The following is a 57,671-nucleotide window of genomic DNA, read 5'->3' as shown; positions in this document are numbered from 1 at the left end:
CATCACCGCCGAGGCCGGCTGCTCGATCGGGACCTTCTACACCTACTTCACCGGGAAGGACGAGATCTTCGCCGCCGTACTCGAGGCCGCACAGGACGACATGCTGCACCCCGGCATGCCGCACGTCGCGGACGACGACGATCCGGCGGCCGTGATCGAGGCGAGCAACCGGGCCTATCTCGTCGCCTTCCGGCGGAACGCGAAGCTGATGGCGCTGATGCATCAGGTGGCCGCGGTCGATCCGGCGTTCCGGGAGCTGCGCCGCCGCCGCGGGCGCGCGTTCGCCGAGCGCAACGCGCGGCGGATCGCGGAGCTGCAGCAGCGCGGGCAGGCCGATCCGGGCATCGATCCGCTGCAGGCGTCCTACGCGCTCTCCGGGATGGTCAGCCGGATGGCGATGGACCAGCTGGTGGGGGAGGGCGCCGACCTGGAGGAGCTGGTCACCGTGCTGACCCGGCTGTGGATCAACGGCCTGCGGCTCACCGACCGCTCCGGGGAGCCCGCGCGCTGAGCGGCTCAGGACCCGGCCGGATCCGGGTCCGGGCTGAAGATGTCCTCGATGGCCCGGCCGAACACCGCCGCCAGCCGGAACGCGAGCGGCAGCGACGGGTCGAAGCGCCCCTTCTCGATCGAGATGATCGTCTGCCTGGTGACGCCGAGCTCGTCGGCCAGCCGTTGCTGGGACCAGCCGTGCTCGCGGCGCAACTCGGGAAGGGTGTTCCGCACCGTCATCCCCGCCGGCGGGCGACGAGGTAGCGCACCGACACCGATGTCAGCGCGACCACCACGGTGCCGGTCAGCGCGGCGATCGCCGGGATGTCGGCACCGGTGACCGCGAGGAGCGCCAGGGCGATGCCGGTGACGATCAGGGTGTCGGTGAAGGCGCCGCGGGCCGCGGCATCGAACCACACGGTCTCCACCGACTCCTCGGGACGATCGGTCGCGCCGCGCAGCGTCCGCCGGTCCACCAGCATCGCCCAGACGAGACCGGTGAGCCCGGCGAACGAGACCAGCGCGACGACGGTGCCGCCCACCAGGGGGCGGGGGCCCGCCGCGTCCGACAGCACCGCGACGACGCCGAACCCGGCGGCGAGGAGCGCTCCGATCGGAGCCGCCAGCCGCATCGCGGGCACCGTCCCCCGGCCGAAGCGGACACGGCCCCAGCGGGTGGGTGCGTCGTCGATCATGGCCGTCTCCCATGTGTACAGCTCGTTGTACATGTCCAGTGAGTTTTACATGTACAGCGAGCTTGACACAAGTTCGGCTCCGGCGCCGCGGGATGCCGGGGAGAGGCCGCCGGTCGTGTCCTGGATCGAGCACGTTCGTACCGGCGGTCACGCGACGACCGCCCGCGTCCGCGCGGGCGATGGTCGTCATGGTGGAGCGGGGCCCGCGGGTGACGGCCGGCCGCACCGGACGGTGCCCGGGGCGGCCGGTCGCGGTTCAGCTCCCGCCCTGGACCTTCGTCGCCAGCAGCTCCCAGCTGCGCCACCAGCTCTCCCGGCGCGGCGCCGGAACGGTGACGACGAGTTCGTCGGCGTCGGCCCGGGCGCGGAACTCGCCGAGCTCGCGGACGACGGTGTCGGGTGTGCCGACCGCGCTGCAGCGGGTCATCGTGCGGACCTGGTCCCCGGCGGGGCCGTCGAGCACCGCGTCGACCTCGGCGTCGGTGAGCGAACGCCCGCGACGGCCGGTGAGCAGCCGCACCCGGTCGCGCTGGGTCTCCTGCAACACGACCTGCGCCTCCTCCGCGGTGTCGGCCGCGATCACGTTCACCCCGGCCAGCACGTGCGGCTGCGCGAGCTGGGCGGACGGCCGGAACTCCCGGCGGTAGAGCGCGACGGCCTGCTCGAGGGCGTCCGGGGCGAAGTGTGAGGCGAACGCGTAGGGCAGGCCGAGGGCAGCGGCGACCTGGGCGCCGTAGAGCGAGGAACCGAGGATGGTCAGCGGGACACCGGTTCCGCGGCCCGGATAGGCGTTGACGTTCGGCACCAGGGTCTCGCTGCCGAGGAAGGCCTGCAGCTCCTGGACGTCCTGCGGGAAGCTCTCGGACGCCCGCGGGTCGCGGCGCAGCGCGCGGACGGTCTCCTGGTCGGTGCCCGGAGCGCGGCCCAGTCCCAGCTCGATCCGTCCGGGATGCAGCTCGGCGAGGGTGCCGAACTGCTCGGCGACCTGCAGCGGCGAGTGGTTGGGGAGCATCACCCCACCGGAACCGAGGGTGATCCGCTCGGTGCGCGCGGCGACGTGCGCGATCAGCACGCTGGTCGCCGCGGACGCGATCGATCCCATGTTGTGGTGCTCGGCGTACCAGATGCGCCGGAACCCCCACTGCTCAGCGCGCTGCGCGAGCGTGGTGCTGGCCTCCAGACCTTGGGCCACGGTCTCACCCCTGGCGACGGTGGCCAGATCGAGTATCGACAGTGGCAACGGCAGGGGCAGGGACACGGGTACACCTCTCGTCGCGACGGCCGGACCCTCTGCACAACAACGGGGGACGCCGCCGCCTTCCGCGCAGCTCGACGACCGGGCTGTGCTGCACGCGACACCGGATCGGCCGAGTCGTCGGTCCGGGGCCTCAGCCAGGGCCCGGCGCGCTCCCGCGGGACCCGGTCAACCGCCATCCGACGGCCTGCTGCCGGGTCCGCCAGTACCGGGCGTAGGGCCCACCCCGCCCGACGAGCTCGTCGTGGGTGCCCTGCTCGGCGACGCCGCCGCGGCCGTCGAGCATCACGATCCGGTCCGCGGTGCGGATGGTCTGCAGGCGGTGGGCGACCACGACGACGGTGCGGTCGCGACGCAACTCGTCGAGCGAGCGGCCGACGGCCTCGTCGTTCTCGGCGTCGAGGGCCGACGTCGCCTCGTCGAGCACGACGACCGGGGCGTCCTTCAGCAGCGCCCGGGCGATCGCCACCCGCTGCCGTTCGCCGCCGGAGAGCAGCACCCCGCCCTCGCCGACCGGGGTGTCCCAGCCCTCGGGCAGCCGGGCGACGATCTCGTCGACCCGGGCCCGCCGGGCCACCGCGAGAACCGCGTCGTCGTCGGCGTCCGGGCGGCCGAGCCGGATGTTCTCGCGGACGGTGCCGTCGAACAGGTAGACATCCTGGAACACCGGTGCGACCAGCTCGGTGACCCGGGCGCTGCCGAGCTCCGGCAGCGTGACGCCGCCGATCGACACCGACCCGGCTTCCGGGTCGTAGAACCGGGCGAGCAGCCGGACGATCGTCGACTTGCCCGATCCGGACGGTCCGACGACCGCGGTCAGCGCCGCCTGCGGCGCGGTGAAGGACAGGTCGTCGAGCACGGCCGGGCCGTCGTAGGAGAAACGGACCCGGCCGAACCGGACCTCGTGGCCCTGCGGGCGCGGCGGGTCGCCGTCCGGTTCCGGCAGCGACGGCTCGTCGACCAGCTCGTCGAGGTGGTCGAGGGTGTTCCGGGCGGCGGCGACACCGGCGCCCAGCACACCGGAGTTCACGATCGGCTCGGTGAAGCGCACGGTCAGCACCAGCAGCCCGACCAGCGCGGGGACTGCGAGCGAACCGCCCAGCGTCAGCCACACCCCGGTCACCAGGACCGCGACCACCGACAGATGGACGACCACGGCGAACAGCGCAGCCGCGCCGCCGGTGCTCAGGTGCGTCCGCCGGGCGGACGCGTGCCTGCGGCCGATCGCCTCGTCGAGCAGCCCACGGGCGATCCGGTTGTCCGCCGCGGTGCGCAGCGCGGGCTGGTGGCGGGTGTACTCCACGATCCGGCTGGACGCGTCGGCGACCGCGGCCGTGTGCTCCTGCTCGGCTCGCGCGGAGCTCGCCGCGATCACCCGGTAGGTCAGCCACACGACCGGCGCCGCGACGAGCAGGACGAGCGCGATGCGCGGTTCGACGAACGCGGTGCCGATCAGCACGGTCGCCGGAGTGACCAGGGCGTTGACCAGCGGTTGCACGATGACGTAGGTGGTCGCGGCGATGAAGACCAGCCCCCGGGTGGCGACGTCGGCGGCCCGTCCGGTCCGGTCCGCGGCGACGAACCACCCGATCGGCAACTCGGCCAGCCGGTCGCCGAAGCGCTCCAGCAGCGCCGCCAGCACCTCCGCCGCGGCGGACCTGGCCCGGCTCCCGGCGACCGCACCGAGCACCGCGTACCCGGCCCCGACGGCGACCAGCCAGCCGGTCCAGTGGAGGGTGCCCGGCCGGTCGCCCTCGAACAGGGCGGTGAGGAAGGGGACCAGCAGCACGAAGGCGAGCCCCTGCAGCACCGCACAGGCCACGAACAGCACCAGCAGGCGCCGCAGCCGCCCGGCGACCGCGGGGGGCACCAGCGCGGCCAGCCTGCCGACCAGCGAACGCGGGCGGCGTGCCACGGCGGTCACCGGTTCACCCCGGCGGCGCCGGGCTCGCCGGAGACCACCGGCTCCGGTGAGCGCTCGCGGACGCGTTCCTGGCGTACCCACAGGTCCCGGTAGGTCCCGCAGGCGGAGAGCAGCTCGTCGTGGGTGCCGCGTTCGGTGATCCGGCCGCCGTCGAGGACGAGGATGGTGTCCGCCCCGGTGACCGTGTGCAGCCGGTGCGCGATGACCAGCAGGCTCCGCTCCACCGCCAGCGCGGAGACGGCGTCCTGGACGGCAGCCTCGGAGTCCGGGTCCAGCGCGGCGGTCGCCTCGTCCAGCACCAGGATCGGCGCGTCGGTGACCAGGGCACGGGCGATGGTCAGGCGTTGCTGCTCGCCACCGGAGAGGTGCGCGTCCGCGCCGATCACCGAGTCGTAGCCGCGGGGCAGCCGCAGGATCCGGTCGTGGATCCGGGCGGCCACGGCGGCCTGCTCGACCTGCTCGTCGTCGGCGTCGGGCCGGGTGAGCCGAATGTTGTCCCGGACGGTGGTCCGCAGCACGTGCGCGTCCTGCAGGACGAAACCGATCTCGGCGTACAGCGCGGCGGTCGCGACGTCGCGGACATCGGCACCGCCGACGCTGATCCGGCCGTCGTCGACATCGTGGAATCGGGGGAGGAGCCGGGCGAGGGTGGACTTACCGGAACCGGACGGCCCGACCAGCGCGGTGACGGTGCCGGGGCGACAGGTCAGCGAGATGTCGTGCAGTACCCGGCGGGTGTCGTCGTAGCCGAAGGAGACGCCGGCGTACTCGACGACCGACCCGACCGGCTGGACCGGGCGATCGGGTTGCGGCTGGACCGGCTGCTGCAGGAACCGGACGACCGAGTCGCGGGCCTGCAGCGCGCCGCGCATCGACTGGCCGGTGTAGCCGAGCTGGAGCAGCGGTGCTGTCAACCCGAGCCCGAGCACGAGCGCCGGCAGCACGTCGACCGGCGCGACGGTGCCGGTGCCGACCAGCCAGGCGCCGCTGCCGGCGAGCCAGGCGAGCACGACCGCCGGAGCGGTGACCACCTCGACCAGCGTCTGCATCGTCGCGGTCTCGCCCATCCAACCGCGGTAGAAGCGCAGGAACCGGTCGGTCTCCGTGGCGTAGCCGGCGTGCCTGCGTCGCCCCTGCCCGAAGCTCTTGACCACCGCGATGCCGTGCACGAACTCGACGGTGGCCGAGTTGAGCCGCTCGACCGACTCGTCGTAGCGCACCAGCTGGTCCCGGCTGCCCGCCATCATCGCGGCGTACAGCACGATGGTCAGCACCAGCGGGACCAGGCAGGCCAGCGCCATCCGCCATTCGGTGGCGAACAGGTAGACCAGCGACAGCACCGGTACGACGACGGCGACCACCAGGTCGTGCACGGCGTGCCCGGTGATGTGGTGCAGCGCGGACACGTCGTTCTCGACGGTCTTCTTCACCGAGCCCGACGAGCGCCTGCCGAACCAGCCCAGCGGGAGCCTGCCGAGCAGGTCGAGCAGGCGGGTGCGCACGTCGCGCTGCAGCCGGGCGTCGGCCAGGTGGCCGACCATGATCGAACCCCAGGTCGCGGCGAACGAGGCGGGCAACGCGACGGCGGCGACGGCGACGATCGCCCAGACCCGGCCGGTGTCGACGGGCAGGCCCTCGACGGCGGGCCACAGCGTGCGGGCCAGCTCGACGACGGCGACCAGCGGCACGACCGTGCCCGCCGCGCCGACGGCGGCCAGCCCGACGATCGCGCCGATCCGGGACCGCACCGGCGCGAAGAGATCGACCGCCGGGGCCGGGGACGTGACGGTGCCGGACACGGCCACCCACCTTCGTATTCGTACGCTGTTCTAATCGAACCTTAGTGTGCCCTCACCTCGCCGGGCAAGCGCCGGTGGTACGGCAGACTGGGGCGGCCGGACCACCGCGGAAGGAAGTGCACCTGATGGCCCGACGTGCGGCCGGTACGCCGTACCACCTGGGGCTGACGCCCGACCGGATCGTCGCCGAGGCGCTCGACCTCACCGGGCGCGGCCACCTGCTCGGCTGGTCGCTGCGCGAGCTCGCCGATCGGCTCGGCGTCACCGTCTCGGTGATCACCCATCACGTCGGGAGCAAGGACCGTCTGCTCCGCCGGGTGGTGGAGGAGGCACTGGCCGGGCTCCGCCCGCCGCCCGGCGACCTGCCGTGGGACGCCTGGTTCCGGGAGATGCTGCTGGCGATCCGTGAGCCGCTGCGCCGCTACCCCGGCACGGCCAAGTGGGTGCTGCTGCACGGCCCGACCTTCCCGGCGATCATGCCGATGATCGACACCGGGATCGCGGCGCTGCAGCGTGCCGGGTTCGGCGACGCGGTGGGTCTGGCGTTCGCCACCCTGTTCAACAACGCGGTGATGACGCTGGCGGTGGCCGACGAACGGCTCGCCGAAGAAGGCGACGGCCCGCGGGACCACGGGACGGCGCTGCGCGAGCTGCGCGCCGCGGGGGCCGGGAACTCCGGGATCGCGGTGCTCGACTCGACGCTGCTGCGCATGTTCGCGTCCGGCTCGGGCGAGGCGCACGAGACCTACTACCGGTTCGTGGTCGACACCACGATCGCCGGGCTCACCGTGCTCCGGGACGACCCGGCTCAGGTCAGGAACACCAGCGGCGCGACCAGTCCCTGACGATCCAGCACGACGACCGTCGCCACCGAGAACGCCCAGCAGGCGAGCACGAACACCGCGTCGGACGGGCGGAACCGCACGATCCGCCGCTCGGTGCGGGTCGGGTGGGCGCCGAACGCGCGCGCGTCCATCGCGACGGCGACCCGCTCGGCGTGCCGGATCCCGCCGGCGAGCAGCGGGACCGCCATCCGGCCCGCCCGGCGCACCGGATTGCGGTCGGCGACCCCGCGGGCCCGGTGCGCCGCTCGGATGACGTGCAGCTCCTGGGAGAAGCGGCCGACGAACCGGTACGACGCGATGGCCCCGTACCCGTACCGGTAGGGCACCCGAAGCGTGCGGATGAGCGCGCGCACCAGGTCGGTGGCATCGGTCGTGAGGCCGCCGACGAGGGTGAGCCCCATCAGCGCCGTCATCCGCAGTGCGGTGGACAGCCCGGCGTAGAGCGCGGACGCGCGCACCTCGAGCGGCCCGATCGCGACCGTCGACGGATCCGCGTCGACCGTGGCACCGCCGGCGAGCAGGGTGAAGCTCACGGTCAGCGTGCCCACGAGCAGCAGCCCGACCAGCAGCCCCGTGCCCAGCCTGCGCGGCCCGAGTCCGGATCCCGCGACGACGAGCAGCGCCGCCGCGACCAGCAGGACACCCGGCACCCACGGGTCCCGGGTGACGCTCAGGTAGGCCATCGCCGGCAGCGGTCCGGCGATCTTGGCGAGCGGGTTGACCCGGCGCAGGAAGCCGGGCCGCGGCGCCGACCCGATCCCGGTCACCGGCCGGGGCCCGTTCCGGGCTCTCCCGCGGGCCCTGCCGCGGGCCCGGTTCTCGGCCCGGTCGGTCCTGATGCGGGCCCCGTTCCGGGCTCTCGCGGGGGCCCTGCCGAGGCATCCGTCCGGAGCACCGGCCCGTTTCCGGCGGGGTCCCGTCCCGGTCCCGGAAGGTCTGCGGTCCGGTACACCCGCGCCCACGCCGGATTCCGCCCGGCCAGTGCGCCGGCGAGCCTGCGCAACGGCGGTGGCCGCAGTCCCGCGGCCGCCAGCAACCGGTCGTCGGTGAGCAGCTCGCCGGTCGGGCCGTGCGCGAGCAGGCGGCCATCGGCCAGCACCGCGAGCTGCCCGGCGTGCTCGGCGACCAGCTGCAGGTCGTGGCTCACCATCACCACCGTGGTGCCATCGGCGTTGAGCTCGGAGAGCAGCGCCATCAGCTCGGTGGCGCGTGCCCGGTCCTGGCCGAAGGTCGGCTCGTCGAGCACCAGCACCCGGGGCCCGGTGATCAGCGCGCTCGCCACCGACAACCGTCGCTTCTCGCCGTGCGAGAGCAGCCAGGGGCTGTGGCCGCGGTAGCGGCCCAGGCCGAACCGGTCGAGCGCGGCGGCGACCCGCTGATCCACCTCGTCCGGCTCGGTGTGCCGGACGCGCAATCCGTGGGCCAGCTCGTCGGCGACGGTCGGGGCGAGGAACTGGTGCTCCGGGTTCTGGAAGACGAACGCCACCACCGCGGCGACGGCGCGGGGACCGGCCCGGCCGACGTCGAGCCCTGCCACGTCGACGGTTCCCGGCGGTGGCGGCCGCACCCCGGCGAGCGCCTGCGCGAGGGTGGTCTTCCCGGCCCCGTTCACCCCGGCGACGGCGAGGATCTCACCGGCCGCGACGGTCAGCGACACGTCGCGCAGGACCGGTTCGCGGCCCCGGCCGGGAACGACCGTCAGATCCCGGGCCCGCACGATCGGAGATGCCGGATCCTCTCCGTCGATCTTCCCGGTGGCGGGTGTGCCGATCTTCCCGGTGGCGGGTGTGGTCGTCGCGGCGACCCGGCCGGGGGACGCCGCGACGGGCCGGACGTCCGGCCGGCCGGCGAGCCCGTCGGCGAGCTCGCCGAGGGTGACCGGCGGCGGGTCGAACCGGACGCCCGCGGCGGACAGCCGGCGGGCGAGCTGCACCGCGGTCGGCAGCCAGACCCCGAGCCCGGCGAGCAGCTCGTGTTCCTCGCGGAACACCCGGGTGGTCCCGCCGTCGGTGACCGGCCTGCCGGCGCCGTCGAGCACGACGACCCGGTCGGCGATCTCCACGACGTCGTCGAGCTCGTGCTCGACGACGAGCACCCCCAGCTCACCCGACGGATCCCGGCGGAGCCGGTCGACCAGCCGGTACAGCTCGACCGAGGCATGCGGGTCCAGGTTCGCGGTCGGCTCGTCGAGCACCAGCAGCCGCGGACGCAGTGCCAGCGCGCAAGCCAGGGCGAGGCGCTGGCGCCCGCCACCGGACAGCACCCCGGGATCGTCGCGTTCCCGGCCGGTCAGCCCGACCGCGGCGAGCGCCGCGTGCGCGGTCCGCTCGATCTCGTCGACCGGCAGGCACAGGTTCTCCGGACCGAAACAGACCTCGTCGAACACGGTGCCGGTGACCACCTGGGCGTCCGGGTCCTGGAACACCATGCCGACCCGCAGCGGGCCGCCGTCCGGGGCGGGCCCGAGCACCACGGTGCCCTCGAGATCGGCCGGGACGCTGCGCGGCACCAGATCCCCGAGCGCGAGCGAGAGGGTCGACTTGCCACATCCGGAGGGGCCGAGCAGCAGGACGACCTCCCCGGGCCGGACGTCGAGATCGACCCCGTCCGGCCGCCAGCTCTCGGCCGTCTCGTGCCGGACCCGCACCCCGCGGGCGCGCACCAGCACGTCGTCGGAACCGGGCCCGGCGGCCGGCCGCGGGCGGTGTCCCGGCCGCGTGGTCAAGCGGGAGCGTCGGTGGCGCGGACCCGCGGAGCGGGAGCGATACCGGTGCGCCCGAGCGCCCGGGCCAGAAGCACCGACAGGTACCCGGCGAGGACGCAGCTCGCGATGGTCAGAACCACCGCGAGCAGCATGACGGGGACGGCCATCTGGTCGAGCCCGTAGGTCGTGTAGGTCGGGATCAGGCCGATCACCGCGACCACCAGGCCGGTGCCCGTGAACAGCCATGCCGACCACCGGCGGTAGCGGGTGAGGGCGAACGGGATCTCGCACAGCACACCCCACAGCAGGCCCTGGAACAGGCCCATCCAGCCGAACGGCGTGAGCGGCACCGTGACCAGGCCGGCGATCACGCTGGTGAGCAGGCCGACACCGGGACGGCGGAGCAGGGCGAGTGCCGCCAGTGGCGGAAGCAGCCAGACGCCCATCAGCGACAGCACCAGCAACGGGGCCGTCGCCATGAAGGCGATCGTGACCAGGTTGGCCGGCACCAGGACGATTCCGAGGGCAACCCCGAGCGCACCACAGGTGAGAATTACGCGCGTACTCGACGAATTGCGGGACACGGGGCACTCCACTGTGAATGGTTGTGGTCGGCGACGTTCGGAATGCTGTCCACGACCGCCGGGTAAGTCAAGGCTGACTTCAGTAATCGTAGTTGGAGTTCACCCGTACAGCCTATTGTTGCGGCATGAATCTCACTATTTGGTCATGGTTCACTCGTCAACTAAACGCAGGGTAGTCAGATCTAGGACGGCGAGTTAAGATTGGTTAGGTTTGCCTAACTTCATGCGATGGGGGTTTCATGTCGACAGAAATCGTCGGCAGCGACAGTTCTGTGCCGGTCGGGGGAGCCGGATCCGGCAGTTCCGGAGATGTGTCCGGACTGCATTTCCTGTGCGCTGAGATCGCCGCTTCGGTAGGGGCGGAGGAAGGGTCGGTCGGGCCCGACGACGATCTTTTCGCGGTCGGCATGGACTCGTTGCGACTGATGACGCTGCGCAGCGCGTGGCGGCGTCGGGGGATCACCGTCGACCTGGTCGCGCTCGTCGAGACCCCGACCCCGCGCGCCTGGTGGCGGTTGATGCGTGACGTGGCTCCCGCACCCGCCCCCGCACGGCAGCCGCCGGCCGACCCCGCCGCGCCGTTCCCGCTGACCTCGGTCCAGCAGGCGTACTGGGTGGGGCGTGGTGACGGGCAGCCGCTGGGTGGCGTCGGCTGCCATGCCTACCTGGAGTTCGACGGCGCCGGTGTCGACCCCGACCGGCTGGCACGTGCCGTGCGAGAGGTCGTTGACCGGCACGGGATGCTCCGGGCCCGGTTCCCCGGCGACGGGACCCAGATCATCACCCCGCCCGGTGGGGAGCCGCCGGTGCGGGTCGTCGACCTGTCCGGTATGGACTCCGGCAAGGCCCGGGCCGAGCGGGAGCGACTGCGCGGCGAGCTGTCGCACCGCAGGCTGGATGCCGGGGCGGGCGAGGTCCTCGCCGTCACGCTCTGCCTGCTCCCGGGTGGGTGCACCCGGTTGATGGTCGAGGTCGACTTCCTGGTCGCCGACGTCCTCGGCCTGCGGATCCTGCTCGCCGACCTGGCTACCGCGTACCGGAGTGACGATCCCGTGGCGTTGCCCTCGCTCGGGATCGACTTCCCGACCTGCCTGGCGCATCGGGCGCAGGCTGACGGGCATCGCGCGGACGCGCGGGCGTACTGGGCGGCCCGGGTTCCCGAGCTGCCGTCCGGGCCTCGGCTGCCGCTCGCGGTGGATCCGGCCACGGTGCTGGAGCCGCGGTTCGTGCGCCGCAGCACCCGGTTGTCCGCGCTGAGCTGGACGGCGTTGCAGGACCGGTGCCGGTCCGCGGGGATCACTCCGGCGGTCGCGCTGGCCGCCGCGTACGCGGAGGTGCTGGCCGGGTGGAGCGAGGAACCCCGCTTCGTCCTGAACCTGCCGGTGTTCGACCGGGACGAGTTCCACCCCGATGTCATGTCGGTGGTCGCCGACTTCACCGGGCTGGTGCTGCTGGAGGTCGACTGCGGTCGCCCGCTGAGCTTCCTCGACCGTGCGCGGGAGATCCAGGACCGGTTGCGCCGCGACCTCGCGCACGCCTCGTACTCGGGGGTGGAGGTGCTGCGCGATCTCACCAGGGCCGGCGACGGCCGGCCGGCGAGCGCACCGGTGGTGTTCGCCAGCGCACTCGGCGGGGACCTGGTCGGCGACGACTTCCGGGAGACGTTCGGCGAGCTCGACTGGATGGTGTCGCAGACACCGCAGGTGTGGCTGGACAACCAGGTCGTCGAGCTCGGCGGCGGCCTGTACGTGTCCTGGGACGCGGTGCAGGAGCTGTTCGACGAGGGTGTGCTGGACGCGATGTTCGCCGCCTACTCGGAGATCCTGCACGGACTGGCGGACGGCGACTGGGACCGTCGCCTCGTCGCCGGGGCACCACCGGCGCAGCGCCGGGTGCGGGCGGCGATCAACGCGACCGCGCCGGTACCCGGACCGGTCGACCCGGCCGGCCTGCTGCACACCGGGATGTTCGACCGGGCGGCCCGCGAACCGGAGCGGGTGGCCGTGCCCGGTGTGGCGACCTACGGGGAGCTGGCCGAGCGGGCGCTTCGGGTGGCCGGGTACCTGGCGGGCGAGGGTGTCGTGCCCGGTGATGCGGTGGCGGTGTCGCTGCCGCGGGGTGTCGATCAGGTGGTCGCGGTGTTCGGGGTGCTGGCCGCGGGTGCGGCGTACGTGCCGGTGTCGCCGGAGCTGCCACCGGCCCGTCGGGACAGGATGCGGGAGCTGGCCGGGGTGGTGTGCACTCTCGATGCCGATACCCGTATGGATGCCGAGCCGTTGCCGGGGCCGGTCCCGGTCGATCCGGCCCGGAGTGCCTATGTGATCTTCACGTCGGGGACGACGGGTGATCCCAAGGGGGTCGAGGTCACCCATGCCGCGGTGATGAACACGGTCGCCGACGTGTGTGCCCGGTTCGGTATCGGCCCGGATGATCGGGTGCTGACGGTGTCGGCGCTGGACTTCGACCTGTCGGTGTTCGATCTGTTCGGGCTGCTGTCGGCCGGCGGGCAGGTGGTCACGGTCGCGCCGGAGTCGTGGCGGGATGCCGCGGCGTGGGCGGGTCTGGTGGCCGGGCACCGGGTGACGGTGTGGAACACGGTGCCGGCGTTGCTGGACATGCTGCTCACCGCGGCCCCGCCGGACTCCCTGGAGTCCTTGCGGACGGTGCTGGTGTCGGGCGACTGGGTGGGTCTCGATCTCGCCCCGCGATTGGCGATTGCGGCGCCTCGGGCCCGGCTCGTCGCGTTGGGTGGGGCGACCGAGGCAGCGGTCTGGTCGAACTTCCAGCCGGTCCCGGTTCCGGTTCCGGAGCGGTGGACGTCGGTGCCCTACGGGCGTCCGCTTGCGGGACAGCGCTTCCGAGTCGTCGACGACACCGGCCGGGACCGTCCGGACCAGGTTCCGGGGGAGCTGTGGATCGGCGGTGCCGGCGTCGCCGTCGGGTACCGGGGTGATCCGGAGCTGACCGCGGCCAAGTTCGTGACGGACGACGGTCAGCGCTGGTACCGGACGGGCGACCTCGGCCGGTACTGGCCGGACGGCACGCTGGAGTTCCTGGGCCGCGCGGACACGCAGGTGAAGGTGCGTGGGCACCGGATCGAGCTCGGCGAGATCGACACCGCGCTGCAGGCCGATCCCGAGGTCGCTGCAGGCGTCACCGTCGTCGTCGGTGAGCGGACCCGGCGACGGCTCGTCGCTTACGTCACCCCCGCCTGCGTCACCCCCGCCGACGGCTCCGCCCCCGATCCCACCGGGCTCGCCGACCGGCTCCGCCGGGTGCTGCCCGACCACGCCGTCCCCGGCCGGATCGTCGTCGTCGACGCCCTGCCGCTCACCGGCAACGGCAAGATCGACCGCGCCGCGCTGGAGACCCTCGCCGAACACCAGGGCCCCGGCACCTCCGCCGCTCCGCTCGGGGAGCTGGAGAAGCAGGTCGCCGCGGTGTGGGAAGAGCTGCTCGGGATCGCCTCCGTCGCACGTGACGACAGCTTCTTCGCGCTCGGCGGTGACTCCGTCGTCGCCACCCGGATGGTCGCCCGGCTCACCGCCGACGGCGTCACCGGCGCCGGCCTCGGCGCGCTGTTCGCGTCGCCGACCCTCGCCGGGTACTGCGCCGGGCTCACCGCCGGTGACGCCCGCACGGACACCGGTGTCGTCGCCGACCCGGCGTCGCGGTACGAACCGTTCCCGACGACCGACGTGCAACGTGCCTACCTGGTCGGCCGGCGCGAGGATCTCGTCCTCGGCGGGATCGGCACCCACTACTACGGCGAACTGGACCTGCCCGAGGTCGACGTCGCGGCCTGGGAACGGGCCTGGAACATCGTGATCGCCCGGCACGACATGTTGCGTGCGGTCGTCGACGACGACGGCACCCAGCGGGTGCTGCCCGAGGTCGGTCGTTTCACCGTCCCCGTGGAGCACGGGATCGCCGCACTCGACCCGATGCGTGAGCAGATGTCCCGGCGCGTCTTCGACCCGGCTCGCTGGCCGTTGATGGAGGCCCGCGCCGTGCACTACCTCCGCGACGGTGAGCCGCGGACCCGGCTCGGCATCGGCCTGGACAACATCGTGCTCGACGCCGCGAGCGTCATGCAGCTGTTCACCGAGCTGGATGCGCTCGTCGCCGACCCCGCCGCCACGCTGCCCGAACCGGCCGTGACCTTCCGCGACTACCTGGTCCAGGGGGCACCGGACCCGGCCCGGGTCGCGGCCGCCGAGACCTACTGGAGGTCCCGGCTCGACGACCTCCCGCCCGCCCCGCCGCTGCCGCTCGCAGCCGATCCGGCAGGGATCGCCCGGCCGCGGTTCACCCGCCGGGCCGACACCCTGTCCCCCGGCGAGTGGTCCGCGATCCGTGAGCAGGCGGTCCGAGCGGGCGTCACCCCGTCCGCTGTGCTGCTGGCCTGCTACGCGGAGGTGCTGTCGCGCTGGTCGGGGGCGGCCGGACTGACCGTGAACCTGACGTTGTTCGACCGGCGTCCGGTGCACGCGGACATCGACCGGGTGCTGGGTGACTTCACGTCGTTGCTGCTGGTGGGTTGTCGGGCGGTGCCGGGGGAGTGCTGGCTGGATCGGGTCCGTCGGTTGCAGGAGCAGCTGTGGCGCGATCTGGATCATCGGGAGACGTCGGCGGTGTGGGTGATGCGTGAGCTGGCCCGCGCCACCGGCAGGCCGGAGACGACGATGCCGGTGGTGTTCACCAGCGCGCTCGGCCTGGACGCGGACACCTTGCGCGGTGCCCCGTCGCTGGAGTTCGGAATCACCCACACCCCGCAGGTGTGGCTGGACAACCAGGTGGTCGAGCTGTCCGGCGGGCTGCACGTGTCCTGGGACGCGGTGCAGGATCTGTTCGACGACGGTGTGCTGGACACGATGTTCACCGCCTACACCGGGCTCCTCCGGTCGCTGGCGGATGCGAGCTGGTCACAGCCGCTCGGACCGACCCTGCCCGAGCGGCAGGAGCAGGTCCGTGCCGCGGCGAACTCCACCGGGCAGGCCCACGACCCCGCGCTGTTGCATGCCGGGATGTTCGAGTGGGCGGCCCGCGAACCGGAGCGGGTCGCGGTGCCCGGTGCGCTGACCTACGGGGAGCTGGCCGACCGGGCGTTGCGGGTGGCCGGGTATCTGGTCGGCGAGGGCGTCAGGCCTGGTGATGCGGTGGCGGTGTCGTTGCCGCGGGGTGTCGATCAGGTGGTCGCGGTGTTCGGGGTGCTGGCCGCGGGTGGGGTGTATGTGCCGGTGTCGCCGGAGCTGCCGCAGGCCCGCGGGGACCGGATGCGGGAGCGGGCGGGGGTGGTGTGCACCCTCGACGCCGGCAGCCGCATGCAGGACACCGCGGCACTTCCCGGGCCGGTCGCGGTCGACCCCGACCGGCCGGCGTATGTGATCTTCACGTCGGGGACGACGGGTGACCCGAAGGGCGTGGAAGTCACCCACGCCGCCGCGATGAACACCGTCGCCGACGTGAGTGCCCGGTTCGGTGTGGGCGTCGAGGATCGGGTGCTGGCGGTGTCGGCGCTGGACTTCGACCTGTCGGTGTTCGATCTGTTCGGATTGTTGTCAGCCGGTGGGCAGGTCGTCACCGTCGCTCCCGAGCTGTGGCGCGACGCCGCCGCCTGGGCGGACTTGGTGGCCGAGCACCGGGTCACCGTGTGGAACACCGTGCCCGCATTGCTGGACATGCTGCTCACCGCGGCCCCGCCGGACTCCCTGGAGTCGCTGCGGACCGTGCTGGTGTCCGGCGACTGGGTCGGGCTCGACCTCGCGCCGCGGCTGGTGGCTGCGGCACCGCAAGCGCGGCTCGTGGCACTGGGTGGGGCGACGGAGGCTGCGGTCTGGTCGAACTTCCAGCCGGTTCCGGTTCCGGTTCCCGAGCGGTGGACGTCGGTGCCCTACGGGCGTCCGCTTGCGGGGCAGTGTTTCCGGGTGGTGGACCCGTTGGGCCGGGACTGTCCTGATCATGTGACGGGGGAGTTGTGGATCGGTGGTGCCGGGGTCGCCGTCGGGTACCGCGGTGATCCGGAGCTGACCGCGGCCAAGTTCGTGCCGCACGACGGTCAGCGCTGGTACCGCACAGGCGATCTGGGCCGGTACTGGCCGGACGGGACGCTGGAGTTCCTGGGCCGGGCGGACACGCAGGTCAAGGTGCGTGGGCATCGGATCGAGCTCGGTGAGATCGACACCGCGTTGCTCACCCACCACAGCGTCGACGCTGCAGTCGCCGTCGCGACCGGGGACCGCGGGCGGCGCAGGATCACCGCCTTCGTCACCCCCACGACCGCGCAGCTCGACGTACTCCCCGCCCACCTCACGGCACTGCTGCCCGAGCACATGGTCCCGGCCCGGATCGTCGCCGTCGACGCCCTGCCGCTGACCGGAAACGGCAAGATCGACCGCGCCGCCCTGGACACCCTCGCCGAACACCACGGACTCCCCACCAGGGACGCCGCACCGGCGGGCGAGATCGAACAGCGCGTCGCGGCACTGTGGGCCGAGCTGCTCGGCGTCGCCGCCGTCGGCCGCGGCGACGACTTCTTCGCGCTCGGCGGCGACTCGATCGTCGCCACCCGCATGGTCGCCCGGCTCGCCGCCGGCGGCATCGCCGGGGCCGAGCTCGGACGCCTGTTCACCGCACCCGTCCTCGCCGACTACTGCACGGCCCTGCACACCGGCATCCGCGAGCCGGTCGCCGGCGTCGTCGCCGATCCTGAACACCGGCACACCCCGTTCGCGCTCACCGACGTCCAGCGCGCCTACTGGATCGGCCGGCAGACCGGCCCCGCCCTCGGCGGGATCGGCACCCACTACTACGGCGAACTGGACCTGCCCGAGGTCGACGTCGCGGCCTGGGAACGGGCCTGGAACATCGTGATCGCCCGGCACGACATGTTGCGTGCGGTCGTCGACGACGACGGCACCCAGCGGGTGCTGCCCGAGGTCGGTCGTTTCACGGTCCCCGTCGACCATGGTCCCGACGGCATCGACCGCATGCGGGCCGAGCTCGCGCACCGCGTTCCCGATCCGGCACGATGGCCGCTGATCGCGGCCCGCGCCGTGCACCACGAACGCGACGGCGAACGCCGCACCCGGCTCGGCATCGGCCTGGACAATCTGGTCCTCGACGCCGCGAGCATCATGCTGCTGCTCGCCGAGCTCGACGCGCTCACCACCGATCCCGCAGCGCTGCCCCCGGCACCGGAGATCACCTTCCGCGACTACCTCACCCAGGTCGCCGCCGCTCCGGACGGACAGGAGAAGGCCCGCGACCACTGGCGGGCCCGCATCGCCGAGGACACGCTGCCCCCCGCTCCCAACCTGCCACTCGCCGTCGACCCGGCGACCGTGCAACGACCCGAGTTCACCCGCCGCTCGTTCGCCCTCGACACGCAGGCATGGTCGGCGCTGCGGGACCGATGTCGCGCCGCCGGCGTCACACCGGCCGCCGCGCTCCTCGGCTGCTACGCCGAGGTCCTCGGCCGCTGGTCCGGCAGCGCCGCGCTGTCGATCATGCTGACCCTGTTCGAACGGCGCCCCGTCCATCCTGACATCGACCGGGTGCTCGGCGACTTCACCACCTTGTTACCGGTTGCGTGGCGCGCCGATCCCGCCGACACCGGAACCGACCGGATCCGCCGCCTGCAGGAACAGATGTGGCGCGATCTCGACCACCGCGACGCCTCCGCGGTGTGGGTACTGCGGGAGCTCGCCCGTTCCCGCGGCGACGCCGACGCGGCCATCCCGGTCGTGTTCACCAGCGCCCTCGGCCTCGGCGACAGCGCTCCGACGATGCCCGCCCTGGAGTACGGCGTGTCACAGACGCCGCAGGTGTGGCTGGACAACCAGGTCGTGGAGTCCGCGGGCGGGCTGTACCTCTCCTGGGACGCGGTCGAGGCACTCTTCGACGACGGCGTGCTCGACGCCATGTTCGACGACTACACCGGCCTCGTCACATCACTCACCACGTCCGGCGACGACTGGCCCCGGCTCGACACCCTCCCCGCCGGCACCCGCGCGGTGCGGGCCGCGGTGAACTCCACCGGTCCGGCCTTCGAGCCCGTGCTGTTGCACGCCGGGATGTTCGACCGGGCGGCCCGCGAACCGGAGCGGGTGGCGGTGCCGGGTGTGCTGACCTACGGGGAGCTGGCCGGGCGGGCGTTGTGCGTCGCCGGGTATCTGGCCGGCGAGGGTGTGGTGCCTGGTGATGCGGTGGCGGTGTCGTTGCCGCGGGGTGTTGATCAGGTTGTTGCGGTGTTCGGGGTGCTGGCGGCGGGTGCGGTGTATGTGCCGGTGTCGCCGGAGCTGCCGTCGGCCCGGCGGGACAGGATGCGGGAGCTGGCCGGGGTGGTGTGCTCGCTGGATCCGGCCGCGCTCGACGCGGCGCTGCGGGTGGACCCGCTGCCCGAACCCGTCGCGGTCGATCCGTCCCGGACCGCCTATGTGATCTTCACATCCGGCACGACCGGTGACCCGAAGGGGGTCGAGGTCACCCACGCCGCGGCGATGAACACCGTCGCCGACGTGTGCGACCGGTTCGGTGTCGGCGGCGACGACCGGGTGCTGACGGTGTCGGCGTTGGACTTCGACCTGTCGGTGTTCGACCTGTTCGGACTCTTGTCGGTGGGTGGCCAGGTGGTGCCGGTCGCGCCGGAGTCGTGGCGTGATGCCGCCGCCTGGGCGGGCTTGGTGGCCGAGCATCGGATCACGGTGTGGAACACGGTGCCGGCGTTGCTGGACATGCTGCTCACCGCGGCCCCGGCGGGCTCGCTGGAGTCGCTACGGACCGTGCTGGTGTCCGGGGACTGGGTGGGCCTCGACCTCGCCCCACGGCTGGCCGTCGCGGCGCCACACGCTCGGCTCGTGGCACTGGGTGGGGCGACGGAGGCTGCGGTCTGGTCGAACTTCCAGTTGGTCCCGGTTCCGGTTCCCGAGCGGTGGACGTCGGTGCCCTACGGGCGTCCGCTTGCGGGGCAGCGTTTCCGGGTGGTGGACCCGTTGGGCCGGGACTGCCCGGATCACGTGCCGGGGGAGTTGTGGATCGGTGGTGCCGGTGTCGCCGTCGGCTATCGGGGTGATCCGGAGCTGACCGCGGCCAAGTTCGTGACGGACCGCGGACAGCGCTGGTACCGGACGGGCGATCTGGGCCGGTACTGGCCGGACGGCACGCTGGAGTTCCTGGGCCGCGCGGACACGCAGGTGAAGGTGCGTGGGCACCGGATCGAGCTCGGTGAGATCGAGACCGCGCTGCTCGCCCACCACAGCGTCGACGCTGCAGTCGCCGTCGCGACCGGGGACCGCGGACGGCGCAGGATCACCGCCTTCGTCACCCCCACGTCGGCCGACCCCGCCCCGCTGCGCGACCACCTGGCCGCGGCGCTGCCCGAGCACATGGTCCCGGCCCGGATCGTCGCCGTCGACGCCCTGCCGCTCACCGGCAACGGCAAGATCGACCGCCCCGCGCTGGAGACCCTCGCCGAGCACGACACCACCACGCCCACCGGACCACCACCGGAGGGCGACACCGAGATCAGGCTCGCCGCCCTCTGGTCCGAGCTGCTCGGCACCGGCCCGGTCGCCCGCGACGACCGCTTCTTCGCGCTCGGCGGCGACTCGCTCACCGCCACCCGGCTCGTCGAGCTCGTCAGCACCACGTTCGGCACCCGAATCACCATGCGCGACTTCGTGACCGACCCGACCATCCGCGGAACCGCCGCACTCCTGACCGCCGACCTCGACGGCGGCCGGGACGACTACGAGGAGGGCGAGCTGTGACCGCCGCACCCGACACCATCGACCCCGCCCGGCTCCTCATCGACCTCGAGAACCTGGGCGTCCGGCTCTGGGCCGACTCCGGGAAGCTCCGCTTCCGGGCACCCAGCGGGGTACTCACCGAGGAGCACCGGGCCGCACTGCGCGCCCACCGCGACACCGTCCTCACCCTGCTGCAGCACGACGACACCGCCGACGCCCTGACGGCCGACCCCGCCGCCGCCCACGAGCCCTTCCCGCTCACCGACGTCCAGGCGTCCTACCTGCTCGGCCGCAGCGACGCCTTCGACTACGGCGGCGTCGCCTGCCACGGCTACGTCGAGGTCGACTTCGACGAGCTCGACCCGGAGCGCCTCGAACGGGCATGGGCCACCGTCGTCGCCCGGCACGACATGCTCCGCGCCGTCGTCGAGCTCGACGGCAGCCAGCACGTCCTGCCCGATCCCGGCCCCGTCCGCGTACCGGTAGACGACCTGCGCGGCCACGACCCCGCCGCCGCTGCCACCGCACTCGCCGGCACCCGCGACGAGCTCGGCACTCAGGTGCACACCCCGGACCACTGGCCCCTGTTCGACCTGCGGATCACCCGGCTCGACGACCACGACGTGCTGCACCTGTCGATCGACCTGCTCGTCTGCGACTACACCAGCCTGCAGCTGCTGCTCGCCGAGCTCGACCGGGCCTACACCGACCCGGCGAGCCTCCCGCCACCACCCGCCGTGTCGTTCCGCGACTACGTCGTCGCCCAGCGACGCCTCAGCGGTGGCCGCCGGTACGCGCGCGACCGCGCATACTGGCTGGACCGCATCGACGACCTGCCGCCCGCCCCCGAGCTGCCCCTCGACCCGGCCCGGCCCGACGGCCCGCCACGCTTCTCCCGGCACACCACGACCCTCGACACCGAGCACTGGGCCCGGCTGCGCACCGCGGCCGCCGCCCGCGGCGTCACCCCGTCCGGGGCGCTGCTCACCGCCTACGCCGCCGTCCTCGCCCGCTGGAGCGAACGACCCGACCTCACCCTCAGCCTCACCCTGCTCAGCAGGCTCCCCGTGCACCCCGACATCGACCGGGTGATCGGCGACTTCACCTCCGTCACCCTGCTCGCCGTCCGCGCCGACGACGGAACCGGCCTGGCCGAACGGGCCCGCAGCCTCACCACCCGGCTGTTCGACGACATCGACCACCGCCTGTTCAGCGGCGTCGAGGTCGTCCGCGAGCTGCGCCGCCGGCGCGGCCCCGGCGGTGGCCTGCTCCCGGTCGTCTTCACCAGCTCGGTCGGGCTCGGCGACACCGACGCCCACGCCGGCGCCTTCACCGGCACCGGCCGGGTCGGCTTCGGCATCAGCCAGACACCGCAGGTGTGGCTCGACTGCCAGGTCTCCGACACCGACGGCACGCTGCGCATCGACTGGGACAGCCGAGACGGGGTCCTCGCGCCCGGCGTCGTCCCCGCCCTGTTCGACGCCTACACCCGGCTGCTGCACCAGCTCGCCATCGATCCGGCCGCCTGGGACGCCGCCGACCCGGTGACCCTGCCCGCCGACCAGCTCGACCGGCGCCGCCGGGTCAACGACACCACTCGTGCCCTGCCGACCGGGCTGCTGCACCAGCCGGTGCTCGACCGGGCCGCGGCCACCCCGGACGCGCTCGCCGTCGTCGCGGCCGACGGCGAGTTGCGCTACGGCGAGCTCCTCGACCGGGCACACGCCGTCGCCACCGAGCTGCGACGCCGCGACCTGCAGCCCGGCACACCGGTCGCGATCGCCGCCGACAAGGGCGTCCACCAGCCCGTAGCGGTACTCGGCACGCTGCTCGCCGGCGGCGCGTACCTGCCCGTCGACCCCCGCCAGCCGGCTCCCCGGATCGCCAGGATCCTCCGCGACTCCGGCGCACCGCTGGTCCTCACCGCCACCGGCGACCCCGGCTGGGACGTCCCCGCCGTCGCCGTGGCCGACCTCCCGGCCGCTGCCGAACCGGTTCCCGCCGCCGGAACCGCTCCCGGCGACCTCGCCTACGTCATCTACACCTCCGGATCCACCGGCGCCCCGAAGGGCGTGATGACCGCGCACCGGGCCGCCCGCAACACCGTCGAGGACATCACCGAACGCTTCCGGGTCGGTACCGGTGACCGGGTGCTCGGCGTGGCGGCGCTCGGCTTCGACCTGTCGGTCTACGACCTGTTCGGGGTGCTCGGGGCGGGCGGGACGCTCGTCCTGCCCGACCCGGACCGCCGCGGCGACCCCGAGCACTGGGCCGAGCTCGTCGCACGGCACCGGATCACGCTGTGGAACTCGGTGCCCGCCCAGCTGCAGATGCTCGGCCACGTCCTCGCCGGCGATCCGGCACCCGACGCGACCTCGCTGCGGCTCGCGCTGCTCTCCGGCGACTGGATCCCGGTCGGGCTGCCCGACGAGATCCGCGACCGGATCCCCGGCCTGGAGGTGATCAGCCTCGGCGGGGCCACCGAAGCCGCGATCTGGTCGATCGTGCACCCCGTCGGCCGGGTCGACCCGGCCGCCCGCAGCATCCCCTACGGTGTCCCGCTCGCCAACCAGACCTTCCACGTGCTCGACGCCACCGGCGCCGACCGGCCCGACTGGACCCCCGGCGAGCTCTACATCGGCGGGACCGGAACCGCCATCGGCTACCTCGGCGACCCCGACCTCACCGCGATCCGGTTCCCGAGCCACCCACGCACCGGGGAACGCCTGTACCGCACCGGCGACATCGGCCGCCACCTGCCCGACGGCACCATCGAACTGCTCGGCCGCGCCGACGACCAGATCAAGATCCGGGGACACCGGATCGAGCCCGGCGAGATCGAGGCCGCCCTGCTCACCCACCCCGCGGTGCGGGCCGCTGCCGTCGTCGCGGTCGGTGACCGGCCGCTGGAACGCCGTCTCGCCGGTTTCGTCGAGCTCGACGGCGACCGCGGCGCCGGCCTACCCGCCGAGTTCGACGACGGGCTGCGGGAACGGGCCTCGGCCGCCGCCCGCGCGGTCGTCGGCGACCTCGACCCGCGGGCCATGGTCGAGTTCTCGGTCCGCGTCGACCGGGTCGCGCTGCTCGTCATGGCGCACACGCTGCGCCGGCAGGGCCTGTTCGGCCCGGGGGAGCGGCACACACTCGCCGAGGTGCTGCAGCACTGCCGGGTCGCGGCCCGGCACGGCCGGGTCATCCGCCGCTGGCTGCGCGCACTCGTCTCCGAGGGCATGCTGCACCGCGCCGACGACGGCCGCTACCACGACCTCGCCGCCGCCGACGCCGCGCTGCTCGACCACAGCTGGGACGAGGTGTCCGACGCCCGCAAGGGCCTCAGCCACGGCGGCGAGCTCATCGAGTTCCTGCGCCGCACCACCGAGAAGCTCCCGGAGATCATGCGCGACGAGTTCCCGGTGCAGGCGCTGCTGTTCCCCGACGGCGGCACCCGCACCGCCGAGGCCGCCTACAAGGACAACCTGATCAGCCAGTACGTCAACGCGGCCACCACGGCCGCGGTCGTCGGTATCGCCGCCGCGGCGCCCGGGCACACGGTCCGGGTACTGGAGGTCGGCGCAGGCGTCGGCGGGACGTCCCGCGCGCTCGTCCCCGCACTGGCCGGTCTCGACGTCGAGTACCACTACACCGACGTGTCCCGGTTCTTCCTCGACGACGCCCGCCGCACGTTCGCCGATCACCCCGGCATGCGCTACGGACTGTTCGACATCAACACCGACTTCCGCGAGCAGGGGCACGAACCCGGCGGCATCGACGTGCTGCTCGCCGCGAACGTGCTGCACAACTCGCACGACGCGGGGGCGGTGCTGGCCCGGTTCGCGGAGCTCGTCGGCCCCGGCGGCTGGCTGGTCTTCAACGAACCGACCCGCGACTACTACCAGATCATGACCTCGATGGAGTTCCTCATGTCGCCGGCCGCCGGAGGGGCGCAGCGCGACTACGAGGATCTCCGCCGCGGCAGGGACCGCACGTTCCTGGAGCTGTCCGAGTGGCGCGAGCTCCTCGCGGACGCCGGGTTCGAGGAGGTGCTCGCGCTGCCCGGCGACGGGGATCCGCTGACCGAACTCGGCCAGCACGCCGTCGTCGCCCGGGTCCCCGGGGCCGGGGCCGCCCGGATCGATCCGGGCGAGCTGGCCGCGCACCTGCGCGCGCTGCTTCCCGAACCGATGGTCCCGACCCATCTGCGGGTCGTCGACACGCTCCCGCTGACCGGGAACGGCAAGGTCGACCGCGCCGCGCTGGCCGCCTCGATGCCCGCGGGCGGCGCGGCCGACCGGGCCGCCGTGGCCGCCGTCCCGCCCCGCGGGGACACCGAGGTCGCCGTCGCCGCAGTGTGGGGCGAGCTGCTCGGCCTGCCCGAGATCGGCCGTGATCAGGACTTCTTCGTGCTCGGCGGCGACTCGCTGCTGGTGTCCCGGCTCGCCGCCCGCCTCCGCGAGACCGTCCCGGGTGCCGCAGGCGTGCCGTGGGAGACCCTCATGCGCCGGCTGGTCGAGGGCCCCACCGTCGCCGCCATCGCCACGGCGCTGGAGCGGCTCACCGGCACGAGCAGCACCGCCGGCCAGGGCAGCACTGCCGGCGGCACCGGCAGCACCAACGGCTCGGGCAGCACTACCGGCACCGATTCGCCCAGCACCGGATCGCCCGGCACCGGCGCCGCCGGCCCGGACAGCCCGCTGGTCGAGCTGCACGCCGGACGCCCCGGAGGCACGATCACCGTGCTGGTGCACGACGGCAGCGGCGGACTCGCGCCCTACCGGGAGCTGCTCGCCGCGCTCACCGTCGACGCCCCGCACGCCCGGGTGCTCGGGCTCTCCGTCCCCGACACCGGGCGCTATCTGGGACGCGACCCGTCGTCGCTGATCGTGGGCCTGGCCGGGGAGTACGCCCGGATCCTGCTCGACGAGGTCCCCGGCGTCGCCGACGGAAGCACCCGGCTGCACCCGGTCGGGTACTGCATGGGCGGCATGCTCGCGGCCGAGCTGGCCCGCGTCCTCGGCGACGCCGGAGCCGAGCTCGCCCCGCTCACCGTCGTCAGCAGCCACCATGTGCCGCAGCGGGTCGACGACCCGCTCGTCACCGAGTACGGGTTCGCCCGCCTGATGGGGCTCGACCCGGCCGATCTCGGCTTCCCCGCCGACGAGGCCGCCGTCGGTGCGCTGCTGCGCCGGGCCGCCGACGACGGCCGGATCGCCGACGGGGCCGTCGTCGGACTCACCGGCGACCCGGACCCGGCCGTGGCCGACGCCGCGCGGCGCTTCGCGGAGGTCGCCGGAACCGAACCCGCCGCGCGACTCGCCGAACTCGCAGGGCGGCTCACACCGCTGCTCGGAGTCGGCGCCGACGACATCGCCCGGCTCCGGGAGGTGTTCCGGCAGAGCCTGCACGCCGTCTCCGGGTATCGGCCCGATCCCTATCCCGACGACATCGTACTGCTCCGGCAGAGCAGCGACCTGCACTTCATGCCCGGCCTGAGGGAGGACATGGCGGCGTTCTGGAGCGGGATATGCCTGGGCGAGACCCGGATCGTCGACATCGACGGCGACCACTTCGGCTGCCTGCGCGGTGACCGCTCCGCCCGGGTCGCGGCGCTGCTGCGCGATCTCCGCGACGGGGACGCCCGATGATCGCGGTGCTGGGCGCCTACGGCGCCGTCGGCCGGGCCGCGGCCGCGGAGCTGACCCGTACCGGCGCCGAGCCGGTGCGGGTCGGTGGCCGCGACCCCGAGCGGCTCGGCGCCACCGCCCGTGAGCTGGGCGCCGAGCCGTACCCGGTGGATCTCACCGACCCGGACGCGCTGGCCGGCTTCTGCACCGGCGCCTCGGTCGTCGTCAACGGCGCCGGCCCCGCACATCGGGTGCTCGACACCGTCGCCCGCGCCGCCGCCGCGGCCGGATCGCACTACGTCGACCCGGCGGGCGACGACGATCTCGCCGCCCGCGTCGCCGCTAGCTACCCGGAGGGAGCGGATCGGGCTGCGGTGCTGTCCGCCGGGATGCTGCCCGGGCTCTCCGGATTGCTGCCCCGGCACGTCGCCGCCGGTTTCGACGCCGCCGACCGGCTGCACGCCTACCTCGGCGGCCGGTCGGCCCTGACCCCCGCGGCGGCGGCCGACTTCCTGCTCAGCGCCGCGGCGACCGAGGGGAAACCGCTGACCGGCTGGTCCGGCGGGCACCGTGCGCTGCGCCCGCTGCGCGAGGTCGAGCTGCCGTTCTTCCCCGGCCGGGTCACCGCCACCCCGCATCTCACCCCGGAGATCGAACGGGTTGCCCGCGCGCTGGGGCTGGCCGAGGCGCACTGGTTCACCGTGTTCGTCGGGGAGCAGGCCACCGCGTTGCTGGCGCGGCACACCGCAGGCGCGGCGACCGGTTCGGACGACCCGGTCGCCGCGTTCGGCAGGGCCGTCGGCGTCGACCTCGCGGGGCACGATCCCTACCAGGTGCTCGCCTGCCAGATCGAGGGGACCACCGGGGACCGGCGCGAGGTGCGGACCCTCACCCTGCGGGTCGACGACGGCTACGCGCTCAGCGGCACCACCGCCGCGTTCACCGCCACCCAGGCCGCTGCCGGGCGAATCGGCGGCGGAACGGCGCACCTGGCCGCCGTCGCCGATCCGGCCGCCGCCGTCGCCTGGCTGTCGGACAGCCCGGTGGTCCGGACCCTGACCGTGGTCGACGGCCTGCCGATGATCGAGGACCGATTGCGGGCGGGCGAGGACGCCGCAGGCCTGTTCGAGGACGGCGAGCTGTGACCGCGCCGGACGCACCGCTGCGCATCGTCGTCTGCGGCAGCCGGTTCGGGGCCCGCTACGCCGACGCGCTCGCCACCGATCCCGGCAGCGAGCTCGTCGGGCTGCTCGGCCGGGGGAGTACCCGCACCGCGGAGCTGGCGGCCCGGCTCGGCGTCCCGCACGCCCGCCGGATCGAGGACCTGCCCCCGACCGACGCGGCCTGCGTCGTCGTCGGCACCGGACTGGCCGGAGGCGCGGGCAGCACCCTGGCCGGGGAACTGCTCGAGCGCGGTGTCGCCGTCCTGCAGGAACACCCGGTGCCCGACTCGGAGCTGGCCGGGACCCTCGCGCTGGCCCGCCGCCGCGGCGTCGCCTATCGGGTGTCCAGCCTGCACCCCGGGCTGCCCGCACCGCGCCGGTTCGCCGCGGCGGCCCGGGGGCTCGGGCGGCCGCTGTTCGCCGACGCGGTGTGCGCCGTCCCGATGTCCTACGTGCTGCTCGACGTGCTGGCCGGTGCGCTGCGCGGGCTGCGACCGTTCGCCTGCGCCGCCACCGACGTCCCGGAACCGGTCGCCGCGCTGGCCGCCGCCCCGTCACCGATGCGGTGCGTACAGGCGGCCGCCGCAGGCGTTCCGCTGACCCTGCGCGTGCAGAACCAGCTGCACGAGGCCGACCCGGAGAGCCACATGCACATTCCGATCCGGATCACCCTCGGCTTCGGCGCGGGTGTCCTCACCCTGCTCGACCTGCACGGGCCGGTGCTGTGGTCGCCGCGCCCGGACACCCGGGCGGCCGGCGACGCCCCCGGCGCCGGGGTGATCGGCCCGGCCGAGGCGCCCGGCTTCACCGCGGCCGCCCGCACCCTGTGGCCGGACGGGATCCGCTGTTCGGTCGCGGAGCTGGGCCACGACATCCGCACCGGTGCCGACCCGATGCGGGCCGGGCGGCGGCATCTAGCCGTGGCAGCCGCCTGGGCGCAGGTCTACGAGGCGCTCGGCTACCCGGAGCCGCTCACCGGGGAACTCCCGGACGCGCTGGCACCCGCCGAGGTCGACGCACTCGCCGTGGACGAGGGTGCCCGGTGACCGCGCCGCGCGGACCGGAGCGGCACCGCCGATGGCTGCGGTGCGTGGCGCCGTTGCCGACCGCCAGGATCCGGCTGGTCTGTTTCCCGCACGCCGGCGGTGCCGCCAGCGGGTACGCCACCTGGCCCGCCCGGATGGCCCCGTTCGCCGAGGTGCTCGCCGTCCAGTACCCGGGCCGGGAGGAGCGGCACGACGAGCCGTTCGCGGCCGGCGTCGACGAGCTCGCCGACGGCGTGGCAGCGGCGCTGGCAGCTCTGGTGCCCGGGAGATACGCGTTGTTCGGGCACAGCCTCGGCGCCACCGTCGCGCACGAGGTCGCCCGCCGGGCGCATCGGCCGCCCGAACACCTCGTCGTCTCCGGCAGGCTCCCGCCGCCCGAGCTGCGGCCCGGCAGCGTCCACCTCCGCGACGACGACGGCCTGGTGGCCGAGCTGACCGAGCTCGGCGGCACCGCAGCGGCCCTGCTCACCGACCCCGAGATGCGCGCGCTGGTGCTGCCCCGGGTACGCGCCGACTACCGGGTGGCCGAGACGTACCGGCCGCGGCCCGGCCCGCCGCTTCAGGTGCCGGTCACCGCGGTCATCGGCGACGCGGATCCGCGGGTCGACGAACGGCGCGCCCGCCGCTGGGCCGAGACCACCGCCGCCGGGTTCGACCTCGAGGTGCTCCCCGGCGACCACTTCTACCTCACCGACCAGCGGGAAGCGCTGCTGGCGCTGCTGCGACGGCGACTCGGGCTACCGGACGTCGTCGCCGCCCGCTGGCCGTCCACCCCGTGAAGGAGACCTCCGTGCTCGACGGATTCGTGCCATGGCCCGACGACCTCGCCCACCGCTACCGGGAGCGCGGCTGGTGGGCCGGTCGGACCCTCGGCGCCGAGCTGCGTGGCTGGGCCCGCCGCAGCGGCGACCGCACCGCGCTCGTCGCGGGCCCCGAGCGATGGTCCTACCGCGACCTCGACCACCGCGCGGACGCGGTCTCCGCCCGGCTCGCCGCCGCCGGTATCACCCGTGGCGACGTCGTGGTTCTGCAGCTGGACAACACCGCGTCGTTCGTCGCCGTGATCTTCGGGCTGTTCCGGCTCGGCGCCCGTCCGGTGGTCGCGCTGCCGGCGCACCGGCGCAGCGAGATCGAGTACTTCTGCACGGCCACCGGGGCCACCGCCTGTCTGGTCCCCGAACCGGGTGACGGGTTCGACCATCGCGCGCTCGCCGAGGAGGTCCGGGAGGTCGTGCCGACGCTGCGCACCGTGCTCGTCGTCGGCGGACCCGCGCCGGGAGTCCTCGACGTCGGACCGGCCCGCCCCGGCGAACCGGCACCGCCTGCGGAGATCGACGACCCGTCCGACGTGGCGCTGCTGCTGCTCTCCGGCGGGACGACCGGCCTGCCCAAGCTCGTTCCCCGCACCCACGACGACTGGTCCTACAGCGGCCGCGCGATGGCCGAGACGATCCCGTACGACGCCTCCACGGTCACCCTGGTCGGACTGCCGATCGGGCACAACTGGACTCTCACCCACGGGATGCTCGCCACCTTCCACGCGGGCGGCACCCTGGTGGTCGCACCGAGCCCCGATCCGGAGCAGGCGTTCGGGCTGGTGGAGCGTGAGCGGGTGACCGACACCGGGCTGGTCCCCGGTATGGCGATGCTGTGGATGTCGGAGGCCGAGTGGACCCCGCACGACCTGTCCAGCCTGCGGCGTGTCGCGATCGGCGGGACGAAGCTGGCGGAGGAGGTCGCCCGTGCGGTGGAGCCGGCACTCGGCTGCCGGTTGCAGCAGATGTTCGGCATGGCGGAGGGGCTGGTCGGTTTCGTCCGCGACGACGATCCCGACGAGATGCGGGTGCTCAGCCAGGGCCGTCCGATCTCCGACGGCGACGAGCTGCGGGTGGTCGACGACACCGACCGGGATGTCCCGCCCGGCGAACCGGGCGAGCTGCTGACCCGCGGGCCCTACACGATCCGCGGCTACTTCGACGCCCCCGAGCACGACGTCCGCGCGTTCACCCGGGACGGCTACTACCGGACCGGTGACCTCGTCCGAGTGCTGCCGGGCGGCTTCGTGGTGTTCGAGGGCCGGGTCAAGGACCAGATCAACCGGGGCGGGGAGAAGATCGCCGCCGAGGAGGTCGAGAACCACCTGCACGCCCATCCCGCGGTGCGCGACGTACTCGTGGTCGGTGTGCCGGACCGAGTGCTCGGGGAGCGCTGCTGCGCCTGCGTGGTCCCCGAGGGGCCGCCACCGACGCTGGCCGGGATCCGGGAGTTCCTCACCGGCCGCGGCCTGGCCGCGTACAAGTTCCCCGACCTGCTGGAGATCGTCGAGGAGTTCCCGGTCACCGGGCTCGGGAAGGTCAGCAAGAAGCTGCTGGCGCAGCAGGTTGCGGCCGGTGGTGCCCGGTGAGCACCGCCGCGCTGACCCTGCTCACCGGGCCGTGGGCGGCCCGCGCCGTCACCGCGGCCGTCCGGCTCGGGGTGTTCGACGAGCTCGCCGCCGGCCCGGCCACGCCCGACGAGCTGGCCACCCGGCTGGGGCTGCACCGGCCCGGCCTGGAACGGCTGCTGCGGCTGCTCACCGGGTTCGGGCTGCTGCGAACGGACCCGGCGGGGCACGCCCTGACCGAGGACGGCGCACCGTTGACGAGCGGCCACCCCCGGTCGGTCCGGCTGCTCGCCGAGTTCTACGAGGAGGACCACCTGCGCGCCGCATGGGACGACCTGGAGGCCGGCCTGCGGACCGGTGACACCCCGTTCGCGGTGGCGCACGGCCGCCCGGTGTTCGAGCACCTGGCCGGCGCGCCGGAACAGGCGGCCCGGTACACCGCGGCGATGGCCGCGGGCAGCCGGTTCGGTGACCGGCTGCCCGCCGCGGTGGACCTGTCCGCGGCGCGCTGTGTGGTCGACGTCGGCGGTGGGGACGGCGGCGTGCTGGCGGCCCTGCTCACCGCCTGCCCGCAGCTGAGCGGCGTGTTGCTCGACCGCCCCGAGGTGGCGGGGCGGGCCGGTGCGGCGCTGCGCGGGGCCGGTGTCGCCGACCGGGTGCAGATCGTCGGCGCGGACTTCTTCGAGGCCGGGGCCGTCCCGCAGGGCGCGGACGTCTACCTGCTGTCCCGGATCCTGCACAACTGGTCGGACGATCGCTGCCGGGCGCTCCTGAACGCCCTCCGGGTGGCGGCCGGGCCGGGTGGCCGGGTGCTCGTGGTCGAGCGGATGGTCCGCTCGGAGGCCACGGACGGACCGGACGGCCTGCTGCCGCTGTTGTTCGACCTGCACATGCTCGTCATGACCCAGGGCAGGGAACGCACCGAGGACGAGTACGCGGCGTTGCTGGCCGGGTGCGGCTTCGTGGCCGCACCCGCCGTCGCGCTGCCGCTCGGGTTCTCGGTCGTCACGGGAACCCCGGCCGGGGGTGGGGTGCGGTGACCCGCCCGGTGGCCGGGTACCCCGCTCCCGGGGCGCCCGTCGACGTCCGGGAGCGGACGCTGCACGTGCGATGCACCTGCGGTGACCTGCTGCGCCGGGCGCCGATCCAGGACCTGTGCGCCGAGCCGCACGGGGAGCCCACCGGGATGTCGCTGCGCTCGGTACGGCACCCGATCCCCGGGAGCCACCTGCTGCACCAGGACCCGCCGGAGGCGGTCGTCGCCGAGGTCCGGAACGTGCTGGACACCGGGCCGGTGGAGCGGGTGTCGTGAATCCGTCGACCGCGCTCGCCACCGTCCTGACCGACGAGCTCGCCCGGTGCGGGCTCACCGACGCCGTGGTCTGCCCCGGCGCCCGCAACACCGCTCTGCTGCTGGCACTGGAGCGGCATCCGGCGATCCGGGTGCACGTGCGGATCGACGAACGATCCGCCGGGTTCTGCGCGCTCGGCCTCGGCCGGTGCACCGGCCGTCCGGCCGCGGTGGTCTGCACATCCGGCACCGCCGCCGCGAACCTGCACCCGGCGGTCGTCGAGGCACACGAATCGGGGACTCCGTTGCTGGTGCTCACCGCCGACCGCCCGGCGGAGATGCGTGACATCGGCAGCAACCAGGTGATCGACCAGACCAGGCTCTACGGGACCGCCGTGCGCTGGTTCTGCGAGATCGCGCCGGACACCGCCCCCGCAGCGCCGGGCCCGTACTGGCGTTCCACCATCTGCCAGGCGTGGCGCCGCACCACCGGCACCGATCCCGGCCCGGTGCACCTCGACGTCCCGTTCCGGGACCCGCTGGTCCCCGGCACGCTCGCGGAGTTGCCCGCCGGACTCGACGGCCGCCCCGACGGCGCCCCCTGGACCCGGACGGCCGACCGGGGGGAGGTCCCGGCGGAGCCGGCGCCACAGGTGGAGCGGGGCGTGATCATCTGTGGCGACGGGTGCCGGAACCCGGCCGCGATGGTCGCGCTCGCCGAGGCGACCGGATGGCCGCTGCTGGCCGAACCCACCTCGGGGGCCCGGAACGCCGGGATCGCGTTGCGCGCGCCCCGTGCGCTGCTCGGCGACCCGGGTTTCGCCCGCGCACATCCCGCTGAGCTGGTCGTGACCTCGGGCAGACCCGGGCTGTCCCGCGGCACCCTCGCCTACCTGCGCACCGCGCGCTCGCACATCGTGGTCGAGCCGGGGCCCCGAGTGCCCGATCCGGTGCGGACGGCGTCCCTCGTGGTGCCCGCGCTGGCGCCGCCGGAGCGGCCGGTGCCAGCGGGGTGGTGGACACGCCGGTGGCGAACCGCGGACGCGGCGGTGTCGGCGGCGCTGGACCGTGAGCTGGACCGCCGCCCGGGTCTCGACGAGCCCCGGGTCGCGCGGGACCTGGTGCGGGCACTGCCGGAGCGCGCACTGCTGCTCGCCGGGCCGAGCATGCCGATCCGCGATCTCGACCTCGTCGCCCCCGGGAGGCCCGGCATCCGGATGATCGCCAACCGCGGTGCCAGCGGGATCGACGGCGTCGTGTCGACGGCGGTCGGGGCGGCGCTGGCGCACGGCGGGCCCGCATACGCGCTGATCGGCGACCTCACGTTGCTGCACGACCGCAACGGACTGCTCCCCGGGCCGGGTGAGGCGGCCCCCGACCTGACGATCGTGGTGCTCGCCAACGACGGCGGCGGCATCTTCTCCGAACTGGAGCACGGCGACCTGGGACGGGTCCCCGGTTGGTCGACGACCGTCGAACGGCTCTTCGGCACCCCGCACGGGGTACAGGTGGGCACGGTCGCCGCGGCGGCGGGGGCCCGGCACCGGCTGGTACGAGGACCCGGCGAGCTGACCGACGCGATCCGCGCCGGTGCCGGTGGCCTGCGGATCGTCGAGGTGCGGACCGACCGTGCGGAGCAGTCGGCGCTGCGCCGGGAGCTGCGGGAGGTGATTGCGACCCGGCTCGCCGGATGTACCGGCTCCGACGCGGAGCGGGACCCGGCGCTGGGGGCCCGCGGGGCCGGGGCCTGACCGGCACCGGGTCGCCCCGCACCCGCGTGCTCCGGGTGTTCCCCGGAGCCGAGGTACGGAGCGGGTGCGGGACCAGAGGCCCCGGCCCGATCCCGGTGCTCAGCCGGAGCGCGACTCCGAGAGCGCGTCGGTGAGCAGCGCGACCAGGGCCTCCAGCTGCACGTCGGCCGACGACGGGCCGTCGTCCTCGATCCCGTCGAGCGCCTGTGCGGCGAGCCCCTCCTTGCTGTCGATCAGATCGGCGATCCGCGCGTCGATCGTCTGCGCGGCGATGATCCGCCACGCGGTGACCGGCTGGTCCTGCCCGATGCGGTGGCTGCGGTCGATCGCCTGGGTCTGCTCGGCAGCGGTCCAGGACAGCTCCGCCAGCACGATGTTCGACGCGACCTGCAGGTTGATCCCGACGCCCGCCGCGGTGAGCGAGCAGACCGCGATGGAGACGGCAGGGTCGCCGGTGAACGCGTCGATGTTGCGCTGCCGGGCGGCGGAGGTCTGGTCACCGCGGATCGAGGCGATCCGCAGCCCCTGCCGGGCGAACGTCTGCTCGGCGGCGTCCATCACGTCGACGTGCTTGGCGAAGAACACGACCTTGCCCGCGCTGCGCGCGAGCTGGGCGGCGTAGTCGGCGGCGAGTGCGGCCTTGGCCCGGCCGATCCGGCGCATCATGCCGAACACGTTGTCACCGGCCTTCGAGCCGGCGGCGTCCTTCTGCTCCCACTTCGCGACCTGGCGTACGAGGTCGTGGTCGATGCCATCGACGACGGCGCCCGAGCTGCGGTTGGCGAGCGCCTCGGAGTACCGGGCCACCATCCGGCGGGCGAGATCGCGCTCGGCGGCCCGGATCGAGCGGCCGTCGGCGCCGTCCAGCTCGACCGGGAGATCAGCGATCCGGCGGGCCGGGATGTCCGCGGCCACGTCGATCTTGCGGCGGCGCACGATGCCCATGTCGACGACGCACTGCCGGGCGGCGGCCTCGAAGCGCGCGTCGGCCGGCGTCATCCCGGTGGCGGTGAGCGCATCCATCAGGTCGGCGCGCGGCTTCTTCTCGTCGATCCAGCCGAGGAACTGCCAGATGGCGAGGAAGTCCTCGATGTCGTTGATCAGTGGCGTGCCCGTGAGCGCCATCATCAGCGGCCGGGTGGTGAACGCCCGGATGCGGTCCGACAGCGTCAGCACGTGCTGCGACCGCTGGGAGCTCTTGTTCTTGATGAAGTGCGCCTCGTCGACGACCATCCCGCGGAAGCCGAACTCGCCGAGCCAGCCGACGTGCCGGTCGAGGATCTCGTAGTTGACGACGACGATGTCGGCGAACCCGTCGATCGAGTCCCCGTTGCCGTAGATCACGGTGGCCGGTCGCCGCGGGGTCCACCGCTGCGCCTCGCGCACCCAGTTCGTCTTGACGACGTTGGGCACGACGACGAGCAGCGGGTACGCGTTCGCGGCCTCCGCGGCGAGCAGGGCCTGCGCGGTCTTGCCCAGCCCCGGCTCGTCGGCGAGCAGGAACGTCCGGTGCCCGGCCTCGGCGGCGGCGACCAGCCGGGCCTGGTGCGGCATCAGGTCATGGCCCTCCGGCGCGGACCGCTCCGGGGGCTCGGGCAGGTCCATGCAGGCCGACGCGCCGGTCCCGGCACGTTCGAACGACCGCAGCAGCGGCTCGAGCAGCTCCCAGCTCGACAGCGGTGTCGGGCGCGGCCCGGCCGGCCGGGGGGCCGAGAAGTCGGGCGCGAGGAACGGGTTGGCCAGCTGCCGGGAAACCACCGACTGCGGCACGACGCCCTGCCGGGCGGGCTCCGGGGGAGCCTGCACCGGGGCGGCGACCTCCTCGGTCGCCTCCTCGACCCCGACCGAACGCAGCACGTCACGGGACAGCGAGCGGGCCTCGTCGGAGACGACGGCGTCCTCGGAGAGGAGCGCGAGCAGCGCCGCGTCCCGCACGGCGGTGGAGGCCAGGTTGGTCGCGATGGCGTCGAGCCGCTTCAGGTGCTCGGCTCGTTGCGCCTCAGTGCTCTTCCGGTCGCTCAGCACCCGGGCGCGCTCGTTGCGCAGCAGCAGCGCGATCGCCTGGAACTTCGTGCGGGTCTCGCTGGTCACCCGGCCGTTCCGCCGTGCGGCCTGGACCTCCCGGACCGAGCGAGCGAGCACCGACATGATGTCTGCGTCGTTGCCGCCGCCGTCGCGGCCGCGTCGGCGGTCCCGCGGTGCGTCGCGGCGCGCCCTGGTCTGGGGCCGGCCTCGTCGAGCCAAGAACTCCTCCTCCGGAGTACCCGGCGGGACCGCCGCAGCGGCCCCGCCGCGCATGCTGCTGCGGTCGGGGTGGCGGACGTCGCGGGGGAGTGGCCGGTTGGCCTCTCCACGATGCGACCCGACCCGTGAGTCTGCGGTGGAACGCCGCCGCGGGGCCGAACAGTCCGAACACGGAGCTGGGCGCCACGACGGGCATCCCGGACGCCCTCCGCCGATGATAACCCGACGGGTCGCAGCCCACGAGCGGTGCCGGTGCGCCGGTGGGGTGACGGCCGTGCGCTACCGGTCCCGGATGCCGTCGCCGAGCGCACCGATCGCGGCGCTCCCGTGCGCCGCGCTCCGGAAGGCCTCGACCGCGGCGGTGCGGGTCCGGCGGCACCAGGCGAGCGCCGCGACCCCGTCCGGCCCGCCGGTCGGGACGTAGCGGACCCCGGAGTGCGGGAAGAACCGGCTGGCCGTCTCGGCGTGCAGTGCCAGCCGCCCGGTCGCGGCGACCGCGGCCGCGACGTTCGCCGGCGACCGGACGACGACCCGACGGTCCACCTCGCCGGGACCGGTCCACGCCGCCAGCCCGGGATGCCCGACCGGGGTGATCCACGACCGGTCGGCCAGGTCGCTCTCCTGCAGCTTCTCGGCGTCGGCGAGCTCGGAGTCGACCGGGACGACGACGTGCCGGGCGGAGGTGGCCAGCTCCTCGACGGCCAGGTCGTCGTCCTCGCCGAGATGGTGCACGATCGCGACGTCCACCTCGCCGGTGCGGACCGCGTCGTACTGGGTGGACCAGTCCAGCTCGACGAATCGCAGCGTCAGCCACGGGTACGACCGGGCGAGCAGCGACCGGGTCGCCGGCCAGCGTTCCGCCAGCCCGTACCCGACCACCCCGACCCGCAGCTCCGAGCCGTCCCGGGGGTCGGCGAGCCGTTCGGTCAGGGCGTCGAGATCGGCGAGGACGGCGCGGGCCCGTGGCAGGAACCGCTCCCCGGCCGGGGTGAGATCGACGCGCCGGCTGGTCCGGTCGAACAGGCGCGCCCCGATCGCGCGCTCCAGCTCGCGGATCCGCCGGCCGAACGGCTGCGGCGAGATGTAGTGGGCGGCCGCGGCGCGGCCGAAGTGCAGCTCGTCGGCGAGGGTGACGGCATACCGGAGCGACCGAACGTCCATGTCCCACCTCCGTGCGCCGGATCGTATCCGCGTGCGCCGCTCGGATCACAACCGAAACGGCACATCGGTAGCTGTCAAGTCAACTGAGACAGTTGATCTTACTGAGTTGGCTGTAGGACGGGTTGATTGATCCACGCCTGCTCGGGCAGGCGCGGCGGGCTGGGCCGGCGACTGAATCGCTCGGGATACTGGGCGTGTGCGCGGTCGAGGACGGTCTGACGCTGAGCCCGGACCTCGGTCGCGGTGTCGAAGTGGATCGACGCCGGGGTGTGCATGCCGATGCCGGAGTGCCGATGCTCGTGGTTGTAGTGCTCGAAGAACCGCTCGCAGAACGCGCGGGCATCAGCGAGCGAGCCGAACCGGTCCGGGAAGTCCGGCACGTACTTCAGCGTCTTGAACTGCGCCTCGGAGAACGGGTTGTCATTCGAGCACTGCGGCCGGGAATGTGACCGGCAGATACCGAGATCGACCATCAGCTCCGATACCGGTTTCGAGGTCATCGACCCGCCCCGGTCGGCATGAATCGTCTGCGGGATGACGTGGTTGCGGGCGACTGCGTCGGCGAGGAAATCCTTCGCCACGACGGCATCCTCAGCGTTCGCGGCGAGCCATCCGACTACGTAGCGGGAGAAGATGTCGAGCACCACATACAGCTTGTACCACTCGCCCTTCCGCGGGCCCTTCAGCGCGGTGATGTCCCACGACCACACCTCGCTCGGGCCATGAGCGACCAGCTCCGGGCGCACCCGCGGCGGATGCGTGGCCTGGGCGCGCCGTTCCCGGTTCTGACCCGCTGCGCGGGCGATCCGGTACATGCTCGACTGCGAGCACCACCACCGGCCCTCGTCGAGCTCCCGGGCCCACACCTGCGGAATGGCCAGATCCCGGTAGTCCTCGGAGTTCAGCAGCGCGAGCACGGCGGCACGCTCGTCGTCGGTGATCGTCGAGGGCGGGAGCCGGCGCGCACGGTGCGGGCCGTGCAGCGGCCCGAGCGTCACCCCCGCCGGGTCGGCGCGGCGGTAGTGCGTGGCCCGCGACCGACCGGTCAACGCGCACGCCGCCTTGATCGACACCTCAGCGGCGCGCAACTCGGTGAACGCGCCGTTCAACGCCGCTTCCGCGGCGCCGGTGGTTCCTGGTCGTCCGCGCTCTCGGACAGCTGCTCCAAGAGCGCGTGCGCTTTTCCCATGATGTCCAACGCGGTCCGCGTCTTCGTCAGGTCGGATTCGAGTTTCGCGTTCCGGGCCCGGAGCCGTTCCAACTCGGCCGCCTCCGCCGACCGCTTCGGACGTTTCGCCGACCGCCTCGAATCGGCTACGCCCTCCAGCGCGCCGACGTCCCGGGCCCGGGTCCACTCGATCACGTGCGACGAATACAGGCCCTCCCGGCGCAGGACCGCGCCCTTCTCACCGTTCGGCGCGTTCTCATACTCCGCGACGATCGCCAGCTTGTATTCCGCGCTGAACGACCTACGCGACGGACGCGGCGACGGACCACCAGCCGACCGCGGACCCGACGACGACGCCGTCGACCCGCTGCTGCCGGCCCCCGCACCGCGACGCTCCTCCGATGACACGAGCACCAGGATCTCCGATCACGCCCTCTACTGTGAACCGCTGACTTCAACCTGTCTCAGGTGATCTTGGCAGAGAGGGCATGACCGGGTCCGTTCGTGCGGCCAGGCTCCGGTGCACACGAAGCGCGAGGAGGCGACACGTGACCACAGGAGCCACCGGGGCCACCGGGACGACGGGCGGGCGCACGCTGGTCCGCAACGGCCACGTCCTGACGATGGATCCCGCACTCGGGGACCTGCCCGGAGCGGACGTGCTGATCGAGGACGGCCGGATCACCGCGGTCGGTCCGTCCCTCGATGCGGCCGGCGCCGAGATCATCGATGCGACCGGGCATCTCGTCCTGCCGGGCCTGATCGACACCCACCGGCACACCTGGCAGTCGCTGATGCGCGGCATCTGCGGGGACTGGACGCTGGCCGACTACTACTTCGGCATCCGGCTCGGGATCTCACCGGCCTACGAGCCCGACGACGTACGGCTCGGGAACCTGGTCGGCGGTGTCGATGCGCTCGACTCCGGGGTGACGACCCTGCTCGACTTCTCGCACTGCAACAACACCCCGGAGCACTCCGACGCAGCGGTCCGCGGGCTGCAGGAGGCCGGGATCCGGGCTGCGTTCTGCTACGGCTTCTTCGAGAGCTCGCCCGAGGCGACCCGGTTCGGGACGCACGCCGATCGGCTCGCCGACTACCACCGCGTTGCCGACACCCACTTCGGCTCCGGCGGGCTGCTCACCCTGGGGGTGTCGCTGTCGGAGATCTTCGGGCTGCCGTGGGCCGACACGGTCGCGGAGCTGGCCGCGGCACGGGAGCGGAACGCACTGCTGGTCAACCACTCGGGCTGCGTGTTCGGCAGCGTCCTGTGCGGCGGGATCACCGAGCTCGACGCGCTCGGCCTGCTCGGACCGGACATCGTGCACGTGCACTGCACCGCGTTCGGCGACGAGGAGTGGGCGGCGCTGGCCCGCAGCGGCGGGAAGGTGTCGTTCGCACCGGAGACGGAGCTCAACATGGGCTTCGGGATCCCGCCGTTCGACCGCTGCCGCAGCCACGGGATCGCACCCACGCTGTCGGCGGACGTGATCTCGCTGAACAGCGGGGACCTGTGGCACCAGCTCCGGTTCGGGCTGGGGGTGGCCAGGTCTCAGCTCGCGCTCCCGGTCAACCGCTCCGGGGCGATGCCCGACGACGTCGGGATCAGCTGCCGAGACGCGCTCTCCTGGTGCACCGCCGACGCCGCCGATGCGCTCGGGCTCGGTGACCGCACCGGGTCGTTGACCCCGGGCAAGCAGGCCGATCTCATCCTGGTCGGCGGTGCGGCGATCGACCAGCACCCGCGGATCGACCCCTACTCGACGCTGGTCTTCCAGACCTCGGCCGCCGATGTGCGCACGGTGCTGGTGGACGGCCGGGTGGTCAAGCGCGACGGCGTCCTCACGGTGACCGACCTCGACCGGCTGACCGCCGAGGCGGACTCGGCCGCGGACCGGATCCTCGGCCGCGTCCGGGACGCGGGCCGGGAGCTGCCCGGGACCCCGCCCGGTGCGTGGGCCGCGATCGAACCGATGGCCCGCGGGTTCCGTGCCGAGGCGCTGCGCGCGGTGGCGGAGCGCTGAGACATGGCACGGACTCTCGTGGACATCTCGGTGTCGCTGCGGGCCGACATCGCCGCCGACCCGCCCGGCCTCGGGCCGGAGATCGACTACCTGGACCACTCCGACACGGTGGAGGACCTGCTCGCGTTCTTCCCCGGGGCGGGCCCCGAGGATCTGCCCGACGGTGAGGGATGGGCCGCCGAACGGGTACGGATGACCACGCACAACGGCACCCATCTGGACGCGCCCTACCATTACTCGGCGACGATGGACGGTGGCGCACGGGCGAGCACCATCGACGAGATCCCGCTCGAATGGTGCCTGCGGCCCGCGGTCAAGCTCGACTTCCGGCACCTGCCCGACGGCTACGTCGCGACCGCCGGTGACGTCCGGGCCGAGCTGGCGCGGATCGGCCACGAGCTGGCACCGCTCGAGATCGTCGTCGTCAACACCGCGGCCGGTGCCCGGTACGGCAGCGACGACTACGTCTCCGCCGGCTGCGGGATGGGCCGGGACGCGACCCTGTACCTGCTGGAGCAGGGCGTCCGGCTGACCGGCACCGACGCGTGGAGCTGGGACGCGCCGTTCGTGCACACCGCACGGCGCTACGCCCGTGACCGGGACCCGTCGGTCATCTGGGAGGGCCACCGGGCCGGCCGCGAGATCGGCTACTGCCACCTCGAGAAGCTGCACAACCTGGAAGCGCTGCCCGATCGGGGCTTCGAGGTCTGCTGCTTCCCGGTCAAGGTGCACGCCGCATCGGCCGGCTGGACGAGGGCGGTCGCGATCATCGACCAGGAGGAGGGACGCCCGTGAGGTGGGTGACCTACGACGCCGGTGAGGGCGTGCGCACCGGGATCCTGGACGGCGAGTGCGTGCGCGGGCTCGCCGCCGGGACCTCGCTGGCCGGCCTGCTGCGGAGCGGCTCGCTCGACGAGGCGGGTGCCGACGCAGTGCGGGCGCCCACCGAGGTGCGGCCGCGGAGCGAGGTCCGGCTGCTCGCCCCGCTGCCCCGGCCACCGTCGGTGCGCGACGGGCTCTGCTTCCTCGACCACCTCCGGGGCTGCTACCGGGCGTTGGGCCGGGAGGAGACGCTGGATCCGGTGTGGGACCGGACGCCCGCGTTCTACTTCGCCAACGCCGACGGGATCGTCGGACCGTACGACGACGTCCCGGTCTCGCCGGGCAGCACGATGTTCGACCTGGAGCTGGAGGTCGCCGCCGTGGTCGGTCGTGGCGGTCGGGACCTGCACCCGGAGCGGGCCGAGGCGCACATCGCCGGCTACACCTTCTACAACGACTGGACGGCTCGCGACCACCAGCTGCGCGACATGGCGCAGGGGATCGGGATGGGCAAGTCGAAGGACAGCGCGATCACGCTCGGCCCGGCCCTGGTCACCGCCGACGAGCTGGAGTCCCGTCGCCGGGACGGCCGGCTCGACGTGGAGGTGACCGCGACCGTCAACGGGACCGAGCTGACCCGCGGCTCGCTCGCCGCGATGGACTGGAGCTTCGGCGAGCTGCTCGCCTTCGTGTCCCGGGGAACCGATCTGACCCCGGGGGCGGTGATCGGGTCCGGGACGGTGCCGGGTGGATGCCTGCTGGAGCACGTGGACACCGCGGACATCGCCGCGTTCGCGGGGTGGCTGCAGCCCGGTGACGTGGTCGAGCTCGGAGCCGAGGCGCTGGGCGGCACCCGGCAGACGGTGCGGCCCGCCCCGGCGATGCTGCCACTGCGCACGGGGTTCTGACCGCGCCGGTGGCGACTCCGGGCGCCGGTCGCCGGTGGCCGCGGTGCCGGACCGCCCGCGTCGACGCGGGCGGTCCGGGCCGGGCGCCGGCCCGATCCGTCACTCGTGCCGCAGCGCCTCCACCGGGTCCTTGCGGGCGGCCCGGATCGCGGGCAGCGTCCCGGCGAGGAACGCGACGGCGACGATCAGCGCGATCACCGCGAGCACGGTCGCCGGGGCGAAGGCGATCAGCGTGAGCCCCGGCAGGTCCGCGAACAGCGTCCCGGAGAGCGCCGTGCTGATCGCGGTGCCCGCCCCGATCGCGATCACCGCCCCCAGCACGCTGCCCAGCAGCCCGAGGAACACCGCCTCCAGGCTGAACAGGGCGAACACCCGTCCGCGGCCCATCCCCATCGCCTGCATGAGCCCGATCTCGCGGGTCCGCTCCTGCACGGACATGAGCAGCGTGTTCACGATGCCCAGCCCGGCGGCGACCAGCGCGATCCCCGCGAACGCGTTGAGCACCCAGACGATCGTGTCGATCACCGAGGTGAAGGCGCCGATCTGGTCCTCGACCGTCCGGCCCTCGAACCCGGCGTCGACCAGGCGGTCCTTGAGGGCGGTCAGCTGCTCGGGGGTGATGTCCGGTGCGTACTGCACGGTCGCGCCGGACCACCGGTCCACCTGGTCGGCGGGCAGACCGACCTGTTGCAGGCCGTACACGGCGTCGGACAGCGAGGCGTTGACGGTGACCCCGGGCGACGCCGGTCCGGCCAGGGTGTCCTCGGTGACGCCGACGATCGTGCCCTGGACGGTCTGCTCGGCGCCGGCGCCGTCGGTGAGGCCGAGCGTGACGGTCCGGTCGAGCGCGTCCCGGGCGTCGGTGAAGCCGAGCGTGTCGACGTAGCTGAGCGGGATGGTGAGCTGGCGTGCGTCGCCGGTGCCGTCCGGGGCGACGCCCTCGGCGCGCTCCTGGGTCTGGCCGGGGAGCAGGGCGGTCGCCGTCGTCGCGAAGCGGGTGCCGTTCTCGTACCGGATGAAGTCGACGGCCAGCGACCGGATCGGGGCGGCCTCCTCGACGCCGTCGATCCCGGCGAGGGTGTCGATGTCGGCCTGCGTCATGGCGGTCGTCGTGGTCGGCGGTCCGGGCTGGTCGGAGGTGACCGCGTCCGGGTTGTAGACGGGCGGGCCGTCGGACTCGGTGGCGACGTCGGCGTCGGACCGTTTGACGACCGTCATCACCTCGGCCGATCCCAGGCCGGAGACGGTGCTGTCGATGAACCGGTTGATCCCGGTCCCGGCACCGTTGGTGAGGGTGAGGGTGAAGGCGCCGACGAAGATCGCCAGTACGGTCAGCAGCGTCCGGGCCCGTGCCCGGAACGTGCTGCCGACGGCGGTACGGACCAGATCGCGTGTCCTCATGCCGCGTGCACCCCGTCGGTGACGATGCGGCCGCCGCGCAGCTGCAGCGTGCGGTCGCAGCGGGCGGCCAGCTTGTCGTCGTGGGTGACGATCACCAGCGCGATTCCCTGCTCCCGGTTCAGCGTGAACAGCAGGTCCTCGACGATGCCGCCGGTCACGTCGTCGAGGTTGCCGGTCGGCTCGTCGGCGAAGATGATCCGCGGGTTGCCCACGATCGCCCGGGCGATCGCCACCCGCTGCTTCTGCCCGCCGGACAGGTCGGTCGCCATGCTGGACGCCTTGTCGCCGAGCTCGAGCTGCTCCAGCGTCGCCATCGCGCGGTCGCGCCGCACCCGCGGGGCCAGGCCGGCGATCTTCAGCGGCAGCATCACGTTCTCCAGGACCGTCTGGTCGGGGGAGAGCAGGAACTGCTGGAACACGAAGCCGAACGTCTTGTTCCGGGCGCGGTTCAGCCGGGCCCGGCGCAGCTCCCAGGTGTCGCGGTGGTCGAGCAGGATGGTTCCGTCGGTCGGCTCGTCCAGCAGCGCCAGCAGGTGCATGAGGGTGGACTTGCCGGATCCGCTGCGTCCGACGACGGCCAGGCTCTCGCCCTCGTAGACGTCCATCGAGACGCCGCGCAGGGCCTCCGCGCCACCGACCGCGCTCCGGTAGGTCTTCCGCACGTTGCGCGCGGAGAGTATGGCCTCGTTCATGGTGTCCGATCTCTTCCGTGGCTGTTCCGCCCCAGCCTCGCCGCGGATCCGGGCCGGGGCATCGGCCCGTGGGTGTCTCCTCGTGTACCGCAGCCGCAGTACGCGGATGCACAACCGCCGGAGGAGGGCCCGGGTGATCGGGGTGTGGAGAATGGGACGGTGCACGCGACCGCGATCGGACCGCCGCGTCGGCTGATCCCGGTGTGGCTGACCGACCTGCTGGTGACCGTGCTCGTGCTCGGCGCCGCGTCGGCCCGGCTCTCCGGCGGGTTCGGCGAGGTGACGGTGTCCGGGCTGGTGCTGGAGTCGCTGCCCGCCGTGCTGCTCTGGGCGCGCCGCCGGTACCCGCTGCCGGTGCTCGTCGCCTGCGCCGCCAGCCTGTTCGGCGTGCTGGTCACGGTGCCGGTCACGCCGCTGTCGGTGTTCGCGCTCGCCGTCGCGATGTTCACCTACTCCGACCACAACGGCCGCCGGCACACCGTCCTGGCCTGTCTCGCCGTGCTCCTCGTCGTCGTCCCCACGACGATCCTCGTCTCGCTGGGCACCGAGCATCCGCCCCTGACGGTCCAGATCGCGGTGACGATCGGCTTCGCGGCGGCCCTGGGGGACAGCACCCGCAGCCGTCGCGACTACATCTCGTCGATCACGGCGCGCGCCGAGTACGCCGAGGCGACCCGCGAGATCGAGGCCGTCCGCCGGGTCACCGAGGAACGGCTGCGGATCGCCCGCGACCTGCACGACGTCGTCGCCCACCAGATCGCGGTGATCAGCCTGAACGCCGGTGTCGCCTCGGCGAACCTGCGCGACGGTCCACCCGCGGCGATCGACGCGCTGGCCACGATCCGGTCCGCGGCCCGCCGGGTGCTCGGCGACATCGGCGACCTGCTCGCCGTGCTGCGCGCCGACGACGACCAGCCTCCGGTCTCCCGCCCCGGTCTGCACCAGCTGCCCGAGCTCGTCGCGGCCCTGGCAGCGTCCGGGCTGGAGGTGACCCTCCGGCGGACCGGCGAGATCCCGGCGACGCTCTCGCCCGCCACCGACGTCGTCGCCTACCGGGTGCTGCAGGAGGCGCTCACCAACGTGCTCAAACACGGCACCGAGTCCCGTGCGCACGTCCTGGTCGCGGCCGGGCGGGACACGCTGCGGCTGCTCGTCACCAATCCGGTGTCCGATACCGGGCCGGCGGCCCGCATCGATACCGGGTCGGAGGCCCGCATCGATACCGGGTCGGAGGCCCGCATCGATACCGGGCCGGCGGCCCGCCCCGGGACCGGTGGGTACGGTCTGCACGGGATCCGGGAACGGGCGGCGTCGGTCCGTGGCCGGGTGAGCGCCGAGGAACGCAACGGGATCTTCCGGCTGGACGTGCGGCTGCCCGTCCCGGCCGCGGTGGGGGAGGGTGACCGATGCCGGACGTCGTGATCGTCGACGACCAGCCGCTGATCCGGTCCGCGATCCGCGGCCTGCTCGACGCAGATCCGCACGTGACCGTGGTGGGGGAGGCGGGCGACGGGGTCGAGGCGCTCGAGGTGATCGCCGCGACCGCGCCGGACGTGGTGCTCATGGACATCCGGATGCCCCGGCTCGACGGCATCCGGACGACCGCCGCCCTCTGCGCCGACGACCGGTTCACCGACACCCGGGTGCTGGTGCTGACCACGTTCGAGGAGGACCGCTACGTGGTGGCCGCGCTGCGGGCGGGTGCCAGCGGGTTCATCGGCAAGGGCGCCGAGCCCGAGGAGATCCCGCGGGCGGTCCGCGCGATCCACGACGGCGAGGCGCTGCTCTCGCCCGCCGCGACCCGGGCGCTGATCGAGAAGTACCTGACCGTGAGCCGGACCGCGGACCCGGACGACGGCGGCGGGCACCGCGGGCCGCCGCCGGAGACGCTCACGGCGCGCGAGCGGGAGGTGCTCGAGCTGGTCGCCAGGGGCCGTTCCAATCAGGAGCTGGCCGCGGAGCTGGTGATCTCGCCGCTGACGGTGAAGACGCACGTCAACCGGATCATGACCAAGATCGGGGCGCACGACCGCGCGCAGGTGGTCATCTACGCCTACGAGAGCGGGGTCGTCGTCCCCTCGCCGCCGCCGGGCTGACCTGTGGGCCCGATCCGTTGCCGGGTAGCCCGGACGCCCTGCCGGATGAGCGCATAGCCGAGGACGGCCACCCCGGCCGCACCGACCGCGGTGACCGCGAACTCGCGGGCCAGCAGGTTCGCCTGCACCGCCGCGTCGTACCCACCGGACTCCTGCAGGTCGAGCCGGATGCCGGGTGCTGCAGCCAGGGCTGCCGTGGCGCCCGCCGTGACCGGCACCGCCACCAGCGCGGACGTCACGGCGATCCGGAACCGCCGGGTGGGGCGGATCGGCGCCGGGCCCGGGGTGCGGGGCGCGGTCCGCCACCAGCACACGAACCAGGCCCCCAGGGCCACGGTCCCGGCCAGGTTGCCGGCCGCGGTCAGCGGACCCGACCATCCGGGACCGGCGACGCCGCCCAGCGCGTCCCACCCGAGATGGGTGGTGGCACCGACCGCGACGGACCCGACCACCAGCGCCGCCGCCGCGGGGGAACGCCACCGGAAACCCGCAACGGGACCGATGATCCGGCAGGCGAGAGCCGGTGGGGCGAGGTCGGCGAGCGGTCGTTTCAGCAGGGCGTGGAAGATCGCCAGCAGGGCCAGGCCGATGATCGGGTTCAGCCACAGCAGCGACGACCAGCCGTGGGTCAGCGTCAGGTTGAGATTCCCGTGGATCGCCGTGAGGCGGACGTAGTAGGGCAGGTCGGGAGCCACGGCGCCGGCCACCAGTGCCGAGGGGACCAGCCCGGTCCGCAGCAGCGGAAGGACCGCTGCCGGATGCACGAGTGTGAAGGGCACCGGGCCAACCTAGGTCCCACCCGGATCCCGGCGTGCTGCGGCGTCGAGGTGCCGGCCCCGAGCGGAACCTCGGTGATGAGCCCCGGGGCGGAGGCGGAGCGGGCAGCTCTCGCCGGCCCCGCGCCGGGCCGATGTCAGCGCCCGGCGGCCCGCAGCGGGGCGACGATCTCCTCGCCGATCCAGCGCGCGATGCCCGTCGGGTACGGGACGGGCAGGCCCATGACGAGGTGCGAGAACCCGGCGTCGTGAGCTCGTGCGAGCCGGTCCCGCGTTCGGGTGGCGTCGCCCGGGTCGATCGCCACCATCGTCGAGCGGGTGATCGTGGCGGGGTCCCGGCCGATCTGTGCGCAGAGCCGGTCGAGCACCGCGCCGCGCGCGACGGCGCCGTCGAGGTCGGCCGGGACGTTCCACAGATCGGCGTGCCGGGCCACCACCCGCAGCGTCGGGGTCGAGCTGCCACCGATGAGCAGCGGTGGCCCCGGCCGCTGCACCGGCTTCGGGCTGCCGAACGCGCCGGTCAGCCGGACCTGCCGGCCGTGGAAGTCGAACGGTTCGGTCTCGGTCCAGAGCCTGCGCAGGACGGTGCACGCCTCGTCGAGCGCCTCGACGGCGGTGGCCGCGTCGTGGAACGGCAGGCCGTGTGCGTCGTACTCGCGGCGTGCCAGCGGGTGCCCGACCCGGGAACCCGCGCCGATGCCGAGATCGAGACGGCCGCCGGAGATCACGTCCACCGTGGTGGCGATCTTGGCGAGCACCGCAGCCGGCCGTAGCCGGTTGCTGGTGACCAGCACCCCCATCCGCAGCCGGTGGGTCCGGGCGGCGAGCGCGGAGAGCAGCGTCCAGCCCTCCAGGGCGGGCCCATCGGGTGGCCCGCCGATCGGCATGAGGTGGTCGTAGAGCCATGCGTGCTCGATCTCGGGCACCGCGTCGGCCTCGGCCCACACCCGCGCGATGTCGGCGTAGTCGACGTGCACCGGTGGGGTCATGATCCCGACCGAGAGCCGGGGGACGGCGGCGGTCATCGCCGGCGCCGCAGCGACGGGTCGAGCAGGGCGGGTGGAGCGTCGTTCTTCTCGTGGGCGGCGAGATCCAGGCCGGGTGCGACGACCTCGTCGATCGCGTCGAGCACCTCGGCGGGCAGGACGGTGTCGGCCGCGGCGAGCTGGTCGGTCAGATGATCGACGGTGCGTGGGCCGATGAGGGCGGCGCTCACCGCGGGATGCGCGGTGACGAAACCGAGCGCGAGCTGGATCATGCTCAGACCTGCTGCCTCGGCGATCGGGACGAGCTTCTCGACGGCGTCCATCCGGGCCCGGTTGTGCGGCAGCGAGACGTCGAAGCGGGCCGTCATGAACTGCGAGCGGTGGGTGGCGATCTCCCGGCCCTCGCGGACCGCCCCGGACAGCCAGCCCGATGCGAGTGGGCTCCAGACCATCACGCCCATACCGTGCTGCTCGGTGACCGGCAGGACGTCCCGCTCGGCACCACGCTGCAGGATGGAGTAGCTGGGCTCCTCGACGGTGTAGCGGCTGAGCCGGTGTTCGCGCGCCGCCCACTGCGCCGACACGATGCGGTGGGCGGGGAACGTCGACGACCCGAAGTAGCGGATCTTGCCGGCGCGCTGCAGGTCGGTCAGCGCCGACAGCGTCTCCTCGTCGCTGGTGGCCGGGTCCCAGCGGTGCACCTTGAGCAGGTCGACGTGGTCGACGCCGAGGCGACGCAGGCTGTTCTCCAGCGCGATGGTCAGCCAGCGGCGCGACGCGCCCTGCCGCAGGCCGCTCCGGTCCATCGGGAGGCCGGCCTTCGTGCTGAGCACGACGTCGTCACGTCGCCCGGAGAGTGCCGTGCCCAGCATCTCCTCGGCCTGCCCCGCGGAGTAGGCGTCGGCGGTGTCGATCAGGTTCACACCGGCGTCGAGTGCGGCGCCCACGATGGCGTCGGCGTCGTCCTGGGTGGTCCGGCCGATCCGCCCGAAGTTCATCGTGCCCAGCGCCAGTGCGCTGACCGGAATGCCCGTGTCCCCGAGGGTGCGGTATTGCATGGTTCGTCCTCTCCGTGCCGCGCAGGCGGCGATCTCCGGTCGGGTACCGTCTTAGACGGAACAACGTTCCACAAACATACGGAACAACGTTCCGGTTGTGCAACTCGTTCGACGGGAGGTCCGCGGTGGCGGGGAGGTCCGAGGTGTCCGGAGAGGCTGTACCGAAGCGGGCCGACGCCCGGCGCAACGCCGAGTCGGTGGTCGCCGCCGCGGCAGCCGCGTTCGTCGAGTACGGCGTCGAGGCACCGGTCCGCGACATCGCCGCCCGCGCCGGGGTCGGGGTCGGCACGGTCTACCGGCGTTTCCCGACCCGCGCGGACCTGGTCGTGGCCGTCTACCGGCACCAGGTCGAGGCCTGTGCCCGCGCCGGCGAGGAACTCCTGGCCGGTACACACGACCCGCACGACGCACTCGCGCGCTGGGTCGACGGCTTCGTCGACCTGCTGGTCACCAAGCACGGCCTGGCCGAGGCCCTGCACGGCGACGAGTTCGAGACGCTGCACGCCTGGTTCCTCGACGCGCTGCTGCCGGTGTGCGACCGGTTGCTCGACGCCGTGGCGCGGGCCGACGGGGTCGCCGTCCCGGTCGGCTCCTACGGGTTCCTGCGTGGTATCGGCAACCTGTGCATCGGCGCCGGGAGCGATGTCCGCTACGACCCGCGAGCGCTGGTCGCCCTGCTCCTGGCCGGGTTACGGAGCGGGCGGTGACCGGGACCGGCCGCGCCGGTACCTGACGCGGCTGCCGGACCGGCCCGGCCGGCCGGCTCGGGCAGCAGCCGGGTGCCGGCCATGTCCACGCCAGCCCTACGACGCCTCCGGCACCGACGGCCGGGCGTCCGGGGCGCGACCTCGGCCGGTCGGCGTACGGCGCGCCCTTCTCCCAGCCGCGGCACGATGTCATGCTGGCTTAACGATCGTTCAGCGTCGAGACGAGAGTGGGGCCCATGGGCGGTGCCGAACCGGACCGGCCGGCCGGGATCGATCCGGCCCGGGTCGGCGGCTGGCTCACCGGCAACGTCGCCGGGCTGGTCGGCCCGGTCGAGTTCGCGCTGGTCGCCGGCGGCCGCTCGAACCTCACCCACCGGGTCACCGACGCCGCCGGGGCGACGTACGCACTGCGCCGCCCGCCCACCGGCGGGGTGCTGTCCACCGCGCACGACATGGGCCGCGAGTGGCGGTTCCTGTGCGCGCTGGAACCCACCGCGGTGCCGGTCCCGCGGCCGCTCGCGTTCTGTGCCGATCCGGCCGTGACCGGAGCCGAGTTCTACGTCATGGAGTTCGTCGAGGGCACGGTCCTCGCCGACGCCGCCGCCGGGAGCGCACTGGGACCCGCGGCGTGCCGGCGGGCCGGGGAGCAGACCGTCGACGTGCTGGTCGCGCTGCACGCGCTCGACCCGGCCCGCACCGGACTCGGGGATCTCGTGCGCCGCACTGGCTACCTGCAGCGTCAGCTGCGGCGCTGGCACGCCCAGCTGCACTCCTCGGCGGACCGGCTGCCCCGGCTCGCCGCCGATCTCGCGCTCCTCGACGAGGTGCACGATCTGCTGCTCGCGCACGTCCCGGAGCAGACCGCCGGGATCGTGCACGGCGACTACCGGCCGGGCAACGCGGTGTTCGGCGCCGACGGCACGCTGCTGGCCGTGCTCGACTGGGAGCTGGCCACCACCGGCGACCCGATGGCCGACCTGGGCTGGCTGGTCTCCGGCTGGCAGCACCCGGGGGAGGACCTGGTGCCGACGACCGACGGCCCGAGCACCGCGCCGGGCTTCGGGCTGCGGGACGAGCTGGTGCGCCGCTACGCGGACGGATCCGGTCGCGACGTCGCGGACCTGCCGTACTGGACGGCGTTCGCCCGCTGGCGTGCGGCCTGCATCAGCGCCGGGGTGCAGGCGCGGTACCTGGCCGGGCACATGGCCGACGACGGCCACCTGGCCGAAGCGCGCTCGCGCGGCGAGCACGTGACGCGACTGGGCGAGTCCGCCCGGGCCGCTCTGCGCGGACCGGACATCTGAAGGGGAGCCGATGGCCTGGGATTTCTCGACCGAACCGGAGTTCGAGGAGAAGCTGGAGTGGATGCGCGGGTTCGTCCGCGACGAGATCATCCCGCTGGAGACGCTCGATCTGGCGCCCGTCGACCTGGACCGGGCGACCGCCCCGCTCAAGCAGGAGGTGCGGGCGCGCGGGCTGTGGGCGGCGCACCTGCCGCCCGAACTCGGCGGCGAGGGATTCGGCCAGGTCCGGCTCGGGCTGATGCACGAGATACTCGGCCGCTGCGTGTACGCGCCCGCCGTCTTCGGCAACAACGCACCGGACTCCGGCAACGCCGAGCTGCTGGCCGTCGGGGCGAACGCCGAGCAGAAGCAGCGCTGGCTGGAGCCGCTGCTCGACGGCACGCTGCGCAGCGCGTTCTCGATGACCGAGCCCGGAGCGGGCGCCGATCCGACACTGCTCACCACCCGGGCCGAGCGGGACGGTGACCACTACGTGGTGAACGGTCACAAGTGGTTCACCTCGAACGGTTCGGTGGCGGACATCCTCGTGCTGATGGCCGTCACCGACCCGGACGCACCGCCGCGCAGGCGGGCGTCGATCTTCGTGGTGCCGGCCGACACACCGGGCGTGGAGATCCTGCGGGACGTGCCGACGATGGGCGACCCGGACGAGCACTTCGGCCGGCCCGGCGGGCACGCGGAGATCCGGTACCGGGACGTGCGGGTGCCCGCCGCGAACCTGATCGGGGAGGAGGGCGACGGCTTCCTGCTCGCCCAGAAGCGGCTCGGCCCCGGCCGCATCCACCACTGCATGCGCTGGCTGGGCCAGTCCCAGCGGGCGTTCGACATGCTGTGCGAACGGGCGGTCTCCCGCTGGACGCACGGCTCGCTGCTCGCCGAGAAGCAGATGGTGCAGGACTGGATCGCGACCTCGGCGGCCGAGATGACCGCAGCCAGGCTGATGACGCTGCAGGCCGCCTGGAAGATGGACCGGGGCGGCACCGCGGCGGCCCTGACCGACATCGCGATGATCAAGTTCTACGGCGCGGGCGTGCTCTACAACGTGATCGACCGGGCGGTGCAGGCGCACGGCTCCCTCGGTTACACCACCGACCTGCCGCTGGAGTCGATGTACCGGCACGCCAGGGCCGCCCGGATCTACGACGGGCCGGACGAGGTGCACAAGGTGACGGTCGCCCGCCGGGTGCTGCGGGAGTACCAGGCCCGGGAGGTCCCCTCCGAGCACGTGCCGACCCGGCGGGAGGCGGCCCGGGCGAAGTTCGCGGACCTGCTCGACGCGTTGTCGGTGGGATCGTGAGCGGCGGCTCAGCCTGAATCCACCGGTTCTGCTTCGGATTGATCTTCGCCTAGTTGTTGATCTTCGATTCCGGGTGTGGGCATGAGGGTGCCTGGAGTGGGGGTTTCCGGGTCCTCGGGTCGTGGCTGGTCAGGGTCGGTGACGGAGGTCAGCCGGCTGGTCCTGGCAGGGCGCGAAGTCGGTGTAGGCCTGCGATGAAGGCGTGGACCCAGGGCCAGTGGGCGGGTAGTCGTAGCTGGTGGCGGCGGGCGTGAGAGCTCAGCCGGGCGGCGACGCGCAGGTAGCGCCGGCGCAGGGTCTTGATCGTCTGGCGGGGTGTGGCGGCGAGCCCGGCCAGACGGGCGCTCCAGCGGCCCAGGTTGTGGGCCAGGGTCTGCAGGACCAGCCAGGCCTGGTTCGCGCCGAACCGTTTCGAGGGCAGGTGACTCAGCGCGAGGCCGTGTTTGAGGTCGCGGATGGCCAGTTCGACCTCGGCGTGGGCGCGGTGGAACCGGTCGAGCTCGACGGGGTCGCCGGACTGGTCGGTGATGAACGGGTGGTAGTCGTAGCCGGGAAACAGCTCCAGCTGTCCGGCGGCGGCGCGGCGGTCCCGGATCGCCGGTGGGGTCGGGGTGCGGCGCACGATCAGCCGGACCCAGACCCCGGCGCCGCGGTGTCGCCCGGGGAGCCCGTCGCGGCGGCGGTGGTCGCGGTCGAACACGCGCCAGCCGAGTTCGGTGACCGCGGCGCCGGGCTCGAAGTAGGGCACCGGGGTCCACTGCGACTCGTCGATCGCGGCGATCGTGGCGCGCATGCGGCCGATCATGCGGGCGCCGACGGAGAACCCCGCCCGGTGACGACGACATGCGGTGAGCACGTCGGCGAGGTAAAACCCGGTGTCGGCGCGCACCACCACCGGCCCGCCTGCGCCCGCGGCCCGGACCCGGGACAGCGTTTCGGCCAGGAACGACCCGGCCCCGCTGGAGTCGTTGGTGCGGCCCCGACGCAGCCGGGCGTGCAGCACGTCACCGGTCCCGGCCATCACCGCGAGCAGCGGGTGGTAGCCGCGGCGACCGGTGCGCATCACCTGCCGGGCCCCGGACTTGTCCAAGCCGTAGGTCTCGACCAGGGTCGCGTCGATATCGACCACCACCGCAGCGTCGTCGGGTGGGGTCGTCTCGACCGCCCCGAGCCCGGCGGCACGGGCCAGGACAGCTCGGGCGACGGCGTCGAGTTGGCGGGCGTGTCCCCAGCTCATCGACCGCAGGAACGTACCCACCGTCGACGCCGCGACCGCTCGATGGCCGAGCACTGTCTCGGTGGCGCCGGCACGCAGCGCGTTCACGTCGTCGATGCAGTCCCCACCGGCCAACGCCGAGTGGATCACGCTCAGGCACTTGTCCCCCGCGTTCGCGCCGGCGGTGACCCGGCTGTCGAGCAGGCCTGGCAGGCCGAGTCGCTGCCCCAACGTGGCCGGCAGCAGCAGCCCGGCATCGTTGATCAACGACTCGTCGTCGGCGCTGACCTGGATCCGGTCGAGCGCGTGGGATGCTTGCACCAAGAGGGTGCTCCCTTGTCCAGAACGTTGCTTGGTGTGAGAACCGCAATCGTCCTGCTCAGGAGCACCCTCTTCCCGTCACCACGCCGAACCACCCCGAACTATCGGTGGATTCAGGCTCAGCCGCGGTGGTCGACGATCCGCAGTGCGATCCCGGTGTAGCGCTCGGCCAGCTCCTGCGGCGCGATGTCGCCGTCGGGCTCGTACCACTGCACGATCGCGTTGCAGGCGGCGACGACGGCCCGCCGGGCGTCGTCGGGGTGCGGGCAGCCGAAGACACCACGGGCGACGCCGTCGTCGATGATGTCCGCCCACAGCCGGGTCGCGCCGCGGCGCAGGCCGGCGAGCCGCTCCCGGTTCTCGGGTTCGAGATTGCGCCACTCGAGGTTGGCGATGTTGCTCTCCACCCGCCGGCTCACCCGGTACTCCACGGTGACCCGGACGAGCGCACACAGCCGTTCCGCCGGATCGTCGCCGACCTCGCGCAGGGCGAGATCGCAGCGCTGGAAGTAGTCGTGGGTGATCTCCTCCATCAGCGCGGCCAGCAGGTGCTGCTTGCTGGGGTGCCAGTAGTAGAGGGCGGACAGCGACAGCCCCGCCAGCCGGGCGATGTCCCGGATCGAGGTGCCGTGATAGCCGCGCTCGGCGAAGCTCGCGCGGGCGGCAGCGGTGATCGCGTCCCGGCCGCCGCCGCGCCGGGGCGCACCCGGGTGGACGTCCTCGGCGGTGCTCATCGCGTCAGCATGGCTCATCGGCCCGGCCGGTGGCGGCCCGGCCCGGCCGGTCGGCCGGTGTCGTCCGGGCGCTGCGAGCGGGGCAGGATGGCCCGATGAGCGAGTACAGCGAGATCCGGGTCGACGTCGACTCCGGGGTCGCCACGATCACCCTGCACCGCCCGGACCGGCTCAACGCCTTCACCGCGACGATGGCCCGCGAGCTGGTCGCCGCGTTCGATGCCACCGACGCCGACGACGCGATCCGGGTGGTGATCCTGACCGGGGCCGGTCGCGGCTTCTGCGCGGGGGCCGATCTCGGTCGCGGGGAGCGCTCGTTCGACGCCGACGACGAGTCCCGGGCCGCCGAGCGCGGTGACTTCGGCACCGTCGGCGGCGCACCGCGGGACGGCGGCGGCGTCGTCTCGCTGCGGATGGCCTCCTCGCTCAAGCCGGTGATCGTCGCCGTCAACGGCCCGGCGGTCGGCATCGGCGCGACGATGACGCTGCCCGCCGACATCCGGATCGCCGCCGCCTCGGCCCGCTTCGGTTTCGTGTTCGCCCGCCGCGGGCTGGTGCCCGAGGCGGCGTCGAGCTGGTTCCTGCCCCGGGTGGTCGGCATCTCGCAGGCGATGGAGTGGGTCGCCACCGGCCGGGTGTTCGACGCCGAGGAGGCGCGCTCCGGCGGGCTCGTCTCGCGGGTGGTGCCGGACGACGAGCTGATCGGCACCGCCCGCGGGCTCGCCGAGGAGATCGCGCGGAACACCTCCGCGGTGTCGGTCACGCTGAGCCGCAGGCTGCTGTGGTCGATGCTCGGGGCGTCGTCCCCGTGGGAGGCGCACCGGCTCGACTCCGCGGCCATCCGCGATCTCGGTCGCGGGGCGGACGCACGCGAGGGCGTCACCTCGTTCCTGGAGAAGCGGCCGCCGCGGTTCCCGGGCCGGGTCGATGAGCATCTCGGCATCGTTCCCGGCTGGCCGGAGCGTCCGGAGGAGATGACCTGAGCCGGGACCCGGGGCGCGCCGGCCTCACCCGGTGCCGTCGTGCCCTGTGCCGGCGCACTCCCGGGCCGCGTCGACGAAGTGGGTCACCGCGGGGGAGCGGTTGCGCCGGCGCCACGCCACCTGCAGCGCGACCGACGGTACGTCGCCGGACAGCGGCCGGAACGCGACACCGGGCGGGCGCAGGTTGGCGTAGTACGACGGCTGCAGCGACACCCCGATCCCGGCCGCGACCAGGCTGAGCTGGGTCTCGATGTCGGCGCCCTCGGCGACGATCCGCGGGCTGAACCCGTGGTCGCGGCAGTAGCCGGTGATGATGTCGAAGAACTCGGCGCCCAGCGGCCGCGGCCACAGCACGAAGGGCTCACCGGCCAGCGCGCCGGCGTCCACCGTGTCGTGCCGGGCCAGCGGATGGTCGCCGGGGAGCACGACCAGCAGCGGCTCGGTGACCAGCTCCTCGACGACCACCGCGTTCGTCGGCGCCGCCGAGCGGACCAGCCCGACGTCCAGCCGCTCCTCGGCCAACATCATCATCTGGGCGGCGGTGTCGTGCTGGGACACGTCCATCTGCAGGTCCGGGAACCGTCCCCGGACCGTGCGCAGGATCCGTGGCGCGATCGAGGCGAGCGCCGTTCCGACCGAGCCGACGACGAGCAGCCCGCTCGCCCCCTCCGCTGCCTGCCGGACCCGGGTCCCCGCGCGCTCGGCCTCGAACAGCACCCGCGGTGCGGCGTCGAGCAGCACCCGCCCGGCCGGCGTCAGCTCGGTGGCCCGGCTGGTGCGGTCGAACAGCGTCGCCCCGAGGGCCCGTTCCAGGGTCCGTATCTGCTGGCTCAGCGCGGGCTGGCTGACGTGCAGCCGGGCAGCGGCCCGGCTGAAGTGCAGCTCGGCGGCGACCGTCAGGAACACCCGCAGCTGACGCAGCTCGACGTCCATCCCCGAATCATAAGGTCGGCCTTATCGCAGCATCGGGACGGCCGATCACGGATCGGCCCCACGGCGGCGCCGGCGGGGTCAGGGTGGGGGCGCGCCTACCTCCGGGAGATCCACAGTGAACCGTGACCATCCCTTCGTCGTCGTCGGATGCGGCGGCATCGGCTCCGCCGCGCTGTACTGGCTCGCCCGGACCGCGGCGCCGTACTCCCGGGTGCTCGGGCTCGAACGGCACACCCTCGGCCACCACAACGGTGCGAGCCAGGACCACAGCCGGATCATCCGGCTCGCCCAGCACCAGGACGTCTACGCCGCGCTCGCCCCGGACGCCTACCGCACCTGGCAGCAGATCGAGAGCCTCTCCGGCCAGACCCTGGTGACCGAGACCGGCGGCCTGGTGATCGAGGACGTCGCGGCCCGGCGCGGTCTCGACACCGGCGGACGCGACATCGACGGCTACGTCGCGGTCGCCGCCCGGCACGGCGTCGAGATGGAACTGCTCGACGCGGACTCGCTCACCGCGCGCTGGCCGCAGTTCCGGCTGCACGGCTCCGAGCGGGCGCTGTACCAGCGCCGCTCGGGCATCGTCGACGCCGGCCGGGCGAACGCCACACACGTCGCACTGGCCCGCGGGTACGGCGCGCAGATCCGGGAGAACAGCCCGGTGCGGGCGCTGCACGACGCCGGCCGGTACGTCGAGGTCGTGACCGACGACGAGGTCTACCGGGCCGAGCACGTCGTCGTGGCGGCCGACGCGCGCACCAACGAGGTGCTGGACGGGCTCACGCCGGCCCTCCCGCTCACCGTCACCCAGGAGCAGGTCACCTACTACTCGACCCCGAACCTGATCGACTTCGCACCCGAGCGGTTTCCGGTGTTCATGTGGCACGGCGCCGAGAACTACTACGGGTTCGGGGTGCACGGCGAGGTCGCCACCAAGCTCGGCCAGCACATGGGCGGCCCCGAGGTCACCGCCGACTCCCGGACCTTCGAGCCGGACCCGTTGCGCCGCAAGCGCCAGGAGGAATTCCTCGTCGAGCACGTGCCCGGCATGCTGGGGCCGGAGCTGTACACGAAGACCTGCTTGTACACGATGCCGCCGGATCAGCATCTCGTGCTCGGCACGGTGCCTGGATCGCCACGGGTCAGCGTCGCGGTCGGTGCGGGGCACGCGTTCAAGTTCGCCTCGCTGCTCGGCCGGATCCTGGCCGAGCTCGCACTCACCGGCCGCACCGGACACCCGGTCGAGACGTTCGCGCTCGACCGCCCGGCACTCACCGATCCGCACTTCCCGAGGTCGTTCCATGTCTGACACCGCCCAGTCCGACACCGCCCAGTCCGCCACAGCCCGCTCCGCCACCGCCTTGTCCGACACCGCCGTCCGGCTCCGGCGGCCCGGCTGGTCGCTGCCGCAGGCCGCCTACACCGATCCCGAGGTGTTCACCGCGGACCTGGAGCGGATCTGGGCCGGCGGCTGGCTGTTCGCCGGGCACACCTGCGAGCTCGCGGAGCCGGGCGACTACCTCACCCGTGACGTCGGC

42 protein-coding genes (2 of these 42 running past the window's edge) are annotated in these 57,671 nt (G+C 73.5%); 22 read left to right on the top strand and 20 right to left on the bottom strand.

Annotated features, from left to right (window positions below; all coding sequences use genetic code 11):
• Positions 1-511, top strand: the 3' portion of a protein-coding gene (locus Pdca_RS18580) for a TetR/AcrR family transcriptional regulator (protein ID WP_085912833.1). Its footprint begins 179 nt before the window's first position; 511 of the gene's 690 nt are visible here — the last part of the coding sequence; its start codon lies off the left edge, out of view; its stop codon occupies positions 509-511.
• Between the two features lie 5 nt (positions 512-516).
• Here the strand turns inward: Pdca_RS18580 and Pdca_RS18575 are convergent, their stop codons facing one another.
• The 5 genes from Pdca_RS18575 to Pdca_RS18555 all read right to left on the bottom strand — a co-directional run bounded on the left by Pdca_RS18575 (position 517) and on the right by Pdca_RS18555 (position 6,165).
• On the bottom strand, positions 517-726 hold the full coding sequence (locus Pdca_RS18575; RefSeq protein ID WP_085912834.1) for a helix-turn-helix transcriptional regulator: 210 nt from the start codon (positions 724-726) through the stop codon (positions 517-519).
• 2 nt (positions 727-728) lie between these two features.
• Entirely contained in the window at positions 729-1,220 is a 492-nt protein-coding gene (locus Pdca_RS18570; RefSeq protein WP_197719764.1) for a hypothetical protein, read from the bottom strand.
• A 223-nt stretch (positions 1,221-1,443) separates the two neighbouring features.
• On the bottom strand, positions 1,444-2,439 hold the full coding sequence (locus Pdca_RS18565; protein WP_373865486.1) for an LLM class flavin-dependent oxidoreductase: 996 nt from the start codon (positions 2,437-2,439) through the stop codon (positions 1,444-1,446).
• A 136-nt stretch (positions 2,440-2,575) separates the two neighbouring features.
• Positions 2,576-4,366, bottom strand: a complete 1,791-nt coding sequence (locus Pdca_RS18560) for an ABC transporter ATP-binding protein (protein WP_197719763.1) — start codon at positions 4,364-4,366, stop codon at positions 2,576-2,578.
• The gene (locus Pdca_RS18555) at positions 4,363-6,165 is read right to left on the bottom strand and encodes an ABC transporter ATP-binding protein (protein ID WP_197719762.1); all 1,803 of its coding nucleotides are present in this window, start codon (positions 6,163-6,165) and stop codon (positions 4,363-4,365) included. The genes Pdca_RS18560 and Pdca_RS18555 overlap by 4 nt, the downstream gene beginning before the upstream one ends.
• A gap of 125 nt (positions 6,166-6,290) precedes the next feature.
• On the opposite strand from Pdca_RS18555, the gene Pdca_RS18550 reads away from it, so the two are divergent.
• The gene (locus tag Pdca_RS18550) at positions 6,291-7,010 is read left to right on the top strand and encodes a TetR/AcrR family transcriptional regulator (RefSeq protein WP_085912836.1); all 720 of its coding nucleotides are present in this window, start codon (positions 6,291-6,293) and stop codon (positions 7,008-7,010) included.
• On the opposite strand, the gene Pdca_RS18545 is transcribed toward Pdca_RS18550, so the two are convergent.
• The 3 genes from Pdca_RS18545 to Pdca_RS36420 are packed head-to-tail and all read right to left on the bottom strand — an operon-like array spanning position 6,974 to position 10,298.
• A complete protein-coding gene (locus tag Pdca_RS18545; RefSeq protein ID WP_085912837.1) occupies positions 6,974-7,777 on the bottom strand; it encodes an energy-coupling factor transporter transmembrane component T family protein in 804 nt (267 codons plus the stop codon). The genes Pdca_RS18550 and Pdca_RS18545 overlap by 37 nt on opposite strands.
• Complete coding sequence (locus tag Pdca_RS18540) at positions 7,774-9,735, bottom strand: ABC transporter ATP-binding protein (RefSeq protein ID WP_197719761.1); 1,962 nt, start codon at positions 9,733-9,735, stop codon at positions 7,774-7,776. The genes Pdca_RS18545 and Pdca_RS18540 overlap by 4 nt, the downstream gene beginning before the upstream one ends.
• Positions 9,732-10,298: an ECF transporter S component gene (locus Pdca_RS36420; protein ID WP_158092155.1), complete on the bottom strand. Its 567-nt coding sequence runs from the start codon at positions 10,296-10,298 to the stop codon at positions 9,732-9,734. The genes Pdca_RS18540 and Pdca_RS36420 overlap by 4 nt, the downstream gene beginning before the upstream one ends.
• A gap of 239 nt (positions 10,299-10,537) precedes the next feature.
• On the opposite strand from Pdca_RS36420, the gene Pdca_RS18530 reads away from it, so the two are divergent.
• Genes Pdca_RS18530 through menD form a run of 9 tightly spaced genes read left to right on the top strand, consistent with a single transcriptional unit; the run spans position 10,538 to position 33,302 of the window.
• Complete coding sequence (locus Pdca_RS18530; protein ID WP_085912839.1) at positions 10,538-20,068, top strand: non-ribosomal peptide synthetase; 9,531 nt, start codon at positions 10,538-10,540, stop codon at positions 20,066-20,068.
• On the top strand, positions 20,065-25,689 hold the full coding sequence (locus tag Pdca_RS18525) for a non-ribosomal peptide synthetase (RefSeq protein WP_197719760.1): 5,625 nt from the start codon (positions 20,065-20,067) through the stop codon (positions 25,687-25,689). Before Pdca_RS18530 ends, Pdca_RS18525 begins: the two co-directional genes overlap by 4 nt.
• On the top strand, positions 25,686-26,813 hold the full coding sequence (locus Pdca_RS18520; RefSeq protein WP_085912840.1) for a saccharopine dehydrogenase NADP-binding domain-containing protein: 1,128 nt from the start codon (positions 25,686-25,688) through the stop codon (positions 26,811-26,813). Before Pdca_RS18525 ends, Pdca_RS18520 begins: the two co-directional genes overlap by 4 nt.
• Positions 26,810-27,877, top strand: a complete 1,068-nt coding sequence (locus Pdca_RS35650) for a Gfo/Idh/MocA family oxidoreductase (RefSeq protein ID WP_158092156.1) — start codon at positions 26,810-26,812, stop codon at positions 27,875-27,877. The genes Pdca_RS18520 and Pdca_RS35650 overlap by 4 nt, the downstream gene beginning before the upstream one ends.
• On the top strand, positions 27,874-28,656 hold the full coding sequence (locus Pdca_RS18510; RefSeq protein ID WP_085912842.1) for a thioesterase II family protein: 783 nt from the start codon (positions 27,874-27,876) through the stop codon (positions 28,654-28,656). The genes Pdca_RS35650 and Pdca_RS18510 overlap by 4 nt, the downstream gene beginning before the upstream one ends.
• 11 nt (positions 28,657-28,667) lie before the next feature.
• Complete coding sequence (locus Pdca_RS18505; RefSeq protein ID WP_085912862.1) at positions 28,668-30,281, top strand: (2,3-dihydroxybenzoyl)adenylate synthase; 1,614 nt, start codon at positions 28,668-28,670, stop codon at positions 30,279-30,281.
• Positions 30,278-31,300 carry a methyltransferase gene (locus tag Pdca_RS18500; RefSeq protein WP_085912843.1) on the top strand — a complete coding sequence of 341 codons (1,023 nt, stop codon included), beginning with the start codon at positions 30,278-30,280 and terminating at the stop codon, positions 31,298-31,300. Before Pdca_RS18505 ends, Pdca_RS18500 begins: the two co-directional genes overlap by 4 nt.
• Positions 31,297-31,572 (top strand): hypothetical protein, encoded by a 276-nt coding sequence (locus tag Pdca_RS18495; RefSeq protein ID WP_085912844.1) that lies wholly within the window; start codon positions 31,297-31,299, stop codon positions 31,570-31,572. Before Pdca_RS18500 ends, Pdca_RS18495 begins: the two co-directional genes overlap by 4 nt.
• Positions 31,569-33,302: a 2-succinyl-5-enolpyruvyl-6-hydroxy-3-cyclohexene-1-carboxylic-acid synthase gene (gene menD / locus Pdca_RS18490; protein WP_085912845.1), complete on the top strand. Its 1,734-nt coding sequence runs from the start codon at positions 31,569-31,571 to the stop codon at positions 33,300-33,302. The genes Pdca_RS18495 and menD overlap by 4 nt, the downstream gene beginning before the upstream one ends.
• 99 nt (positions 33,303-33,401) lie before the next feature.
• Here menD and Pdca_RS18485 read toward each other — a convergent pair whose 3' ends face one another.
• From Pdca_RS18485 to Pdca_RS36110, 4 genes are all read right to left on the bottom strand, one after another.
• The gene (locus tag Pdca_RS18485) at positions 33,402-35,546 is read right to left on the bottom strand and encodes a DEAD/DEAH box helicase (protein ID WP_085912863.1); all 2,145 of its coding nucleotides are present in this window, start codon (positions 35,544-35,546) and stop codon (positions 33,402-33,404) included.
• Between the two features lie 279 nt (positions 35,547-35,825).
• Complete coding sequence (locus Pdca_RS18480; RefSeq protein WP_085912846.1) at positions 35,826-36,707, bottom strand: LysR family transcriptional regulator; 882 nt, start codon at positions 36,705-36,707, stop codon at positions 35,826-35,828.
• Positions 36,708-36,805: 98 nt separating this feature from the next.
• Positions 36,806-37,816 (bottom strand): IS3 family transposase, encoded by a 1,011-nt coding sequence (locus Pdca_RS18475; RefSeq protein WP_125911267.1) that lies wholly within the window; start codon positions 37,814-37,816, stop codon positions 36,806-36,808.
• Positions 37,813-38,289 (bottom strand): transposase, encoded by a 477-nt coding sequence (locus tag Pdca_RS36110; RefSeq protein WP_179956585.1) that lies wholly within the window; start codon positions 38,287-38,289, stop codon positions 37,813-37,815. Before Pdca_RS36110 ends, Pdca_RS18475 begins: the two co-directional genes overlap by 4 nt.
• Before the next feature lie 134 nt (positions 38,290-38,423).
• On the opposite strand from Pdca_RS36110, the gene Pdca_RS18465 reads away from it, so the two are divergent.
• Genes Pdca_RS18465 through Pdca_RS18455 form a run of 3 tightly spaced genes read left to right on the top strand, consistent with a single transcriptional unit; the run spans position 38,424 to position 41,629 of the window.
• Complete coding sequence (locus tag Pdca_RS18465; RefSeq protein ID WP_232021047.1) at positions 38,424-39,899, top strand: amidohydrolase family protein; 1,476 nt, start codon at positions 38,424-38,426, stop codon at positions 39,897-39,899.
• 3 nt (positions 39,900-39,902) lie between these two features.
• Positions 39,903-40,694 carry a cyclase family protein gene (locus tag Pdca_RS18460; protein ID WP_085916740.1) on the top strand — a complete coding sequence of 264 codons (792 nt, stop codon included), beginning with the start codon at positions 39,903-39,905 and terminating at the stop codon, positions 40,692-40,694.
• Complete coding sequence (locus Pdca_RS18455; RefSeq protein WP_085916739.1) at positions 40,691-41,629, top strand: fumarylacetoacetate hydrolase family protein; 939 nt, start codon at positions 40,691-40,693, stop codon at positions 41,627-41,629. Before Pdca_RS18460 ends, Pdca_RS18455 begins: the two co-directional genes overlap by 4 nt.
• 99 nt (positions 41,630-41,728) lie before the next feature.
• Here the strand turns inward: Pdca_RS18455 and Pdca_RS18450 are convergent, their stop codons facing one another.
• A complete protein-coding gene (locus tag Pdca_RS18450; protein WP_085916738.1) occupies positions 41,729-43,030 on the bottom strand; it encodes an ABC transporter permease in 1,302 nt (433 codons plus the stop codon).
• On the bottom strand, positions 43,027-43,722 hold the full coding sequence (locus Pdca_RS18445; protein WP_085916737.1) for an ABC transporter ATP-binding protein: 696 nt from the start codon (positions 43,720-43,722) through the stop codon (positions 43,027-43,029). The genes Pdca_RS18450 and Pdca_RS18445 overlap by 4 nt, the downstream gene beginning before the upstream one ends.
• A gap of 159 nt (positions 43,723-43,881) precedes the next feature.
• Between Pdca_RS18445 and Pdca_RS18440 the strand changes: the two genes are divergently transcribed.
• Both Pdca_RS18440 and Pdca_RS18435 read left to right on the top strand, forming a co-directional pair.
• Positions 43,882-45,144: a sensor histidine kinase gene (locus Pdca_RS18440; protein WP_085916736.1), complete on the top strand. Its 1,263-nt coding sequence runs from the start codon at positions 43,882-43,884 to the stop codon at positions 45,142-45,144.
• Positions 45,129-45,818, top strand: a complete 690-nt coding sequence (locus Pdca_RS18435) for a response regulator transcription factor (protein ID WP_085916735.1) — start codon at positions 45,129-45,131, stop codon at positions 45,816-45,818. The genes Pdca_RS18440 and Pdca_RS18435 overlap by 16 nt, the downstream gene beginning before the upstream one ends.
• On the opposite strand, the gene Pdca_RS36415 is transcribed toward Pdca_RS18435, so the two are convergent.
• From Pdca_RS36415 to Pdca_RS18420, 3 genes are all read right to left on the bottom strand, one after another.
• Positions 45,776-46,597 (bottom strand): DUF4184 family protein, encoded by an 822-nt coding sequence (locus Pdca_RS36415; protein ID WP_197719759.1) that lies wholly within the window; start codon positions 46,595-46,597, stop codon positions 45,776-45,778. The two genes, Pdca_RS18435 and Pdca_RS36415, sit on opposite strands and share 43 nt — an antisense overlap.
• A 134-nt stretch (positions 46,598-46,731) precedes the next feature.
• Positions 46,732-47,619: an LLM class flavin-dependent oxidoreductase gene (locus Pdca_RS18425; protein WP_085916734.1), complete on the bottom strand. Its 888-nt coding sequence runs from the start codon at positions 47,617-47,619 to the stop codon at positions 46,732-46,734.
• Positions 47,616-48,638: an aldo/keto reductase gene (locus tag Pdca_RS18420; RefSeq protein WP_085916733.1), complete on the bottom strand. Its 1,023-nt coding sequence runs from the start codon at positions 48,636-48,638 to the stop codon at positions 47,616-47,618. The genes Pdca_RS18425 and Pdca_RS18420 overlap by 4 nt, the downstream gene beginning before the upstream one ends.
• 143 nt (positions 48,639-48,781) lie before the next feature.
• Here Pdca_RS18420 and Pdca_RS18415 point away from each other — a divergent pair, with 143 nt between their 5' ends.
• The 3 genes from Pdca_RS18415 to Pdca_RS18405 all read left to right on the top strand — a co-directional run bounded on the left by Pdca_RS18415 (position 48,782) and on the right by Pdca_RS18405 (position 51,946).
• Entirely contained in the window at positions 48,782-49,345 is a 564-nt protein-coding gene (locus tag Pdca_RS18415) for a TetR/AcrR family transcriptional regulator (RefSeq protein ID WP_197719758.1), read from the top strand.
• A 236-nt stretch (positions 49,346-49,581) separates the two neighbouring features.
• Entirely contained in the window at positions 49,582-50,649 is a 1,068-nt protein-coding gene (locus Pdca_RS18410) for a phosphotransferase family protein (RefSeq protein WP_085916731.1), read from the top strand.
• A gap of 10 nt (positions 50,650-50,659) precedes the next feature.
• Complete coding sequence (locus Pdca_RS18405) at positions 50,660-51,946, top strand: acyl-CoA dehydrogenase family protein (protein WP_085916730.1); 1,287 nt, start codon at positions 50,660-50,662, stop codon at positions 51,944-51,946.
• A gap of 148 nt (positions 51,947-52,094) precedes the next feature.
• Here the strand turns inward: Pdca_RS18405 and Pdca_RS18400 are convergent, their stop codons facing one another.
• On the bottom strand, positions 52,095-53,483 hold the full coding sequence (locus tag Pdca_RS18400) for an IS1380 family transposase (protein ID WP_125911460.1): 1,389 nt from the start codon (positions 53,481-53,483) through the stop codon (positions 52,095-52,097).
• 119 nt (positions 53,484-53,602) lie between these two features.
• Complete coding sequence (locus Pdca_RS18395; RefSeq protein ID WP_085911236.1) at positions 53,603-54,217, bottom strand: TetR/AcrR family transcriptional regulator; 615 nt, start codon at positions 54,215-54,217, stop codon at positions 53,603-53,605.
• A 95-nt stretch (positions 54,218-54,312) separates the two neighbouring features.
• Here Pdca_RS18395 and Pdca_RS18390 point away from each other — a divergent pair, with 95 nt between their 5' ends.
• The gene (locus tag Pdca_RS18390; protein WP_085911235.1) at positions 54,313-55,200 is read left to right on the top strand and encodes an enoyl-CoA hydratase-related protein; all 888 of its coding nucleotides are present in this window, start codon (positions 54,313-54,315) and stop codon (positions 55,198-55,200) included.
• 24 nt (positions 55,201-55,224) lie between these two features.
• On the opposite strand, the gene Pdca_RS18385 is transcribed toward Pdca_RS18390, so the two are convergent.
• Complete coding sequence (locus tag Pdca_RS18385) at positions 55,225-56,133, bottom strand: LysR substrate-binding domain-containing protein (RefSeq protein ID WP_085911234.1); 909 nt, start codon at positions 56,131-56,133, stop codon at positions 55,225-55,227.
• A gap of 115 nt (positions 56,134-56,248) precedes the next feature.
• Here Pdca_RS18385 and solA point away from each other — a divergent pair, with 115 nt between their 5' ends.
• Together solA and Pdca_RS18375 are read left to right on the top strand one after the other, a co-directional pair.
• Complete coding sequence (solA, locus tag Pdca_RS18380) at positions 56,249-57,442, top strand: N-methyl-L-tryptophan oxidase (protein WP_085911233.1); 1,194 nt, start codon at positions 56,249-56,251, stop codon at positions 57,440-57,442.
• Positions 57,435-57,671, top strand: partial view of an aromatic ring-hydroxylating oxygenase subunit alpha gene (locus tag Pdca_RS18375; protein ID WP_085911232.1) — the start only. The gene runs 1,002 nt beyond the window's last position; 237 of the gene's 1,239 nt are visible here — the first part of the coding sequence; it begins with the start codon at positions 57,435-57,437; the stop codon falls past the right edge of the window. The genes solA and Pdca_RS18375 overlap by 8 nt, the downstream gene beginning before the upstream one ends.

The sequence above is a fragment of the Pseudonocardia autotrophica genome (assembly GCF_003945385.1).
In the GTDB taxonomy this organism is placed as follows: Bacteria; Actinomycetota; Actinomycetes; order Mycobacteriales; family Pseudonocardiaceae; genus Pseudonocardia; species Pseudonocardia autotrophica.
This window is presented reverse-complemented; position numbering and strand designations above follow the sequence as displayed.

Bases quoted from the DNA above. Each gene is read 5' to 3' on its own strand.
- Pdca_RS18570 (WP_197719764.1), bottom strand. From the start codon at position 1,220: ATGTACAACGAGCTGTACACATGGGAGACGGCCATGATCGACGACGCA.
- Pdca_RS18550 (WP_085912836.1), top strand. From the start codon at position 6,291: ATGGCCCGACGTGCGGCCGGTACGCCGTACCACCTGGGGCTGACGCCC.
- Pdca_RS18530 (WP_085912839.1), top strand. From the start codon at position 10,538: ATGTCGACAGAAATCGTCGGCAGCGACAGTTCTGTGCCGGTCGGGGGA.
- Pdca_RS18520 (WP_085912840.1), top strand. From the start codon at position 25,686: ATGATCGCGGTGCTGGGCGCCTACGGCGCCGTCGGCCGGGCCGCGGCC.
- Pdca_RS18480 (WP_085912846.1), bottom strand. From the start codon at position 36,707: ATGGACGTTCGGTCGCTCCGGTATGCCGTCACCCTCGCCGACGAGCTG.
- Pdca_RS18460 (WP_085916740.1), top strand. From the start codon at position 39,903: ATGGCACGGACTCTCGTGGACATCTCGGTGTCGCTGCGGGCCGACATC.
- Pdca_RS18450 (WP_085916738.1), bottom strand. From the start codon at position 43,030: ATGAGGACACGCGATCTGGTCCGTACCGCCGTCGGCAGCACGTTCCGG.
- Pdca_RS18445 (WP_085916737.1), bottom strand. From the start codon at position 43,722: ATGAACGAGGCCATACTCTCCGCGCGCAACGTGCGGAAGACCTACCGG.
- Pdca_RS18435 (WP_085916735.1), top strand. From the start codon at position 45,129: ATGCCGGACGTCGTGATCGTCGACGACCAGCCGCTGATCCGGTCCGCG.
- Pdca_RS18425 (WP_085916734.1), bottom strand. From the start codon at position 47,619: ATGACCGCCGCCGTCCCCCGGCTCTCGGTCGGGATCATGACCCCACCG.
- Pdca_RS18420 (WP_085916733.1), bottom strand. From the start codon at position 48,638: ATGCAATACCGCACCCTCGGGGACACGGGCATTCCGGTCAGCGCACTG.
- Pdca_RS18410 (WP_085916731.1), top strand. From the start codon at position 49,582: ATGGGCGGTGCCGAACCGGACCGGCCGGCCGGGATCGATCCGGCCCGG.
- Pdca_RS18405 (WP_085916730.1), top strand. From the start codon at position 50,660: ATGGCCTGGGATTTCTCGACCGAACCGGAGTTCGAGGAGAAGCTGGAG.
- Pdca_RS18395 (WP_085911236.1), bottom strand. From the start codon at position 54,217: ATGAGCACCGCCGAGGACGTCCACCCGGGTGCGCCCCGGCGCGGCGGC.
- Pdca_RS18390 (WP_085911235.1), top strand. From the start codon at position 54,313: ATGAGCGAGTACAGCGAGATCCGGGTCGACGTCGACTCCGGGGTCGCC.
- Pdca_RS18385 (WP_085911234.1), bottom strand. From the start codon at position 56,133: ATGGACGTCGAGCTGCGTCAGCTGCGGGTGTTCCTGACGGTCGCCGCC.